The sequence below is a fragment of the Pseudomonas sp. P105 genome (assembly GCF_032614175.1).
Classification (GTDB): domain Bacteria; phylum Pseudomonadota; class Gammaproteobacteria; order Pseudomonadales; family Pseudomonadaceae; genus Aquipseudomonas; species Aquipseudomonas rhizophila.
In genome coordinates, this window is record NZ_CP126693.1 from 3629800 (window position 1) to 3687470 (window position 57671).

Sequence of the window (57671 nt, forward strand, 5' to 3'; positions counted from 1 at the left end):
ACTGGAGAACACCCTGGGCCTGTTCGAACAGTGCCTGCCCGTGAGCATCGAACTGGATGCCCAGGCGACTCTGCTGGAGCAAAGCACGCAAGTGGCCGCCACCCTGGAACGGCTGATTGGCTGGCAAGACTATTACACCGGCGACCACCACGCCGGATACGCTTTTGCCTGGCGCTCCGGCGATGCCCGGGAGCGCCACGCCAGTGCGGTCATGAACCCGTTGAAGGCTTGCCTGAACGTCCGCCAGTTGCCCGACAGCCTGCACGCGCAGGTTGTCTACGACCGCCATGTCCTCAGCGCCGACGCTGTGGGCTGCCTCGCCGAACAATGGCTGCAACTGCTGCACGGCGCCCTGGCCGAACCGCAACGGGGCTGGGCCCAATTGCCCCTGGGTGGCGCGCTGCAAGCGCAGTTGATCGGCGCCGGCGCGAGCGCACCCTCCATCGAACCGGTGACGCTGGTGGAATTGATTGCCCGTCAGGTTCGCCAACAACCGAACGCCATCGCCCTCAGCGACCAGGACGGTGACCTGAGCTACAGCCGCCTCGACGCCTGCGCCACGCAACTGGCCCATCAACTGGTCGCCGCCGGCATCGGTCCAGGGGTGCCCGTCGGCATCCTGTTCGCCCGCAGCAACGCAGCCATTGTCGCCATGCTCGCGGTCTTGAAAGCCGGTGGCGCCTATGTGCCCGTCGATCCGACCTACCCGGCCGACCGCCGCGCCTACATGCTCGCCGACAGCGCCATCGCCCACATCGTGGTCAGCGCCGAACTGGCCGACAGCGTGCCGGCCAACCTGCAACGCTTCGTGCTGGATGAGCTGACAACACAGGACCTCGGCGACTGTCCGGCACTGCCCTTGCCGGACGCCAACGACCTCGCCTACCTGATCTACACCTCCGGCTCTACCGGTGCGCCGAAAGCCGTGGAAATCAGCCACGGCGCCTTGAGTTTCTCGACCCAAGTGCGCATGGCGGCCTATGAGACCCCGGTGCGCGCCTACCTGTTGTTGTCGTCGTTTGCCTTCGACAGTTCGGTCGCCGGGATTTTCTGGACCCTGGCCCAAGGCGGACGCCTGGTATTGCCCGCCCCAGGCGAAGAGCTGGAGATGGCCCGCCTGGCGCAGTTGATTGCCCAGCACCAGGTCAGCCACGGCCTGTCGCTGCCGTCGCTGTACCAGGCCCTGCTCGATCAATTGCAGCGCAGCGGGGGAACCGACAGCCTGGCCTGCTGGATCGTCGCGGGTGAGGCTTGCCCACCATCGCTGATCGCGCAACACAGCAAGACCCTGCCACGCGCACATCTGGTGAACGAATACGGTCCCACTGAGGCCACCGTCTGGGCCACCTATGAGGTGTTGGACCCAAGCCGGAACGTCAGCATCGGCCGTCCGATCGCCGGCATGGACCTGCGCCTGCTGAATGAATTCGACACGGCTTGCGGCATTGGCGAACCGGGTGAAATCGTCCTCGCCGGCCCCACCCTGGCCCGCGGCTATCGCCACAAACCCGAAGAAACCGCCAAGGCCTTCGTCACCCTGGCCGACGGCACTCGCGCCTACCGCACCGGCGACCTGGCGTGCTGGCTAGCCGACGGGCGCCTGGCATTCCTGGGGCGCAAGGACCATCAGGTCAAGGTGCGCGGCTACCGCATCGAGCTGGGCGAAATCGAACGCCAATTGTGCAGCCACAGCGATGTGCGCGAAGCCGCGGTGATCGTCCAGGAACACGCCGCCGGCAAGCGCTTGCTCGCCTATGTCCTGGCCGCCCACGGCTACGCACCGGACTCGGAGGCGATCAAGCGTTTCCTCGGCGAGCGTCTGCCGTCGTACATGGTGCCGGCCCTGGTGCTGACCCTGACGAGCTTTCCGCGCACGCCCAACGGCAAGCTCGACACCCGCCAGTTGCCCGACCCGGAGCAGCTCGACGAAAGCGCCCACGTGGCGCCGCGCAACGCCATGGAAACCACCCTGCAAGCCATCGTCGCCAAGGTCTTGAAACTCTCGACAGTGAGTGTCACCGACAACTTTTTCGCCATCGGCGGCGACTCGATCCTGAGCCTGCAAGTGGTGGCCCAGGCCCATGAGCAAGGCATCGCGCTGTCGGCCAAGCAAGTCTTCGAACGCCAGACCGTCGCGGCCATGGCCGAGGTCGCGCAACCGCTGCATCCGAGCGCCGCCGAGCCGCAAGCCGACAGCACCGAATTCAGCGCCTCGGGCCTGTCCGATGACGAAATGCAAGCGCTGATGGCCGAACTGGACGAGGCCAACCTGTGAGCGGTTCTTCTCGTCACCACGCCACCACCGTCGCCCCTATTTACGCAGGACCCTTTCAATGACCAGCGAAAAAACCACCGGCAACCCGATCGAAGACATTTACCCGCTGTCGCCGCTGCAACAAGGGATGCTGTTCCACTCCCTGCTGCACGAAGACTCCGGTGTCTACCTGATGCAGGATCGCTACCGCATCGGCGGGGCCATCGATGAAGGCGCGTTCCTCGAATCGTGGCGCCAGGTGGTAGCGCTGCACCCTTCCCTGCGCGCCAGCTTCCAGTGGAAAAGCCAGAAGCAACCGGTGCAGGTGATCCATCGTCAGGTCAAGGTACCGCTGGACACCCTCGATTTGCGCGGGCTCGCCCCCCATGAGCAGGAAGCACGGATCCGCACCCTGCTGGAAGACGAGCAGAAAGTCGGCTTCAACCTGTCCAAGCCACCGCTGATTCGCTTTCGACTGGTGCGCCTGGCTGACGAGTCCTACGAATTCATTCGCAGCTTCCACCACATCCTGATGGACGCCTGGTGCATTTCCCTGGTGACCGTGGACTTCCTCAAAGTCTACGAAGCACTGTGCAACGACCGCACGCCAGAGCTGAAAAGCCCTCGGCCGTTTCGCGATTACATCCAGTGGCTGCAACGCCAGGATGCGGGCAAGGCCGAGCAATTCTGGCGCGGCCAGTTGCAAGGGCTAAACGCGCCCACACCACTGACCGTGGACAACGGCGTGACCCGCGACCGCTACACCGATGCGGTGCTGGTGGACGACCAACTGATTCACCTGAACGAGCAGGAAACCCAGGCGCTGGCGGCGTTCTGCCGCAATCGGCGGATCACCCCGAACACGTTTTTCCAGGGCGTCTGGTCACTGCTGCTGGCGCGCTACAGCGGGCAACAGGACGTGGTCTTCGGCGTCACCGTGGCCGGGCGTCCGGCCGACCTGACCGGCGTCGCGCAAATGATCGGCCTGTTCATCAACACCCTGCCACTGCGGGTGTCGGTGGACCCGAATGCCACGCTCGGCAATTGGCTGGGCGACCTGCAAAAGCTCAACGTCGACATGCGTGACTTCGAGCACACGCCGTTGACCGACATCCAGGGCTGGAGCGATTTCCCCCGGGGCGAGACCCTGTTCGACAGCATCCTGGTATTCGAAAACGCGCCCATCGACGAACAGATCCTCGAAGGCGGCTTCCAGTTCAGCCTCGAAGGCATGGACCACAGCGTGCACACCCACTACGGCTTGACCGTGGTGATCCTGCCGGGGGAACAGCTGGGCATCCGCGTGTCCTATGACCGCGAACGTTTCGAGGCTGCCACCGTGCAGCGCCTGCTGGGCCACATCGCCAACCTGGTGCGCAGCATGCTCGCCGCCCCCGACGCGCCGTTGGCCAGCTTCGAACTGCTGGCCGCCGAGGAGCGCCAACAGTTGCTGGGCGAGTGGGCACTCAACCGCCACGATTTCCCGCTGGATCAAAGCTACGCCGAGCTGTTTGCCGCCCAGGTCGCCCAGCGCGGTGATCAGGTCGCCGCGATCTGCGCCGGTGAGTCACTGACCTACGCCGAGCTGGACCTGCGTTCCACGCGCCTGGCTCATGCCCTGCGCGAGGCCGGCGCCGGTGCAGATCAACTGGTCGCGCTGGTGGCCCCTCGTGGCCTGGCGCTGTTGACCATGATGCTGGCCGTGTTCAAGGCGGGCGCAGCGATGCTGCCCCTTGAGGTCAATCACCCGCCCGAGCGCCTGCGGGAAATCCTCGGGCTATCCCGCGCGCCTCTGCTGGTGGCGAGCGAAGCCTGCAGCGGCCTGCTCGATCAACTGCTCAGCGGCCTCGACCGGGGGCCTGAGGCGCTGTTCGCCGAGGCCTGCTGGACGTCGGGCAACGACGCGCCTCTGCCGGTGCTCGCCGGTCCGGACAGCCTGGCCTACGTGCTGTTCACCTCCGGTTCGACCGGCACTCCGAAGGGTGTGATGATCGAACAGCGCGGCATGCTCAACAACATCTTCGGCAAAGTACCGGCCCTGGGCCTCAGCGCCGCCGACCGGATTCCCCAGACCGCCTCGGTGGCGTTCGACATTTCGGTGTGGCAGTTCCTCGCCGCGCCGGTGCTCGGTGCCACCGTGCACATTCTCCCGGATGAGGTCGCCCACGACCCGCAACGCCTGCTGCAAGTGCTCGCCAGCGAGCGCCTGAACGTGCTGGAAATCGTCCCGAGCCTGATGCGCACCTTGCTCGCGCTGTGCCCGTGCGATTTGCAACTGCCGGACCTGCGCTGGGTACTGCCCACCGGTGAAGCCCTGCCGCCGACCGTGGCCCGCGACTGGTTCGCCCGGTTCCCCGACATTGCCTTGATGAACGCCTACGGGCCGGCTGAATGCGCCGACGACGTGGCCTTCCAGCCGATTTTCGAAGCACCGGGGGCCGAAGTCAGCCACATGCCCATCGGCCAGCCGACCGCCAACAACCGCCTGTATGTGCTGGACGAAGCCCTGCGCCCGGTGCCGGTCGGCGTGGCCGGGGAAATTTGTGTCGGGGGCGTCGGCGTCGGCCGCGGCTATCTGCACGACCCGCAACGCACCGCTGACGCCTTTATCGACCATCCTCAACTCGAAGGTCGCCTGTACCGCACCGGTGACCTGGGGCGCTGGCGTGCAGACGGGGTGATCGAATACCTCGGCCGCCGCGACCAGCAGGTCAAACTGCGCGGGCACCGGATCGAGCTGACGGAAATCGAACACCGTCTCGCGCAGCACCCGAACGTGCGGGAAGCCGCGGTCCTGCTGCGGGAAAACACCGTCGGCGAAGCCTGGCTGGTGGCGTACTGGGCGGCCCATGACCAGGCCCTGGGCAGCGACGACCTGAGCGAGCACCTGCGCGCGCAACTGCCGCCGTACATGGTGCCGGCGGCCTTCGTCTGCCTGGACAAGCTGCCCCTGAACAACAACGGCAAGGTCGATCGCAAAGCCCTCGCCGCCCGTGAGCTGGACTGGCAGGCCGACACCCAGCACAGCATCGCCCCGCGCAACGCGCTGGAAACCAGCGTGGCGTCTGTCTGGGCCGAGGTCCTGGGGCGCGACACAGTAGGCGTGGAAGACAACTTCTTCACCCTCGGTGGGCATTCACTACTGGCGACCCAGATCGTGGCCCGCCTGCGCACCCAATTCAAGCTCGACCTGCCGTTGCGGGTGTTGTTCGAACAGCCGACCGTGGCCTTGCTGGCCAAAGCCATCGCCGCCCGCCAGGCCGAGGCCGCCGCACCACACGCCAACGCGCTCAGCGTGCCCAAGGCCCAGCCTCGTCCGCCGCTGCTACCGCTGTCGTTCTCGCAACAGCGTCTGTGGTTCATCGAACAACTGACGCCGGGCACCACCCTGTTCAACATCCCGTTCGCCCTGCACCTCAAGGGTGAACTCAACGTCCAGGCGCTGCACGCCAGCCTGAACGATCTGCTGGTGCGCCACGAAATCCTGCGTACCGGCATCCACAATAACAACGGCGTGCCCTGCCAGCGCATCAGCCCAACGCTGGACATCTCGCTGCCCTTCGAAGACTTGTCGAGCCTGACCGCCACCGCCCGCGCCGGCGCGCAGTTCAATGCCTTGCAAGACACCTTCGAGCAACCGTTCGACCTGACCTGCCCTCCGTTGCTGCGGGCGCGCTTGCTGCGCCTGGCGCCGGACGAGCATGTGCTCGGCATCGCCCTGCATCACCTGGTCTCGGACGCCTGGTCGGCCACCATCGCCCTGCGCGAGCTGGCCCTGGGTTATGAAGCCCGTTGCAACGGCGCGCCCGCCGCCCTGCCGGCCCTGCCACTGCAATACGCTGACTTCGCCCTCTGGCAGCGCGAACACCTGCAAGGCGCGGAACTCAAGCGCCAACTCGATTACTGGACCACCACCCTGGACCGTCGCGACAGCGACGCCAGCCCGCTGCTGGCCTTGCCCACCGATCATCCTCGGCCGTCGGTGCAAAGCTACCGCGCCGGGATCGTGCAGCGTGAACTCAGCGCCGACCTCAGTGGTCGAGTGCAAGCCTTTGCCAGTCGCCTCGGCACCACGCCGTTCACCGTCCTGTTCGCCGGTTTTGCCGTGCTGATGCACCGTTTGAGCGGCGACGCCACGGTACTGGTCGGCACCCCGGTCACCCACCGGGAACAGCCGGGCACCGAAGGCCTGCTGGGCATCTTGCTGAACAACCTGGCGATCCGCGCCGACTTCGAGCCGCAAGCCGACTTCACCGCCCTGGTCAAACAAGTGGCCGAGCGTATGCGCAATGGCTTGCTGCATCAGGACCTGCCGTTCGAACAATTGGTCGACAGCCTGCAACTGCCACGCAGCCTCAGCCATGCACCGCTGTACCAGGTGATGGTCGCCCAGCAACTGGCCATGGAGTCGCGGTTGCGCTTCCCCGGGCTGGAATTCGAAGCCCTGGACACGCCGCTGCGGCACTCCGAATGCGACTTGGACTTGCACGTGCTGTGCCCGGCCAATGCGCCGATCCAGCTGGAGCTGATGTTCGCCCTAGACCTGTTCGTCGCCGACAGCGCCCACCAGACTCTCGCGCGCCTGGAGCATCTGCTCGAACACATGCTCGCCGAGCCACAGCGCCCGGTCGCCGCCTTGCCGCTGCTAATGGACGCGGAGTGGCAACGCACCGTGGTCGAGTGGAACCGCACCGAGATGCAGGTGCCGACGCACCTGACCTTTGCCCAGTTGTTTGAACAACAGGCCGAGCGCACCCCGGAACGCGACGCCCTGTGTTTCGAAGGCCGCAGCCTGAGCTACGGCGAACTGAATCGGCGCGCCAACCAGGTGGCGCATTACCTGCGCAGCTGTGGTGTCGGTGCCAACCGCCCGGTGGCGCTGTGTGTCGAGCGTTCGCTGGAACTGCTGGTCGGCCTGCTGGGCATTCTCAAGTCCGGCGGCGCTTATGTACCGCTGGACCCGACCTACCCGGTGGATCGCCTGGCGTATATGCTTGAAGACGCGCAGCCGGCACTGTTCCTCGGCCAGCAGGGTTTGCTGGAACAGCTGGGCGCCGAACTGCCACGCTTGCGCCTGGACAGCGACGCAGCACTGTTCGCCAACCAGCCGGACAGCAACCCTGCCCCGCTCGCCGGCCCGCAAGACCTGGCCTACATCATGTACACCTCCGGCTCGACCGGTAAGCCCAAGGGCACCCTGGTGACCAATGGCTCGGTGGTCAACCTGGCCTGGGCGCGCATCCATGGCTTGTATCGCCGCTACACCGACCAGCCGATGCGCACCAGCTTCAACTACTCGTTCGCCTTCGACAGCTCGGTGGCCGAGCTGATCCTGCTGCTCGACGGCCACAGCCTGTACCTGACCCCGGAAGACGTGCGCTACGACCCCGAGGCCTTGGCTGGGTTCTTCCGCAACACCCGTCTGGAAGCCTTCGAGTGCACCCCCGCACAGCTCAAGGCCTTGCTTGAAAGTGACGGCGTTCGTCGTGGCGAGGTGTACCTGCCGCGCTTCGTGCTGTTCGGTGGCGATGCGGTGGATGCGCAGCTATGGCAGCGCTTGCCGTCGATTGCCGGCAGCCGCTTCTTCAACACCTACGGCCCAACCGAATGCACGGTCGATGCAACCGGTTGCGCGGTGGATGACTTCCCGCTGCGGCCGATCATTGGCCGGCCGATCGCCAACGTGCGCACTTACGTGCTCGATGCTTTCCTCAACCCGATGCCGGTGGGCGTCCCGGGGGAACTGCACATCGGCGGTGCCGGCGTGACCCTGGGCTACCTCAACCGTGCCGAGCAGACCGCGAAGGTGTTCATCGAAGACCCGTTCTCGTCGCAGCCCGGCGCGCGGATGTACAAGTCCGGCGACCTGGTGCGCTGGCTGCCCGACGGCCAGCTCGAATACCTGGGACGCATGGATCATCAAGTGAAGATTCGTGGCTTCCGCGTCGAACTGGGAGAAATTGAAACCCTGATCGGCGCCCAACCGGGCGTGCGCCAGGCCGTGGTATTGGCCCGTGAAGACGTGCCCGGCGACAAGCGCCTGGTGGCCTACGTGACCTGCGACCAGCAGGCCGATATTCACGCCTGGCGCAAAGCCATTGGCGCCGCCCTGCCCGACTACATGGTGCCCTCGGCATTCGTGCTGCTCGATGAGTTGCCGCTGACCGACAACGGCAAACTCAACCGCAAGGCTTTGCCGGCCCCGGACATCCAAGCCGCGCCAGACGCTCTGCAGCCACCGCGCAGCGCCGCCGAACAGCAACTGGCCGCCCTGTGGGCCGAGTTGCTGAACGTGCCGTCGTCGCAGATCGGCCGTGACAGCCACTTCTTCTACCTCGGCGGCCACTCGCTGCTGGCGGCGGCGCTGTTTGCCCGCCTGCGTCAACAGTTCACCAGCGTGCCACCGTTGCGCTCGGTATTTGAACACCCAACCCTTGAAGCCTTGGCCGCGCTGCTGGGCGATCCCCTGCAAGCCCCGGCGGCGACCTTCGCTGCACCGGCACGTCCGGTACGCCTGCCGCTGTCGTTCGAACAGCAACGCCTGTGGTTCCTCGAACAACTGAGCGCCGGCGGTGGTGAATACAACGTGGTCAGCGCCGTGCAACTGGACGGCGAACTCGATGTCCAGGCCCTGCAAATGGCCCTGAACAATGTGGTCCAACGCCACGAAATCCTGCGCAGCCGCATCGTGCGCGACAGCGACGGTGAGTTGGCGCTGATCGTCGAACCGCAAGTCGCTATCACCTTGCAAGTCACGCCACTGCAGGCCGCCAGCGACGAGCAGTGGCAACAACTGACCGACGCGGCGATCCACGCGCAAACTGGCCGCCGTTTCGACCTCGCCGCCGAAGTGCCCGTGCGTGCCACACTGCTGCAACGCAGCGGCGGCGCCCAGTCGCTGCTGTTGCTCAGCCTGCACCACTGCGCCACCGATGACGCCTCCAGCCAGAACCTGCTGGATGAGCTGCGACAGTTCTACACCGCCCAGTGCCAGGGCACTCCGGCGGCACTGCCGGCGCTGGCGCTGCAATACCCCGATTATGCCCTCTGGCAGCGCGAGCCCAGTCAACAGACCATGTTCAGCAGCCAACTGGAATACTGGCGCAACCAACTGGAGGACGGCGACTACCTGCTGGACCTGCCGACCGAACAGGGCCGTCCGAACCAGCTCGCCCCAGCGGCCGGCGCAGTGCAACTGCAATTGCCGTCTGCCCTGGTGGCACGCCTGCGGCAGTTCGCCCAGCAACGCGGCGCCACGCTGTACATGCTCATGCTCGGTGCGGCGCAGTTGCTCTTGGGGCGCTACGCCAACCAGCGCGACGTACGGGTCGGCAGCCCGGTGGCCCAGCGTCCATTCGCCGAGCTGCAACCGCTGATCGGCTGCTTCGTCAACACCGTGGTCATGCGCGCCGATCTGGATCCGACGCTGGATTTCGAAGGTTTGCTGGGCCAGGTGCGCAACCGTGTGCTGGATGCCCAGCAGCATCAGGACGTGCCGTTCGACCAGGTCGTGGAACACCTGAAACCTTCGCGCAGCCTCGGCCAGACGCCGCTCTTCCAAGTGCTGTTCGCCATGCAGAACGCCGATTCGTCGAGCCAGCCATGGCCGCAGTTGCAGGTCAGCGAACGGGCGGTGACCGCCCAGGCCACCAAGTACGACCTGAACTGGGAAGTGCACGACGGCGAGGTGCTGTCTGTGTTGCTGGAGTACCGCGCCGCGCTGTTCAGCGAAACCACGGCCCGGCGTTGGCTGGAACAATGGCAACAACTGCTGGAAACCATGCTCGAAGCACCACAGACCCGTCTCGGCGACTGGTCACCGTTGCCAGCGGCAGAACGTCAGCGTCAACTGGTCGAATGGAACGCCACCGAGCGCAACTACAGCGGCCCGACCGACCTGCACACCGCGCTCAGTCAACAAGCCGCCCTGAGCCCTAACGCCCCGGCATTGGTGTTCGAAGGCCAGCGCCTGAGCTATGCCGAGCTGGATCAACGGGCGCAAACCGTTGCCCGGGCCCTGCGTGCGGCCGGCGTGGGCAGCGACAGCATCGTGCCGCTGTGCATGGAGCGTTCGGTGGAAATGGTTGTGGCCTTGCTCGGCATCGTCCATGCCGGCGCCGCGTGGTTGCCGCTGGACCCGGAATTGCCGGCTGCACGCCTGGCGTTCCTGATCGAAGACGCCGATGCCAAGGTCACCTTGACCCAGGCGCAGTGGCTGGCGCGCCTGCCCGCCGGGCATCAGGCCTGGACCCTCGACGCCCTGCCCCAGGCCCCAGCGTTCGAGCCGATCAACGTCGAAGCTCATGACCTGGCCTACGTGCTCTACACCTCCGGTTCCACCGGCCAACCCAAAGGCGTGATGAACGAACACGGCGCCTTGATGAACCGCCTGCACTGGATGCAGGACGCCTTCCCGATTGGCCCGAACGACCGTGTTCTGCAAAAGACCCCGTACAGCTTCGACGTGTCGGTGTGGGAGTTCTTCTGGCCGCTGATCACCGGCGCGACCCTGGTGGTCGCCCGCCCGGACGGGCATCGCGACCCGGCCTATCTCAGTCAGTTGATCCAGCAGGAGCGGGTCACGACCTTGCACTTCGTACCGTCGATGCTCCGTGCCTTTGTCGAAGAACCGAGCCTGATCAACTGCCATAGCCTGCGCCAGGTGTTCGCCAGCGGTGAAGCCCTGCCGGTGGATCTGGTGCGGCGTTTCATGGGCCAGCACCCAGCGGCCCTGATCAACCTGTACGGCCCGACCGAAGCGGCCATCGACGTCTCGGTCTGGCGTTGCTCGGCCAACGACGTGATCGTGCCGATCGGCAAGCCCATCGCCAACCTGCGCTTGTACATCCTCGACGAGGCCATGCAACCGTTGCCGATTGGCAGCATCGGCGAGCTGTACATCGGTGGCGTCGGCGTGGCCCGTGGTTACTTGAAACGTCCGGACCTGACCGAGGAACGCTTCCTCGCCAGTCCATTCGTGGCCGGTGACCGCCTGTACCGCACGGGCGACCGTTGCCGCTTCCTGGCCGATGGCAACATCGAGTACCTGGGGCGTCTCGACCATCAGGTGAAGTTGCGCGGCCAGCGCATCGAGCTGGGGGAAATCGACGCCGCACTGCTCGCGCAGGCCGGTGTTCGCGATGCCGCTACCTTGTTGCTCGACCAGCGCCTGGTGAGTTTCTGGTGCGGAGACGCCGATGAGGCGACCCTGCGTGCCGAGTTGAGCGACAGCCTGCCCGCGCACATGCAGCCCAGCCTGTTCGTGCAGCTCGACAGCCTGCCGCTCAACAGCAACGGCAAGCTCGACCGCAAGGCATTGGCCGCCACGCCGCTGCCACAGAGCCAAAGCGACCAGCCGCGCACAGCACCGCGCAACGCCACTGAAAGCGTACTCTGCGAACTGTTCGGCGAAGTGCTGGGTTGTTCGCCAGTCGGCATCGAAGATCACTTCTTCCAACTCGGCGGCCACTCCTTGCTGGCCACCCGCCTGGTCAGTCGGGTCCGTGAGCGCCTTGGGGTTTCCCTGCCCTTGCCGCTGGTGTTCGCCCAACCGACGGTCGCGGCCCTGGCCGAGCATCTGCGCGCGGCCATGCCCGGTGAGTCGATCAGCGCACAACCGCGCCCGGCGCAATTGCCCCTGGGTCTGGCCCAGCGCCGATTCTGGATGCTCAGTCGCCTGGTGCCGGAATCCCGCGAGTACCACATGCCGTTTGCCCTGACCTTGCGCGGTGAGCTGCAGGTCCAGGTCTTGCGCGAGGCCTTTGAGCAGCTCAGCCAGCGCCATCTGGTGCTGCGCAGCCGGATTGTCGAAGTCGACGGCGAGCCGCAATTGCTGATCGACGACCACGGACCGGCGCTCGCGGTCACTGAAGTCGCGACCCAGGACTGGGCCTCGGCCTGCGCCAACGCCCAGGACGAACTGATGACAGCGTTCGACCTGGCCGCCGCCGCACCTTGGCGCGCGCATCTGCTGCAACGTCAGGGCAGCGACGAAAACCTGCTGCTGGTGTGCCTGCACCACAGTGCCACCGACGGTTGGGCCATGCAGTTGCTCATCGACGAACTGACCCAGGCCTACGCCGCCGGCCTCAACGGGCAGTCGCCGGCCTGGACGCCGCTGGAGATCGACTACGTCGATTTCGCCCTGTGGCAACAGCACCCGGACACCCAGGCCCGACGCAGTGACAGCCTGGACTACTGGAAAAACCACCTGGGCCAGGAAGACTACCAACTCGACCTGCCCATCGACCATCCGCGTGGCGCCGAAGCAGATCGTCGCGCTCGGCAACTGACCCTCCGTCTCGGCACCCAGCGCGCCGAAGCCATCCGTCAGTTCGCCCGTCAGCGCGGCACCACCACCTATGTGGTGCTCGCCACGGCCTTGAGCGCGCTGCTGGCGCGTTACAGCGGTCAACGGGAGATTCGCTTCGGCACCCCGGCGGACCAGCGTGATCAACCGCAAGCCCAGACACTGCTGGCCTGTCTGGTCAACACCCTGGTGATCCGCAGCGACGTCGACCAACGGGCTCCGGCCGAGCAATTGCTCACCAGCCTTGAGGCCGACCTGCGCGCAGCCCAGGCCCATGCCGACCTGCCCTTCGCCACCCTGGTCGGTGCTGTCGCGCAAAACCGCGACCTGAACCGTACACCGCTGTTCCAGGTGCTGTTCTCCCTCAACTATGGCCGGGTGGACAGCAGCCAATGGCCGGGGCTGAACGTCGAAGAGCAGATGCTGCCGGTGATCGACGCCAAGTTCGAACAGAGCTGGGAAGTCCAGGACGATGGCAGCGACATGACGCTGGCGCTGGAATACCAATCGGCCTTGTTCGACGAAACGACGATGCAACGCTGGAGCGCGCAGTGGTGTGCGCTGCTTGATGCCTTGGTGGCAACCCCTGGGCGCACGCTGGTCGAACTGTTCCCGCAACAGCAGGATCAGCAGCAACTGGATCGCTGGAACGCCACCGAACGTCACTACAGCGGCCCGACCAACCTGCACACCGCGCTCAGTCAACAGGCAGCTCTGAGCCCCAACGCCCCAGCGCTGGTGTTCGAAGGCCAGCGCCTGAGCTATGCCGAACTGGATCAACGGGCGCAAACCGTTGCCCGGGCCCTGCGCGCCGCCGGTGTAGGCACCGACAGCATCGTGCCGCTGTGCATGGAGCGTTCGGTGGAGATGGTCGTGGCCTTGCTCGGCATCGTCCATGCCGGCGCCGCGTGGTTGCCGCTGGACCCGGAATTGCCGGCTGCACGCCTGGCGTTCCTGATCGAAGACGCCGATGCCAAGGTCACCTTGACCCAGGCGCAGTGGCTGGCGCGCCTGCCCGCCGGGCATCAGGCCTGGACCCTCGACACTCTGCCCCAGGCCCCAGCGTTCGAGCCGATCAGCGTTGAAGCTCACGACCTGGCCTACGTGCTCTACACCTCCGGTTCCACCGGCCAACCCAAAGGCGTGATGAACGAACACGGCGCCTTGATGAACCGCCTGCACTGGATGCAGGACGCCTTCCCGATTGGCCCGAACGACCGTGTTCTGCAAAAGACCCCGTACAGCTTCGACGTGTCGGTGTGGGAGTTCTTCTGGCCGCTGATCACCGGCGCGACCCTGGTGGTCGCCCGCCCGGACGGGCATCGCGACCCGGCCTATCTCAGTCAGTTGATCCAGCAGGAGCGGGTCACGACCTTGCACTTCGTACCGTCGATGCTCCGTGCCTTTGTCGAAGAACCGAGCCTGATCAACTGCCATAGCCTGCGCCAGGTGTTCGCCAGCGGTGAAGCCCTGCCGGTGGATCTGGTGCGGCGTTTCATGGGCCAGCACCCAGCGGCCCTGATCAACCTGTACGGCCCGACCGAAGCGGCCATCGACGTCTCGGTCTGGCGTTGCTCGGCCAACGACGTGATCGTGCCGATCGGCAAGCCCATTGCCAACCTGCGTTTGTACATCCTCGACGAGGCCATGCAACCGTTGCCGATTGGCAGCATCGGCGAGCTGTACATCGGTGGCGTTGGCGTGGCCCGGGGTTATCTGAAACGCCCGGACCTGACCGAGGAACGCTTCCTCACCAGTCCATTCGTGGCCGGTGATCGCCTGTACCGCACCGGTGACCGTTGCCGCTTCCTGGCTGATGGCAACATCGAGTACCTGGGGCGTCTCGACCATCAGGTGAAATTGCGCGGCCAGCGCATCGAGCTGGGGGAAATCGACTCAGCGCTGCTTAACCTGCCGGCCATCACCGGCGCCTGCACCCTGGTCATCGACAACCGCCTGGTGGCGTTCTACAGCAGTAGCACCGCGCAGTCGGACCTCGACACCCAGCTTGCGGCCGAACTGCCGGCGTACATGGTGCCGGCGGTGTGGGTGCAAATCCCGGCCCTGCCCCTGAGCACCAACGGCAAGATCGACCGCAAGGCCCTGGCTGCCCTGCCCCTGCCAAGCACCCAGAAAGACTACGCGGCACCGCGCAACGAGCTGGAACGCCTGCTCTGCCAGTTGTTCGGCGAACTGCTCGGCGACACCTTGACCGGCGGCCGTGAAGTCGGCACCTCGGACAGTTTCTTTGCCCTGGGTGGTGACTCGATCCTCGGCCTGAAACTGATCTCGCGCCTGCGTGAACAGGGCTATTCGCTCACGCCACGGGACCTGTTCCGTTCGCCGACCCCGGCGGCGCTGGCCCACGTGACCACGACTCTGTTGACCCAGGCCGAGCAAGGCGACGTGACCGGGCCAATGCCGCTGATGCCGTTGCACCAGTGGTTCTTCGACCAGCAGCAGGTCCAGGCCGCCCACTGGAACCAATCGGTTCTGGCCGACAGCGACCGTCGCCTGGAACCGGCCATCGTGCAAGCCACGCTGGACCGGCTGGTGGCCCACCACGACGCCCTGCGCTTGCGTTTCAGCAACATCGACGGGCAATGGCAGGCGCACATCGCGCCGGTGGCCCCGGCCAAACTGACCCGCTGCGAGCGCCCGGAACAACTGCTGCACGTCGCGCAGAGCCTGGACCTGCAACACGGCCCGTTGTTTGCCGCAGCCCTGTTGGAGGGCACGCCGCAGCGCCTGTACCTGGTGGCCCATCACCTGGTGGTCGATGCGGTGTCCTGGACGCCGCTGCTGGAAGACTTCCAACAGCTGTACCCCGCCCTGGAACGTGGCGAAAGCGCGGCGTTGCCGGCAAAAACCACCTCGTATCGTCAATGGGCCGAACACCTGCAAGCCCATGCCGCGAAGGCTGCTACCGAGCATCGCTACTGGAGTGCCCAGGTCGGCACGAACCGGCCGCCAATGGCCACGGTCGCCGAGCGCCAGACACTGGCGGCCTGCTGGGATGCCAGCCGCACGCAGCAATGGCTGACCGAGTCCCACGCGGCGTACCGCACGCAACCGGAAGAACTGCTGATCGCCGCCCTCGCCGCGACCCTGGCCGAGGTCGAACAGCGCAGCGATATCGTGGTGGACCTTGAGCGCCACGGACGTGACGCACCGTTTGCCGGGCTGGACGTCGGCCGCACCGTCGGCTGGTTCACCACGCTGTACCCACTGCGGGTGAACGCCCACGGTGCCGCGGGCGAGCAGGTGCGCAACGCCAAGCAAGCCTTGCGTGACGTACCCGGCCAAGGCCTTGGCTACGGCTTGCTGCGTCAGCGCGGCGAGTTGCCGGCCAGCCACGGTGATGTGCTGTTCAACTACCTGGGGCATGAGCAAACGCCAGAGGGCTGGTTACGCGCCAGCAGCCTGACCCCGCCGCCGGAGGTGGCCCCGGTGAACCGAGTGACCCATGCCCGTGAAGTAGTGGCCTGGCTGGAGGACGGCGTGTTGCGTGTCGAATGGCACAGCGTCACGCCGAACGCCGACAGCCGTTTGCCCGCTCGTCTGCTGGAACACTTGCAGGCGCTGGTCGAGCACTGCCTCGACCCGCAGGCCGGTTCGCTGATGCCAGCGGATTTCCCGCTGGCCAAGGCGCTGAACCAGAAGTCCCTGGACAAGCTGCTGGGCAAACTCAAGACCAAACCCAATTCCCAAAGCTAGCGAGCGACGCCGCGCCCGCGCAGGTCTCGGACCGGCGCGGCGCCCTGATCGACTCACTTGAGTTTTCAAGACTTTGAAATGGACCAAACAAGCATGAACAACATCGAAGACATCTACTCCCTTTCGCCGACCCAGCACGGCCTGTTGTTCCACAGCGTCTACGAACCGGATTCGCGGGTGTATTACCAGCAGTTGAGCCTGGACATGAACGGCCCGCTGCAATTGAGCGCTTTTCGTGGTGCCTGGCAGGCGCTGATGCAGCGTCACGCGGTGCTGCGCAGTGCTTTTCTCTGGGAGGAACTGGACGATGCCTATCAGGTGGTGCAACAGGACGTTGAGTTGCCCTTGACTGAACTGGACTGGCAGGACCGCGCCGAGCCGCAGGCCGCGCTGGAACAGTTGGCACTGGAACAACGGGCACAACCCCTGGAGCTGAATGACTCGCCGCTGATGCGCGTGTGCCTGGTGCGCCTGGCCCCCGAGCGCTGGCATCTGATCTGGACCTTCCATCACATCCTCATGGACGGCTGGAGCGTCGGCATCGCCGTGCAGGAGTGGCTGGCGCTGTACTACGAACAAGCCCATGGCCGCCCCGCCCACTTGGCGCCGACCCGCCCTTATCGAGACTACATCGCCTGGCTGGCGGAACAGGACATGGCCGCCACCGAAAGCTTCTGGCGCGAACAGTTGCAGGACGTCAGCGAGCCGACCCCACTGCCCAGCTTCGCCGTACGCCAGCCAGCGCCTGCGGGGGCACCGTTCGCCGAACGGGAAAGCCTGCTGGCCGCCAGCGAAACCGAGCAACTGGCGCACTTCGCCCGTCAGCATGACCTGACCATCAACACGCTGATCCAGGGCGCCTGGGCACTGCTGCTGGGCCAACACGCCGGGCGTGACGACGTGGTCTATGGCGTCACAGTCGCCGGGCGTCCGGAGAACCTGGCGGCGGTAGACAGCACCGTCGGGCTGTTCATCAATACCTTGCCGCTGCGCGTGCAATGGGCCGACGAGCCGACCCTGGTGGACTGGCTGCAACACTTGCAGCAAGCCAACAGCGATCTGCGCCACCACGCCTACCTGCCACTGGGCAAACTCAAGTCGATGACGCGCATCGCCGCTGAACAAGCGCTGTTCGACTCGATCCTGGTGTTCGAGAACTTCCCGGTCACCGACGCACTTAACCAGGACACCGGTGGCTTGAGTTTCAGTGCCCCGAGCAGCGACCAGCAGGTCGATGGCATTACCCACACCCAAGGCCGCAACCACTTCCCGTTGTCGCTGATCGTGGTGCCGGACAAACAACTGCACTACCTGATCAGCTACGACCGCAGTCGCTTCAGCGATGCCGAAGTCGCGGTGTTGTCGGCCCAATTGCGCGCGATCCTGTTGGCGATGACGGCGCACGCGCAGTGCCGGGTCAGCGAGCTTGAATGGCTGAGCCCTGAAGAACGCCAGCAATTGCTCGTGCAGGGCCGTGGTGTACAACTGCCGGTAGCCGCTACGTGCCTGCACCAGCGCTTCGAACAACAGGTGGCCGCCCACCCGCAACAGCTGGCGGTGCGCGACCGCCAGAGCGCCCTGACTTACCGTGAACTGGATCAGCAGGCCAACCGCCTCAGCCAGTATTTGCGTGCCCAGGGCATCGGCCACGACAGCGTGGTGGCACTGGCCCTGGAACGCAGCGCCGAGTTCGTGATCGCCCTGCTGGCCACCCTCAAGGCCGGCGCCGCCTATCTGCCGCTGGACCTCAAGCAGCCTGCCGGGCGCCTGGCCGACGTGCTGGTGGACAGCCGCGCCGCACTGCTGATCGGTGCCGCCGCTTCACCCCTGCTCAAAGACCTGGCCGAGCACACGCCGACGCTGTGGTTGGCGGAACAGACCGACGCCATCGCCTCCCAGCCAGACACGCCACCGGTCGTGGTCCACAGCCCGACCGATGCTGCCTACGTGATCTACACCTCGGGCTCCACCGGCACCCCCAAGGGCGTGGTGGTCGAGCACCAGTCCATCGTCGATTACCTGACGGCGGTGCACGCAGTGCTCAACCCGCCACCGGCGGCTCGCTACGGCTTGCTGTCCAGCATCGCCGCCGACCTGGGCCACACCCAACTGTTCGGCGCCCTGTGCAGCGGCGCCAGCTTGTTGCTGGTGGATGAAGACAGCGGTTTCAGCCCCCTGGCACTGGCCGAACTCTTCGACCAACACCCGGTGGATGTGCTGAAGATCACCCCAAGTCATCTGGCCGGCCTGTTGCAGGCGTTGCCCGATGCCCGCCTGCTGCCCCGCGCCCTGCTGGTCTTCGGCGGCGACGCCCTCAGCCCGGCGCTGCTGGAACAGGTCAACCGCCTGGCGCCAGGGCTCAGGGTTTTCAACCACTATGGGCCGAGCGAAGCGACAGTCGGGGCGATTGCCACCGAGTTGCCGGCGGGCCTGCGCAGCATCGCCCTCGGCCGGCCACTGCCGAACCGTCAACTGCAAGTGGTCGATGCCAACGGCCGCCTGGTGCCCACCGGGGTATCCGGCGAACTGCTGATCAACGGCGCCCTGGCCCGGGGTTACCTGCACCGCCCGGACCTGACCGCCGAACGCTTCCATCTCGACGCCGATCAGCAACGCTGGTATCGCACTGGCGACCGCGTGCGCTGGCAAGTGGACGGCCAACTGGCGTTCCTCGGTCGGGTCGACAGTCAGGTCAAGATCCGCGGCAACCGCCTGGAGCTGGGCGAAGTCGAAGCGCAGCTCAAGCGCCTGTCGCCGCTGATCGAACAGGCGCTGGTCCGTGCCGTGGAACTGGACGGCAGTTTGCGCCTGGTGGCCTACCTGGTCGCCAGCCAGTCGCTGTCCGCCACGAAACTGCGTAACGACCTGGGTGCGCGGGTGCCGGACTACATGGTGCCGGCGCACTTCATCACCCTCGACGAACTGCCCCTGACCCGCAACGGCAAGGTCGATGTCCAGCGCTTGCCGCTCCCGCAAAAATCCACGGACGACAGCGCCACCCATGTCGCGCCGCGCAATGAAGTCGAAGCGCAGTTGGCCGCCATCTGGCAGGAAGTCCTGAAGCTGGAACGTGTCGGCGTGCACGACAACTTCTTCGCCCTGGGCGGCGATTCGATCATCAACTTGCAGATCATCGCCCGCGCCAACCAGCAAGGGCTGAAACTCACGCCCCGCCAGCTCTTCGAGAATCGCACCATCGCCGATATCGCCCGGGTGCTGGGCGCCGATGCCAGCCATGGCGTGGCACACGAGATTGCCGATGGCTATGACCTGCCGCTGGCCGCCGGGCAACTGGCGCGCCTGCAACAAGGGCCGTTGCACGCCACCTGGCGTTGCGTGGCGCTGAGCCAGACGCTCGATAGCGAGCTGCTGACCCAGGCCATCTGCGCCTTGCAGCAACACCACCAGGCCTTGCGCCTGGCGCTCAAGGCCCTGCCGGAGGGTCAGTGGCAGCAACGGGTACTGGTCGCGGCCAAGGCCCCGGTCATCGCCACCGAGAAACTGGAGACCTGCGCCCCGGCGCAACTGCAAGCCCTGGCCCAGGCCGGTGTCGACGCGCTGGCACTGGACGCCGGCCAAACCCTGCATGCCCGCCTGCTGGAGGTGGACGGCAAACACGCCCTGCTGCTGGCCGCTCATCCGCTGTGTCTGGACGAGGCATCCTGGTCGCTGCTGCTGACTGACCTCAACCTGGCCCTGGCGCAACTGCGCTATCAGCGGCCGGTGCGCCTGTCCTACACCGGTGGCGATTTCACTCAGTGGACGCGGCACCAGCAGGCCCATGCACAGGGCGATGCCCTGGACGACGCCTGGGAACACTGGCTGCAATACGCCGGCACGGAAACGCTGCAACTGCCGAACAGCCAGCAGCCGGCCAGCGTGGTCGAGCAGACCCTGCCGGCCGCCACCTCAGGTGAGCTCAAGCGTTTGGGCGAAGTGCTGCAACTGGACTGGAACAGCCTGTTGGCCGCTGCCGTGGTCGAACAGTGCCGTGAACTGTGCGGCAATGGCCTGGTTGCGCTGAGCGTGCACGATGCCCGTCCAAGCGCCGAGCGCCTGCCGGTAAATGCGCCGATTGCCGTGGCCGACCTCGACCCGGCACGCATCATGGGACCATTGGCCCTGGCTGTGCCGTACTTCCTCCAGCCCGAAGGCGACAGCCTGCTGCAACGCTTGCATGCCCTGACCGCGCAAATGCGCGCCTACCCGCAGCACGGCGTCGACTATGGCGCCCTGCGTTTCCTGTCGGACAACACCTACCTGCAAGAACCGCTGCGTGATCTGCCGGCGGCATCGGTGGCCATTCGCTGGCTCGGCAACCTCGACAGCCATCGCGAAGAGCGTGGCATCCTGGCCCAGGTCGAAGCCGCAAGCCCCGCGACAGCTTCGACTTGCCCGCTGACCCTGGACGCCTGGTGGCAGGATGACTGCCTGCACCTGCGCAGCCACGGCGCCCTCGCCGCCGACTGGGCACCGCGCCTGGCACAACGCTTGAACGAACTCGCCGGATTGGCCAGCGCAGCCGACCTGCGCCCCGCCAGCCAGGCATTTGCGCTGTGCCACAAGCAAGCGAAAACCCTGGCATCCGAACCGCTGGACTGGGCGAACATCGAAGACGTCTACCCGCTGTCGTCCATGCAACAGGGCATGCTGTTGCACACCCTGCTGCAACCCCACAGCGGCATCTACCTGATGCAGCAACGCTACAGCTGGGACGGGGTACTGCAGCGCCCGGCGATGGAAGCGGCCTGGCAGTTGTTCCTTGAGCGCCACCCCATGATGCGCACTGCCTTCTGGTGGCAGGACGATCATGAGCCGCTGCAATGCGTATACCGCCAAACTCATCGGGCGTTCGACTGGCAGGACCTGCGCCACCTCGATGAAGAACAGCAGCGCCTGGCGATGGACCAGGCCCTCGAAGCACAGCGCCTGCAAGGTTTCGACATGGCCTGTGCGCCGCTGACCCACCTGCGGGTGTTCCAACTCGATGAGCGACGCTTCGCCGTGGTGCGCAGTTTCCACCACATCCTGACCGACGCCTGGTGCTTCGGCCTGCTGATGGAAGACCTGCTGGCGATCTATCAGGCCATCGTGCGCCAGGAGCCGGTGGCCCGTCCACGCCTGCGCTCCTTCCGCGGCTACATGAGCTGGCTGGAACGCCATGACATGGCCGCCGCCCATGCGTTTTGGCAGGCCGAAATGGCCGGTTTCAGCGAACCGACGCCACTGCATGTGGACACCCCCGTGGCACGCCCGGAGCAGGCACCGGAACAGGTCGGCGACTTCGACCAGACCCTGAGCATCGCCCAGACCCAACGGCTGCAGCAGCTGTGCCAGCAATACCAACTGACCCCCAACACCTGGATCCAGGGCGCCTGGGCGCTGTTGCTGTCGCGCTACAGCGGCAACCGCGATGTGCTGTTCGGCGTGACCGTCGCCGGCCGCCCGACTGACCTTGCCGGCGTAGAAGAAATGGTCGGGCTGTTCATCAACAGCCTGCCACTGCGCATCGATGTCGACCCCGAGGTGCCAGTGGCCGACTGGTTGCAGGCGCTGCTGTCCCACAACGCGCAATTGCGCGAACACGAAAGCGCTTCGCTGGTGGACATCCAGCGTTGCAGCCAAGTGCCGCGCGGCCAGCAGTTGTTCGACAGCCTGGTGGTGTTCGAGAACGCGCCGCTGGATATCAGCAGCGTGAAACTGGATGCCTTCAGCATCGACATCTATGAAGACCGGGTGCACACCAACTTCCCGATGACGGTGGTGCTGTACCCCGGCGACCGCCTGGGCATTCGCCTGTCCTACGACAGCATGCGTTTCAGCACTGACACCGTGCAGCGCATGCTCGGCCATCTGGTGCAGCTGCTTTCGGGCATGCTGGAGACGCCGCAAGCGCCACTGGGCAGCCTGCACATGCTGCCCGAGGCGGAACGCCGGCAGTTGCAGATCGACTGCAACCGCAGCGACGTCGACTTCCCGCTGGAGCGCGGCTATGCGGCGCTGTTCGCCGAACAAGTGCGCAACCGTCCACAACACCTCGCTGCCGTATGCCAGGGGCAATCGCTGACCTACGCCGAACTGGACCGCCGCGCCAACAGCATCGCCCATGCGCTGCAAGCGGCCGGTGCCGGCCCGGAAACCCTGGTGGCGCTGTTCGCTGAGCGAGGCCTGGCCTTGCTGACGATGATGATCGCCACGCTCAAGGTCGGCGCGGCGTTCCAGGCCCTGGACATCCAACAGCCCCATGCTCGTCTGGCGGAGCTGCTGGACCTGGGCGAAGCACCGCTGTTGCTGGTCTGCGAGCACGCAAGCTCGACGCTGGACTACGTCCTGCCGCAGATGCGCCAGCAACCCACCTGCCTGATCGCCCAAGCGCTCTGGCAAGGCCGCGAACAGCCGCCGGTCACCTATGCGCACAACCCGGATCAACTGGCCTACGTGATCTTCACCTCGGGTTCCACCGGCACGCCAAAAGGCGTGATGGTTGAACAACGCGGGATGCTCAACAACATGTTCGGCAAGGTCCCGAGCCTGGGCCTGGGTGAGCACGACCGGATTGCCCAGACGGCTTCGGCGGCGTTCGATATCAGCGTGTGGCAGTTCCTCGCCGCGCCGCTGTTCGGCGCCACCGTGCACATCCTTCCCGATGCCCAGGCCCACGACCCTGTGGCTCTGCTCGATGCGGTTCAAGAGCAGCAACTGACACTGCTGGAAACCGTGCCGGCGCTGATTCGCGGCATGCTCCAGGAAAGCCAGGCGCACCACACCTTGGCGAGCCTGCGCTGGCTCCTGCCCACCGGTGAGGCATTGCCGCCGGCCCTGGCGCGGGACTGGTTCGCCCGCTTCCCGGCGATCCCGTTGATGAACGCCTACGGTCCCGCCGAATGCTCGGACGACGTTGCCTTCTACCCCATCACCGAAGCGCCCGCCGACGACTGCCTGCACATGCCCATCGGCAAGCCGACCGCCAATAACCAGGTGTTCGTTCTCGACTCGGCGCTGCGCCTGGTCCCTGTCGGTGTACCCGGCGAATTGTGCATCGGTGGTGTCGGCGTCGGTCGCGGCTACCTGCGCGACCCGCAACGCACCCGCGAAGCCTTTGTTCCGCACCCGTTCCAGGCCGATGCGCGGCTGTATCGCAGCGGTGATATCGGCCGGATGCGCGCCGATGGCGTGATCGAATACCTCGGGCGGCGCGACCAGCAAGTGAAGATTCGTGGCCACCGCATCGAACTGGGCGAGATCGAAAACCGCCTGATGCAACACCCAGCGGTGGACAGCGCGGCGGTGCTGGCACTGCCCGACGCGCGCGGGGCGTTGCAACTGGTGGCCTGGTATGTGCTCGACGACACGGCCAACCTGGGCAGCGAGTCCGCGCAACAGGTCTTGAGCGCTTACCTGGGCCAGCAACTGGCAAGCTACATGGTTCCAGCCCGTTGGCTGGCCCTTGCGCAATTGCCGCTGAACGCCAATGGCAAGGTCGACCGTCGCGCCCTCGCCGCCCTGGGTGTGCCCCAGGACGAAACGGCGCAGGCGCAATGCTTGGCACCGCGCACGCCGACCGAGCAGGTCCTGGCCGAGCTGTGGCAGGAAATTCTCGGCCTGGACACCGTCGGTGTGCACGACGACTTCTTCGCCATCGGCGGTCACTCGCTGCTGGCCACCCAGGTGTTGTCGAGGATTCGCCGACGGTTGAACGTGAACCTGCCGCTGCGCACGCTGTTCGAGCGTGGCACCCTGGAACAATTGGCCGAAGCGGTCGATCAGCAACGCGACGCCCAGACCGAGGCCGACGGCAACAGCGAGATTGCCCTGGCGCCACGCAACCAGCCATTGCCGCTGTCCTACAGCCAGCAACGGTTGTGGTTCCTGGATCGCTTCGAAGGCCCCAGCGCCGCCTACAACATGACCACCGCCATCAGGCTGCGTGGTGCGCTGGACGTCGCAGCGCTGCAAGCGGCGTTGCAGGCCGTGTTCGAACGCCATGAGTCCTTGCGCACGGCGTTCCATCTCCACGGCGACCAGCCTTGCCAGGTCATCAGCCCGGCACCGCGGGTTGACCTGACGCCGACCGAGCTGAGTCACCTCGACCACGAGGAACAAGCGCAAACCCTGCAACGCTTGATTGATGAACAGGCGGCACGCCCGTTCGATCTGCAACAGGCGCCGATGTTGCGCGCCAGTCTGCTGCGCCTGGGCGCCGACGATCATGTGCTGCAATTGGTGCTGCATCATATCGCCACCGATGCGTGGTCCATGGGCATCCTCATGCAGGAGCTGATCGTCGGGTACCAGGCTCGTACCAGCGGTTCGACACCGGTGCTGCCGGTGTTGCCGATCCAGTTCGCCGACTATGCCTACTGGCAACGCAGCGAAACCCAACAGCGCCTGCTGGCACGGGCCATCGACTACTGGCGCCGCCAGCTCGACGGCGCGCCAACGCTGATCCCGCTACCGCTTGACCAGCCACGCCCGGCGCGTCCCGACTATCAGGGGGCGGCCCTGGAGCAACGCTTCACACCGGCCCAGGCCCAGGTGCTCAAGGCCTATGCTCAACAGCAGCGGGCGACGCTGTTCATGGTCCTGCTCAATGCCTTCAACAGCCTGTTGCAACGGGCCACCGGAACCAACGACTTTATCGTCGGCACCGACCTAGCCAACCGCGAACATCCGGCCCTGGAACATCTCATCGGGTTCTTCGTCAACGTGCTGCCGATTCGTGCCCGCCTGAGCGAGGGCGAAAGCTTTGACGCCCGTCTGCAACGCTTGCGCGAGGATTGCCTGTCGGCGTTCCAGCACCAACAGGTGCCGTTCGACAAACTGGTCGAGGAGCTGCAACCGCCGCGTACACCAGGGGTCAATCCCCTGGTCCAGGTGCTGTTCGTCATGCAGAACACCCCCAGCGGCAATGCCAGCCTGCCGGACCTTGAGGTGGAACACCTGGTATCACGCCAGGAAAGCAGCAAGTTCGACCTCGCCGTGTTTGTCGAAGAGGACGAAGATCAAGGCCTGAATGTGCGCTGGGTGTATCGCACCAGCGTGTTGCAGGAGCCGACCATCCAGCGCCTCGAACAAGGCTTCGAGAGCCTGTTGGAGCAGATCGTCTCGGCCCCGGGGCAAGCGCTGGACCATTGGTCGTGGCGCCTTGAGGGTGGCAACGCCAGCGCAGCGTCCCTGGCGGATTCGTCGCTCGACGAGGCCACGGCACGCAGCGCCCGCAAGCAGTCCAAATTGAGCAAGCTCAAGCAGACCCGTGCAACCGCTGTGAGCCAGGTGGCCCATGAGCAGGTCCGTACCCGCACCCTCAGCGCCGGGCAAGCCTTGCCGTTGGTGATCGAGCCGTTGCTCGGCGACCTGGACCCGGTGCACTGGGCGCTGCAAGCGCGGGAATGGATCAATGCACAGCTGCTGACCCACGGCGGCCTGCTGTTCCGGGGTTTCAACCTGCCGGATGCCAGCGCTTTCGAACAGTTCGCCCAGGCCATCGAACCCGACCTCTACGGGACCTACGGCGACCTGCCGAAAAACAAGTCCGGCAAGAACATCTACCACTCCACGCCGTACCCGGAACAGCACATGATTCTCTTCCACAACGAGAGCTCCCATCTGCCGCAGTGGCCACGCAAGCAGTGGTTCTATTGCGAAACGCCGGCGCCGCGTGGCGGTTGCACGCCCATCGTCGATTGCCGGCAGGTGCTGGCGCGCTTGCCCGAGGACATCGTCGCTCGCTTCAAGGCCTTGGGGCTGCTGTACGTGCGGCACTTCACCGACAAGCTGGATGTGCGCTGGCAGGACTTCTTCAAGACCGAACAGCGCGAGGAAGTCGAGCGCCAATGCCTGGCGTCGGGCATGCGCTGGGAATGGCTGGGGGCCGACAACCTGCGGATCGCCCAGCACTGCCCGGCCATCGTCGAGCATCCCGAGACCTTGGAACTGTCGTTCTTCAACCAGGTGCAACTGCACCACACCGCCTGCCTGGAACCGGAAGTGCGCAGCAACCTGATCAGCCTGTTCGGCCCCGGACATTTGCCACGCAACGTGTACTACGGCGATGGCAGCGTGATTGAAGACGCAGTGATGCAAGTGATCGGCGAGGCTTATGAAGACTGCGCGGTACGTTTCAGTTGGCAAAAGGGTGACATGGTGATGCTGGACAATATGTTGGTGGCCCACGCCCGGGATCCCTTCGAGGGTGAGCGCAAGATCTGTGTCGCCATGGGCCAGATGATGCGTCGCGAACAATTGACCGGTTGCCTGCCCGAAGCACAGCCGCCGCTGGCTGCGGAGGTGCAGGCATGAGCGCCTTTGAAACTCGCGAAGAAGCCTTCGCCCTCTCGCCCCAACAACGCAGCCAGTGGTTGGCGGGGTTGCCGGCGGCGCGCCTGGAACTGGAAATAAAAGGCCCGTTGGCCCTGGAGCGTCTGCACCAACGACTCGCCGCCCTGAGCGTGTGCCACGAGGCCCTGCGCCTGCGGGTACGGCCAGAGCCAGGCTTGCTGATGCCCTTGCAAGTGGTTGAATCCACGGTCACGGCCACGGACGCCATCAGCGTCGAGGTGCAAGCGCTCGACGGCGATCGGCAGCGGGTCACGCTGCAACTGCCGGCGCTGAGCGCGGATCGCGGGACCTTGCTGCGCCTGGCGCAGGCATTGGGCTCGATAGAGGCGCCATCGGTGGATGACGAGGCCATGACCTATACCCAGTACAGCGCCTGGCTCTACGAGTTGCAGGCCGATGAAGACGCCGAGCCTGGCCGGCGTTTCTGGGCCAGCCAGGCCTTGGACGAAGCGGTCGCCAGCGAGTTGCTCTACCGTGAGGTTCGCAGCGACCGCTCCGACGCCCCGGTGACCACTCGCTTGAGCGCCAACCCACAGTTGAGCATGGCCCTGGAAAGCTTTTGCCAGCGTCACGACGCATCGCCCGAACAAGTGCTGATGACGGCCTGGGGCGTGCTGTTGCAGCGCCTGAGTAGCGGCGACAGCCCGGCACTGACCTTGAACTGGGTCCACGATTGCCGCGACGACTATGAAGAACTCGCCGATTGCTGGGGAATGTTCGCCAAGCCCTTGCCCCTGCGCTGGCAAGCGGCGGCGGACAGCCATTTTGCCCAGGCGCTGGCGAACTTTCAGGTGCTCTGCGAGCAAGCCACCGAATGGCAGGAATACTGCGGCGTCAGCGCTGCACTGCCGGCCGACACTTTGCAGTACGGCTTCCAGTGGGGTGGGCAGCTGCCTGATCGGCTCGACACCTTGGGCAGCATGGCGTCGACGCTCACGGTGCTGGACGCACAGGCCATCCCCGCGGGCATGGAGCTGCTGTTGGTGGCCGAAACGACCGCTGGCGGCTATCGCCTGAACCTCTGCCACCTGCCGGGCCGCTATAGCGAACAGGCCGCCCTGGTCCTGCTGGAGCAACTCCAATCGCTGCTGCTCGATGCCCTGGCCAACCCAGGCAAGCCCCTGGCCGAACTGTCAGTGCAGGCGCCGAGTTTTACCGCAACGCTGACCGCCCTGCAGGCGCCATCCGACGCTGCGGCACTGCCGTTTACCAGCGTGCCGGCGAGTTTCGATGAATGTGCCGCGCAGTTTCCCGAATATTTGGCCCTGCGCGACCCCAATGGGCAGTTGAGCTATGCCCAACTGCAGGCCCGCAGTAACCAACTGGCGCATTTCCTGCGCGCCCAGGGCGTGGGTCGCGAAGATCGCGTGGCGCTGTACCTGGATCGCTCGGCACAGATGGTCCAGGCCATGCTCGCCGTGCTCAAGAGCGGCGCGGCGTTCGTTCCTCTGGATGTGCATCAGCCGGCACAACGCTCGCTGGCGATCCTGCAACAAGCCCAGCCGACCTTCATACTCAGCGGCTCGGCCGGCAGCGCCCCTGCGTTGCCGGGCATCGGCAGCCTCGACCTGCGCGAGGAAGCGGCCTGGCAGCAAGCGCCAACGACTGCAACCAACGTCGAGATCCAAGGACAGGACGCGGCCTACGTGCTGTTCACTTCCGGCAGCACCGGTACACCCAAAGGCGTCATCGTCGAGCACCAACAGCTGGCCAGTTATGTCGCCAGCGTATCCCGGCGCTTGCAACTGGCCGCAGGCGAACGCAGTGCAGTGGTCACCTCACTGGCGGCCGACCTGGGCTACACGTTGCTGTTCCCGGCCCTGCTCAGCGGCGGCGAATTGCACCTGCTGGACAAGGAAACGGCCATGGACGCCCAGGCCTGGGCAGCCTGGCAGGAGCAGTACCCGATCGATCACCTGAAGATCGTGCCGTCGTTGCTCGACGCCTGGTTGATTCATGCCCAAAGCGCTGCCGTGTTGCCGCGCAAGCAATTGGTTCTCGGTGGCGAAAGCTGCTCGCGGCGCCTGCTGCAAAGCATTCGCAGCCTTGCTCCGGCGCTAACGGTCTTCAACCATTACGGCCCGACCGAAACCACCGTTGGGGTGGTGATGCACAAAGCCGATCCGAGCGTAGATTATCGTCGCCTGCCCCTCAGCGACCGCCTCGACGGCATGCGCCTGTACCTGCTCGACGAGCAGCAAGCGTTGGCCGCCCCAGGGCAAAGCGCCGAGCTGTATATCGCCGGCCCGCAACTGGCCCGCGGGTATCTGGACACGCAACAAAGCGCCGGACGTTTTATCGAGCTGGCACATCGGCCGGGCGAACGCCTCTATCGCACCGGCGACATGGCCCGCTATCGCCATGACGGCAGCCTGGAGATCACCGGGCGGGCCGACCGTCAGGTGAAAATCCGAGGGTTTCGCGTGGAACTCGACGAGATCCAGGCGCAGTTGACCAGCCTTCCCGGTGTGGCCCAGGCCGCGGTGGAATGCATCCCTCGCGGCGAGCTCGGCCAGCAACTGTTCGCCTTCATGACCCTGGCGCCCGGGCATTCGACCACAGTCGCCAGGCTGCATGGCCAGGCCCAGGATTGCTTGCCGGACTACATGCTGCCCACCCTGCGGATCGTCGAAGCCTTGCCCCTGATGGGCAACGGCAAGCTCGACCGCAAGACCCTGCAGCAATGGGCTGACAAAGTCCTCGACACGGTCGGCAGTGCCTTGCCACGCACGCCGCTGGAAGCCTTGCTCGCCGAGGTCTGGGCACAGGTGCTGGGCCTGGAGCGAGTGGGCATCGACGATGATTTCTTCGAGCTGGGCGGCCATTCCCTGGCGGCGGTGACGCTTGCCAGTCGCCTGCAGACCGCGCTGTCGGCACCAGTGACGGTCAATGCGGTGTTCAACGCCCCGAGCGTCTCGGCATTTGCAGCATTGGTGCAGGCCGAGCTCAAACTCTCGCCACTGGTGCGGTTGTCGGCGCCAAACGCTGTCGAAGCCGCCAATCTGTTCTGCTTCCACCCCTCCACCGGCCACGTGCAGGATTACCGCACGCTGCTGGCGCCGCTGTCGGCCTGGCATCTGTGGGGCTTGCAGGCGGCGTACCTGAGCGACGACAGCACAACGCTGGGCGGCGATATCGAGAGCCTCGCCGCGCTCTATGTCGAGCACCTGCGCCAACAGCAACCCCAGGGGCCGTACCACCTGCTGGGCTTCTCCCTCGGTGGTCTGCTGGCGATTGCCGCGGCCGCGCGCCTGGAAAGCCAGGGCCAAGCAGTGGCGTTTCTCGGTATCATCGACTCGCAGTACCAGCATCAAGCGCCAGAAGACAGTGTCGAGGCGCTGCTGGAGTCAGCCTCCCAAGCGCTGACACCGGAAAGCCAGAGCGTGATGCGCCGGTTGCCGCCACCGATCATGGCCGCATTGCTGGAGCAACTGGACGCCCTGCCCCCAGCGGCACGCCTGCCAGAGCTGGTGCAGTGGGCACGCCAGCAAGGCCTGCAACTCGATGGCGACAGTTGGGAGCATTTGCAAACGCGGCTGCGCTACCAGCAGCACACGCAGCATCTGCTGGCGACCTTCAAGCCTGCCCGGCTAAGCTGCCCGGTGCAAGTCTGGTGGGCCAGCGACACCCTGGCCCAGGCCGACTTCGCCGACCCGCATTGGGAAGACCTGAGCAGCGGGCCGTTGACCCGCGAGGTCATCACGGCGCAACACCTGACCATCCTTGAGCAACGCGCCTTGCACGAACAATTGGCGGCGCGTCTCACGGCCATTGCTACACACGGAGCGGTTTGAAATGGATCTGTTGTTACTCATGGCTAAACGCTCCTGGCGCGCACTGCTGGTGGCGACCCTGACGGGGTTGATCTGCGGCCTCGCGGCTGCCGGCCTGATCGCCAACATCAACCACAGCCTGGAGGTGTTCGACAAGCTGCGCCCGGTGGATGGCCTGCTCTTCGCTGGCCTGGTGGTGTTGGTCGCGGTGTCGCGGATCATCTCCGACATCAGCCTGTTGCGACTGGGCCAGGCTGCGGTCAACGACATGCGCCTGCACCTGAGCGCCAAGCTGATCGACACGCCCTACGCGCAATTGCAGCGCCTGGGCAAGCATCGCCTGCTGGCGATGCTCACCGACGATACGCAGACCATCAGCCAGGCGGTGGAGTTGGTGCCGATCCTGCTGGTCAACGTCGGGATCATCGCCGCGTGCCTCGGCTACCTGGGTTGGCTCAGCATGCCATTGCTCGGCCTGACGCTGCTGCTGATCGTCCTGGGCAGCCTGAGCTTTCACTGGCCGCAACGTCGGGCGCTGACCTCGATCTCCCGTGCTCGCGAGCTCAAGGACCAGTTGTTCAATCAGTACCGCCTGCTCACCGATGGCAGCAAGGAACTGCAACTCAACCATCCGCGCCGGCAGCACTTCTTCACCCGCCTGCTGATACCGGTGAGCCAGCAATACCGCCGCGATTTTGTACGGGGCATGAGCATCTACGCCCTGGTCCTGAACTGGGGCAATGCGGTGTTCTACATGCTGATCGGTGTGGTGCTGTTCGCCGCGCCGCATTTCATCGACCTGAGCGCGAGCCTGGTCACCGGCTATATCCTGGCGATCCTCTACATGATCACGCCGTTGTCGGAGTTGATGCACGCCTTGCCGACCCTCGGTCGGGCCAGCGTGGCCCTGAACAAGATCCGCGCCCTGGAAGGCGAGATGCAAACCGCCGACGAAACCGTCGAGACGATCTCGCCGACCCAGGTTCGCAGCCTGGTGTGCCGCCAGGTCACCCACACTTACTACCGCGAGCGCGAGGACGGTCATTTCACCCTGGGCCCCATCGACCTCACCCTCAATGCCGGCGAAGTGGTGTTCATCACCGGCGGCAACGGCAGCGGCAAGACCACCCTGGCGCTGTTGCTGACCGGGCTGTACCGGCCGGAAAGCGGCGACGTCATACTCGACGAACAAGTGTCCTCGAGCAATGACAATCACCATTACCGACAGCACTTCTCAGCGATCTTCACCGACTTCTGCCTGTTCGAAAACCTGTTCGATGGCGACGATCCGCACCTGGTGAAACAGGCACAGGACTACCTGGTGCACCTGCAACTGGACCACAAGGTGCAAATCGAGGACGGCAAACTGACGACGCTGGCGTTGTCCACCGGGCAACGCAAGCGCCTGGCGCTGCTCAGTGCGTATCTGGATGATCGCCCCTGCTACCTGTTCGACGAATGGGCGGCCGACCAGGACCCGGTGTTCAAGCACTTCTTCTACACCCGGATCCTGCCGGACCTGCGCGAACGCGGCAAACTACTGATCGTCATCTCCCACGACGATGCCTACTTCGGCCTGGCCGACCGGCTGATCCGCATCGAACATGGCAAGCTCAGTGAAGTCACCGTCGAGGCCGACGCGCCGTCCGTGGCGCAAATGCTGTCTTGAGGAAACCCTGAACACTGTGGCGAGGGAGTGGCCGCCGCGTCTGCACAGTGAACTAGGTCCTGTGGCGAGGGGATTTATCCCCGTTGGGCTGCGCAGCGGCCCTAAAGCAGTTAACTCAATCTTCCTGGCACACCGAGTTGCCTGGTTTGGGGGCTGCTGCGCAGCCCAGCGGGGATAAATCCCCTCGCCACAAAGAGGTGCACTCGCCTAACTGAGATCACATTGCCGAACTGTGTGTGGCAGAAAATTCTATTTCTAAAAATCAGCAGGTTGTAGTTTGTTCCATGAGAGCTTACTCCCTCGCCACAAGAACTCATGCAAACCACAACAATGTGGGGCTCTTCTGGCCGAGGCTGTTCAAAACCTGCGCTCAACCTTCCTCATAGATATAACGCAGGTAGCTCACCTGCTCCGCCAGCGGCAGACGGTGCAGCTTGGGGCAGGATTCGCAGAGCACCGGCGGTTGGCCTTCGACCGGCTCGTGCAGTTGGTAATGCAGGCAACAATGCCGGCGCAATGGCAAGCACGGGCAAATCTGCGGCGCCGGTGATTCGACCATGCGTTGCAGGTCTCGCAGCTTCAAGCGTCCGTTGTTCACCGTGACCTGTTCCAGCCACTGGTGCGCCTCGGCAAAACCGTCTTTGGACAGGTCAGGGTCCATCCTGGCGAAGGCACCGTCCCAGATAGCAACGAAGTTGCCCCACAATATTTTCGGGGCCAGGCCACCGGCGGTGGCCAATGTGCTGAACAGCGGCGCCAGGTGCTCGTGGATCAACCGCGACCAGTACACCGCACGGCCGTCCGCGTCCAAGGCTGACAGTCCGGCGGCCAGGCCCAGCGCCGCAGGTTGGCCGTCGTCGTGCAACAGCAATGCGTCCTCGCCCCAGAACTCGATCGCGCAGCGACGCGTCAGCACACAGGCCAGGGTGGCCGGCAGGACGATACTCATGTAGTTCATCGACCACTGCGAAACCACGGCGGCGCGGTTCACCCCTGGGTAACGCAAGAAAAACCGGGCCAGCAAGGGTTGCAGTACGCCAGGGTCGGCAAGCTGGCTCAACGCGATGGCAGGCTGATCACCAGGTTCCTGCCGAATGACCCGCTGTATCGGCGGCCAGGCCTGGTTAAGCCATTCTGGAAATTCGATAACGGGGCTCCCGTGGCTTTCCCTAATTAATGCAAACGATTAGCATTGGCTGATCCTATCCTCCCTCCCCTGCAAACTCAACGTCGTTAGCGACCAGGCTCACCAAGACCACATGCACACACTCCGCAATTTCTGGCGTCTCGCGCGGCCTTTCTGGGCATCCGAGGAAAAGTACCCGGCCCTGTTGCTGCTGTTGGCCACCGTGCTGATGACCCTGTGCCTGGTCGGGGTCAACATCCTCACCAACTTCTGGAACCTGCATTTCTATAATGCCTTGCAGGCCCTGGACTACCACGGTTTCCTGATCGGCAGCCTGCAGTTCATCCTGCTGCAGATCGGCACGGCCGCCTTCACCGTGGGCGCGTTCCACTTCCAGCAGAAGCTGACCATCCGCTGGCGGCGCTGGGCGACCCGCAACATGCTTGATCAATGGCTGGACAGCCAGCGCTACCAGAAGCTGAAGCTGACCGAAACCGAGGTCGACAACCCCGATCAGCGGATCGCCGAAGACATCGACCTGTTCATCGTCAAGTCGCTCAAATTGAGCCTGGGCCTGTTGACGTCGGTGGTGTCGCTGTTTTCCTTCCTGCATATCCTCTGGCAGGCCTCAAGCCTGGTCAGCGTGCCGTTCAACGACCAGTCCATCATCATTCCGGGACTGCTGGTGTGGATCGCCCTGGTGTATGCGCTCCTGGGCACCGGCCTGGCCTTCTGGCTGGGACGCGCGCTGCCCAGCCTGAATTTCATGCAGCAGCGACGTGAAGCGGATTTTCGTTTTTCGCTCATCCGCCTGCGGGAGAACGCTGACTCGGTAGCGCAATACCGCGGCGAAGTCGTAGAGAACGAACGCTTCAACCACCGCCTGGAGGCGGCGCTGGAAAACTTCTGGGCGCTGGTGAAAAAACAGAAGCTGATCATGGGCTACTCGACCTTCTACTTGCGCAGCGCGACGGTCATCCCGATGTTCATCATGGCGCCACAGTTCTTTGCCGGCGCCTTTCCCCTCGGCCGCCTGACACAGATAAGCGCGGCCTTCGGCGAAGTGCACGCCGCCATCGCCTACCTGGTGAGCGTGTTCCCGGAGCTGTCGGAATGGAAGTCGGTGATCGACCGCTTGATCGGTTTCCAGGAGCGCCTGGATAACGTTGAGGTCAAGTCCCAGGTCAGGCTCGAACAACAGGCCGACGGTCTCGATATCAAGGATCTGGACATCTGGCTGCCGAACGGCCGGCCGTTGTTCAAAGACTTCAATCTGTCGCTCAAGCCCGGTGACAGCCTGATGATCCGCGCGCCGTCCGGCTACGGCAAATCGACGCTGATCCGCACGATTACCGGGCTTTGGCATCACGCTCGCGGCTCAAGCTGTTATGACCGTGAGCGTGCCCTGACGCTTGCGCAGAAACCCTACCTGCCGTTGGGCAGTCTGCGTGAAGCGCTGTGGTACCCCAACCCACCCCGTCGCGAAGAAGATGCCGCGCTGCGCCAGGCCATGGAGCAAGTTGGCCTGCAGCACCTGAGCGATCTGTTGGAGCAGGAGCGGGACTGGGCGCAGACCCTCAGCGTCGGCGAACAGCAACGCTGTGCGTTCGTCAGGGCCTTGCTGGCCCGCCCGACGGTGCTGTTCCTCGACGAGAGCAGTTCAGCACTGGATTCAACCAACGAGGCGCGCTGCTATCAACTGCTCAAAGAGACGCTGCCAGAAACGATCCTGATCAGTGTCGGCCACAATGCTTCGCTTGAGCGCTTCCATTGGCAGGTCCTGGAGCTGCAAAGCGAAGCACGGTGGGTGCATCGGAAGGTGAAGCAACCGGTGTGAGTTCGCCGTCTCTATTTAGCATCCCAACGACGAAACAGGACGCTGGCGTTAACGCCGCCGAACCCGAATCCATTTGAGAGCGCATGGGTGATCGACATCTTCCGGGCATTCAGGGCGACCAGATCGAGCCCTTCTGCGGCTTCATCGGGATGAAGCAGGTTCAGCGTCGGCGGTACGACCTGATCACGCAGCGCGAGCACGGTGAAGATCGCTTCAATGCCCCCCGCCGCCCCCAGAAGGTGCCCGGTGGCGGACTTGGTCGAGGTGATAGCCACGCCGGAGTCAGCCCCGAACACCGAGCGAATCGCTGCCAACTCCCCGTTGTCGCCCACCTGTGTGGAGGTCGCGTGGGCATTGATATGCTGCACGTCCGCAGGGCTGACCCCCGCCTGGCGCAGAGCCTGCTGCATGGCGCGCCGTGCGCCGCTGCCGTCTTCCGGGCCTGCGGTCAGGTGATAGGCATCGGCGCTGGTGCCATAGCCAACCAGTTCGGCCAGGGGCTTGGCACCACGGGCCAGGGCATGCTCCAGCGACTCGATCACCAGCAGCCCGGCCCCTTCGGCCATGACGAAACCGTCACGATCGCGATCAAAGGGACGCGAGGCCTCCTGAGGGTGCTCGGCAAAGCCAGTGGACAGTGCGCGGGCGGCGGCAAAACAGCCCAGGGTCACACGGTCTATCGCCGCTTCGGTACCGCCACATATGGCGATATCCGCCTCACCGCTTCTGATGAGCCTGGCCGCATCGCCAATGGCTTGCACCCCGGCGGCACAAGCCGTTACAGGCGCACCGAGAGGCCCCTTGAGCGCATGCCGGATGGAAACGTGCCCGGCCGCCATGTTGGCGAGAAAGGCCGGCGCGGTGAATGGCGACAAGCGGCGCGGGCCACGCGCATCGGTGGTGCGTACAGCGTCGGCAATTGCGCCAAAGCCACCGACGCCCGATGAAATGATCGTCGCGGTGCGTTCCTGGTCTGAGGCTTGCGTCGGATGCCAGCCTGCCTGCGCCAGGGCTTCATCGGCAGCGACCAGGGCGAACTCGATGAAGCGGTCCATCTTCTTGCGATCCTTGACCGAGATGAAGCGCTCGGGGTCATACCCCGCAACGGCATCCTCTTGCAGAGACGGCACCTGGCCGCCCACCGCAACGCCGGTACCCTCGGTGATATCGCCAGACAGGTTACGAATACCGGAACGTCCCGCCAGCAACCTCAGCCAGACTTCTTCCACTGCACAACCCAGGGGGCTGACAATGCCCATGCCTGTGACGACGATTCGCTTTTGACCTTCGGCAGTCATCATAAAAACCTCTTCATTTCTCAGTCGACATCCACTGACAACAGCATGCGTCTGCTGACTTACGCCAGCCTCGCTGTTTCAGTTTGGACCTGTTTGTCAGGATGGATCTTGAACCAGATGGAATACATCGCCGGCAGAAACACCAGCGTCATGATGGTGCCGACGAAGGTCCCTCCGATCAGCGTGTAGGCCAGCGTCCCCCAGAACACGGAGTGTGTCAGGGGGATGAATGCCAGGATGGCCGCCAGCGCCGTCAGCAGCACCGGCCGGGCCCGTTGCACGGTGGCCTCGATCACCGCGTGGAACGGGTCCAGCCCTTCTTGCGCGTTGTGGTGGATTTGCCCAATCAAAATCAGCGTATTGCGCATCAAAATACCCGAGAGCGCGATCAGGCCGACCAGGGCGTTGATTCCAAACGGCTGCTGGAAGATCAGCAAGGTCGGCACCACGCCAATCAATCCCAGCGGCGCGGTGAAGAACACCATGACCATCGCCGAGATTGAGCGTACCTGGAGGATGATGATCAGCAGCGTCAGGGCAACCATGATCGGCAGCAGCGGCACGATCGCCTGGCCGGCCTTGCCCGACTCCTCGATGGCCCCCGCCTGCTCGATCCGGTACCCGTCAGGAAGGGTGTCCATGATCGGCTGCAGTTGTTTGAGGATTGCGCTCGAAACGTCCGGTGGCTGCAAATTTTCGGCAATGTCGCCGCGCACGGTAATGGTCGGCGTGCGATCACGCCGCCGCAGGATCGGGTCCTCCATGCGCACATCCACCTCGCCGACCTGGGACAGCGGAATACGCTGTCCCGCCGCGCCCACCAGGGTAAAACCTTCTATCTTGGCGGGATCGAGTCGAATATCGCCGGCAGCGCGACCAACCACTTGCACCGAACGGATGTCCTCGCGAACCGCCGTAATCGGCACCCCCGTGAGCAGGAACTGCAACTGCTGGGCGACGGCATTCGAGGTCAGGCCCACCGCCTGCAAACGATCTTGATCAAGACTGAAATGCAGCGTCGGCGTCAGTGGCCCCCAGTCGGTATTGACGGTCCGCATCATCGGGCTCGCTTGCATGACGTCCTGTACCCGACCGGCGATCTCGCGCAACGTTGACGGATCGGGGCCCATCACCCGGTAAGCCACGGGGAATGGCGAATACGGACCAAACACCAGTTGAGTCACCCGCACCCGCGCCTGCGGGGCAAGCCCTTCGGCGACCGCTTCGCGAAGACGGAACTTGAGGGTTTCACGGGCCTCCTGGCTGCTCGTCAGCACCACAATCTTGGCGAAGGACGGGTCAGGGAGTTCCGGCGCCATCGCCAGGTAGAATCGTGGCGCACCTTGACCGATATAGGCGGTGACGATTTTCGCCTCATCCTGCTTTTGCAACCAGGCCTCGACCGTGGCCGTGGCGGCGCTGGTCTGCTCGATGGAGGTTCCATAGGGCATCTGCACCTCGACCATCACCTCGGGACGGTCTGAGGTCGGGAAGAATTGCTTCTTGACCAGGCCCATGCCGAGAATCGCCACGACAAATGTCGCGACCACGGTGCCGGCCACCCACCATTTGCGCGCGATGACGCGGGTCAGGAGCTGGCGAAAGCGATTGTAATGGCGGGTGTTGTAGATAGCCGCGTGACCGCCCTCGACCGGCTTGATATCCGGCAATAGCTTCACCCCAAGATAAGGGGTAAAAGCCACCGCGACGACCCAGGAGGCGATCAGGGCGATGCCGACGATCCAGAACATGTTGCTGGTGTATTCGCCGGCGGTCGATTGCGCAAAGCCGTTGGGCATGAAACCAATCGCCGTCACCAGGGTACCGGACAGCATCGGCGCGGCGGTGTGGCTCCAGGCATAGGCGGAGGCTTTGATCCGGTCGTAGCCCTCCTCCATCTTTACCACCATCATTTCGATCGCGATGATCGCGTCGTCCACCAACAGCCCAAGCGCCAGGATCAGCGAACCCAGGGTAATCCGGTCGAAGTTCTTTCCGGTGGCCGCCATCACCACAAACACTATCGCCAGTGTCAACGGTACGGCGGCTGCGACCACAACGCCCACACGCCAGCCCATGCTGAGAAAGCAAACGAGCATGACAACCAGCAGCGCGACAAAAAACTTGACCATGAACTCACCGACGGCCGAGTCGATGTTCACGGCTTGATCGGTGACCTTGGTCAGCGTCATGCCCAGTGGCATGCCTTCATTGATCTTGGTCGTCTCGGCGTCCAGTGCCTTGCCCAGGTCCAGGCCGTTCCAGCCCTCGCGCATTATGATCCCCAGCAGCAGCGCCTCTTCGCCGTTATTGCGAACCAGGAAAGTGGCCGGATCTTCATATCCGCGCTCGACTGTCGCGACGTCCGAGAGCTTCAGCGTGCGCCCCTGGATCGCAAGCGGTGTGTCGCGAATTTTCGCCAATTTATCGAAGGCACCGTCCACCCGCAGGACGACTTGCGGCCCTTTGGTTTCGATCGAGCCAGCAGGCGTGAGCAGATTCTGGCTGTTCAGCGCGGCGAAGATATCCTGGGGCGAGACGCCCAAGGTCGCCAGTCGATCATGGGAGAACGACACAAAGATTCGCTCGGGCTGCTCACCGATGATGTTGACCTTCTTCACGCCCGCCACATGCAACAGGCGCTGGCGCAACGCTTCGGCATCTCGCACCAGCAGGCGCTGCGGTTCGCCTTTGGCCTTCAGGGCGAACAGCGCGAAGGTAACGTCCGAATACTCGTCATTGACCATCGGCCCAATGACGCCCGCCGGCAGCCGAGTGGCCTCATCGTCGAGTTTCTTGCGCGCCTGATAGAACTCCTCCTGCACTTGCGAGGGTGGCGTGCGATCGACCAGCGAGACCATGGTGAAAGCCAGACCTGGACGGGTGTAGGTTTCCGTGCGGTCGTACCATTTCAGCTCTTGCAGGCGCTTTTCCAGCGGCTCGGCGACTTGGTCCTGCATCTCCTGGGCAGTCGCGCCCGGCCATGCAGTGATGACGGTCAACTGCTTGACCGTAAACGGCGGGTCCTCGGCACGCCCCAACTGGAAGAACGCCAAGGTACCCGCGACGGCAATCAGGAAGATCAGGAACACGGTAATGGAGCGCTCGCGAACGGCGAGTGCCGATAAATTGAGACTCATTGACGGCCCCCGGCAACCTTCACGTCACCCTGTGGGCTCAGTCGCACTTCCTCGCCATCGCGCAGTAGATGCGCGCCCAGCGCGACAATGCGCTCGCCAACCTTGAGCTCACCTGCAACTCGGGCAGCGTCGTCACTCAAGCCCAGGACCTGAACAGGCCGCCAGCTGACTTTCGCCGGTTCGCCGGCAATGACCCACACACCGGTTCCCTTGCCCGGGTCATAGAGGGCAGCGATCGGAACTTGCAGGACCGGCCCTTGCGCGGCGTCTTCGGCGATCCGAAGGGTGACGGTCGAACCCAGCGGCGCATTGGCCAGCCCGCCCGCCAATACATACCGCGCCTCAAAGGTGCGTGTCACAGGGTCAGCCGAATCCGACAGCAGCCTCAGCTTGGCAGTGACAGCAGCCGAGGTGTTGCCGTAAAGCGTCGCCTGCGCGGTGGACCCTGCGGCCGGACGCAAGGTTTCTGGCAATTGCACGATGGCTTCGCGCTGACCGGCCCGTGCCAGTCGAACCACCGGCTGCCCAGGGCTGACCACCTGCCCGGGTTCGGCGAGCGTCTCCATGACAACGCCATCGGCGTCTGCCAGCAGTACGGCATAGCCCGACGCATTCCGGGCCACGTCAGCCTGAGCTTGCGCGGCGCTGAGTTGTGCTTTCGCGGTATCGGCTGCGGCTTTGATCTGATCGTAGCCCGATGCGGAAATGGCGCCTGCGGCCACCAGCTCACGATAACGAGCCTCGTCATCTGCGGTCTGTTTGGCTCGGGCTTTGGCGGCAGTGACCGCTTCTTGCTGCGCTCGTGCTTGCAAGCCTAAATCGATGGGATCCAGACGCATGAGCGGCTGACCACGCTTGACGGTCTGCCCGGTATCGACCAGACGCTCAAGCACCTTGCCCGACACTCGGAAACCCAAGTCACTCTGGACGCGAGCCGCCACGACTCCGGTGAATGAACGCCAGAGGCCGGACGAATCCTGAACTTCAGAGACCCTCACCAAAGGAGCGAGCGTGCGCGGATCTTGGACGGTGGAAGAGTCGCCACACGCCGTCAGGACGAGAGGCAACAAGCAAGCGGCAAGGGTGACAGGTCGAAGCCGGCGCATAGATTCCCTACTTGAAGAATAGAAACAGGTGTCACATTCTCTGGCGCGTGACCAATACTGTCAATGGTCACAACTATTGCGGCCAGAGACTAAATTACAATTCTCTCAACACTTATTGCGACTATAGCCACCAGCGAGAGCACCCACCCATGAGGAGTTCATTGACAGAAAGTGACCAATATATAATATGGTCACACATCAATCTCCACTTCAGGAATCTCCATGTCGCCACTCCACCCCGCTGCTCTGATACTGGGTGCCAGCTTGATGGCAGGCTGCGCCGTTGGTCCGGACTATCACCGTCCGGACACTGCGCTATCGGACCGTTTCCTCGGTCAGCCCTCTGTCGAACAGCGGCCCGCGACGATGCCGGCCAGTCTCGTAGCTTGGTGGGAAGGCTTTGATGACCCAGCGCTGACCGAATTCGTCGCCAAGGCACTTGAGCAGAACCTGGACCTGGCGCAGGCCTCGGCGCGCGTCGCGCAGGCGCGGGCCGGCCTGGGTGCGGCCAATGCTGCTTTGCTGCCCTCGGGCAATATCAGCGGCCAGGCCGCGCGCGCCTATCAGTCAGTCGAAACCCCACTCGGCCAGGTGCTGAATTCAACGCCTGGCTATGATCGGTATGGAAGCGCTTACGAACTCAACCTCGGGGCCAGCTGGGAGGTCGATTTGTTTGGCAGCCTGCGCCGGTCACGCGAGGCCGCCCTGGCCGAATACCAGGCGTCCGCAGCGGGCGCCACGGCCACCCGCCTGGCCGTCGCTGCGCAGACCGCCGACATCTACATCACTGTCCGCGGATTGCAGACCCGTTTGGGCATTGCGAACCAACAGGTCAAAACACAACAGAAACTGCTGGAGAAGGTCCAACTGCTCTACAGCAAGGGCCTCGCCGCCAGCTATCAGGTTCGCCAGACCGAGGGCGCCTTGGCACAGGTCCAAGCGACAGTGCCGGTCCTGCAAATTGGCCTGGATGCTGCGATGAACGCACTGGACATCATGCTTGGCACGCCGCCCGGCACGCATCGCACACAACTGGCCAATGCGCGGAGCATTCCTCTGGCACCCCAGATAACCGCCATGGGAACGCCGGCCGATCTGCTGCGCCGCCGGCCCGATCTCATCGTGGCCGAGCGCCGTCTAGCGGCCTCCAATGCACGCATCGCAGAGGCCGTTGCTGAGTACTATCCAAAATTCTCCCTCAGCGCGCTGCTCGGTAGCGCCACCGCCGTATCCGCCGGCAACCTTTTTACCGGCGGCGCCAGCCAGTCGGCGGGTATATTGGGACTGCGCTGGAGGCTCTTCGACTTTGGCCGTATCAACGCACAGATCGATCAAGCCAAGGGGCAGGAAGCCGAGGCCCTGGCCGCTTATCGCCAGTCCGCGCTGCGCGCCAGCGAGGATGTCGAGAACGCGTTCTCCTCGTTGGTCAATCGCGAAGCCCAGGCAACCACCCTCACCGCAGCAGAGACAGCTCTGACTCAGGCTCGTCAATCCTCGTTCATTGCCTATGAGAAAGGCACCGCCAGTCTCATCGACGTCCTGCAAGCCGACGAAACACTGCTGCGAGCTTCCGATGCCCGAGCGCAAGCGCGAACCGAATCGGCACGAGCGGCGGTCGCCGCGTTCAGGGCACTGGGTGGTGGCTGGCAGCCTTCTCACGCCGAGCCTGTGGCAAGTCGATGACGTAACCAGGTGACGTGGCACCACCTGCGCGCCCTCCTCCTTCAGCTAAAACCAGCAGAGAACAGCAATATGAAAACGAACGATAACTCTTGGGTGCTCATCACGGGCGCGTCGAGCGGATTTGGCGAGGAGTTTGCCCGGCAGTACGCAGCACAAGGGAAATCGCTGGTCCTGGTAGCACGCCGATTGGATAAACTTCAGGCGCTGTCGGCGCAGTTGCGCGAACGCTTCGGCGTTGAGGTGCTCGTCGAGCAAGTCAACCTGTCCTCGATTCCGGCGATCATCGAACTGCATCAGCGACTGAGCGAGCGTGGTGTCGTGATCGATGTGCTCATCAACAATGCCGGTCATGGCTTGCAAGGGCCCTTTCTGGATCAATCCGTAGAACAATCCCTGGCCATGATCGATTTGGACATCGCCAGCCTTACAGCCCTGACGCGCCTCTTCGCGACTGACATGCGGGCCCGAAAACGCGGACATATCCTGATGGTTGCCAGCCTGCTGGCCTTCCAGGGCGTGAAGAATTTCGCCGTTTACTCTGCCGCGAAGGCCTATGTGCTTCGCTTCTCTGACGCGCTTCATCGTGAACTCAAAACCGACGGCGTCGTCGTGACCGCACTTTGCCCCGGGATGTCGGACACCGGATTTGCACAAAGCGCCAGGCAAAAGCTCACACCGGCCCTGAAAATGGTGATGATGCAGCCCCAGCCCGTTGTCGCTGCGGGAATCCGTGCGCTGCAAGCCGGACGCATGAGTGTCGTGCCAGGCTTTGGCAACAAAGCGATTACGGTCTTGACCTGGGCCACGCCTCGCCGGTTTCACCAAGGCATCATGGCGCACGTCATGGGCGTCTGAGTGGGCGAGGTGAAGGCCTTCCCGAAGGGAAAGGAATGCCTACAAAAAGGCCGGAGGCAACCTGTGCCCCGGCCTTTTCGTTATCGTAAAGCGGCAATCAATCAGAAGCGATAGCTGACAGAAGCACCGAGGCCGCTGGCACTGTTCTTATACGTGGAGCTGTAGGCGCCCCGGGTCGCTGAGGTGTGATTGACCTGCACGCTCTCTTCCCACAGATAAGAATAGGCAACGTCGATCGTGACATCGTCCACCGGCGTCCAGCCTGCACCGAAGCTGATCACCGTCCGGTCGCCCGTAGGAATACGTGGCCCGCGGTCGGTGTTGTTGGCGGGCGACTGGTCGACCGACAAGCCTGCGCGAAGCACCCACTGGTTGTTCAACCGGTACGCCGTACCGATGGCGTGGGCCCACGTGTCATGCCAGTTCTGCTCTTCGGCAACGGTGCCCAGCGAGCCACTGAGCAAAGGAGGCAAACCCGAGTTCTGGATGACCAGTTCCTTGAAGCGACTCCAGCGTGTCCAGGTGGTCCCTGCATAAAGCGTCCAGTCATCGTTGAGCTGATGAGTCACCGAGAAGTCCACCGACTCCGGTGTATCCACATCCAGCGAAGCGTCATAGCTCTGGCCGCTGACGCCCAGCAAGCTGAAGACTCCACCAGTAACCTTAGTCTTGGCGTCCAAGTGGTAACTGACTTTGGAGTGGTACGTCAGACCTAAGCGGGTTCGGTCAGTAGCCTGCACCAGGATCCCCGCGTTGAAACCCAGGGCCGTGTCGTCGCCGGTGCTTTTGAGTTTTCCATCATTGCGCCCAGGGCTGAGAGGGTTGGGCACCATCCCGGACAACTCACCGCTGATACGGTTGATGGTAGGACCGAACCCGATCGACACTTTGTCGTTAAAGGCATAGCTTACAGTGGGCTGGAACGTAAGGGTCGTGACCTCGCTTTTGTTGGCGTAATAACGCCCGGCGAAACCGCTGCCATAGTCGGTAATCAGGCCGAAAGGAACATAAAAACCAACACCGAACGCCCAGTGCTCATCAATGGGTTTGACGTAGTAACCCATCGGCACCGTGGTCGCTGGCACCATATCGCCGTCCTGCTGGCCACCGAAGGTGCTGCGAGTCTGGCTGATGTCGGACTTGGCGAAAAGCGTCGCCGCCCCCAGACTGACCTGCTCCCTCTTCAAGCGAGACATGCCCGCCGGATTGCCAAAAACGGTGCTCGCATCTTCAGCAGAAGACGAGCGACCGGCAAACCCGGATCCCATCCCACTGATGCTTTGCTCATTGAGCGCGAAACCGCTCGCCAGCACATGAGAAGTGGCGAGCGCAACAGCGAGACCTAGCGGGGTCTTGAGCCATATTTTTTTCATTATTAGAACTCTTACAGCAGTAGCTGAGGTGAATGAAGCGGGTGGTTGTGTTATGTGAAAATTGCCACGGTCTGACGCGCCCAAAGCACTCGTCGACCGCTCTCGTCCCAGATTTCCATATCTTGCAATGAGTAACCTTCCAGAGCCTGCTGGCTGAAAGAACTGATGAGAAACCATTCACCAGCACCGGCCGGCTGCGGTAGATCAATCATCCAGGACGCAGAGCTGATGGCGGCGGGCTCGGTGAAGCAGGTCATGGCGGCCGGCGGCAAACTGTCAGCGAGCGCAACCAAGGCGACGGCGGGGTCCACGCCCTGTGCATCCAGGTGGCGCACCCACATCAACAGTTCGGGATTTTCTGCGCCAGATACTGGCAATGAACCGCCCGCCACGCGCATCTCGAAGTTATGGGCGCAAGCCGGTGCGACGTTGCTATCCAGAACCAGCGTGGAGTATTTGGATGGCCCCTCTACAAGCGGTCTTCCCCAGGAGTTGTGGCTGATTTTGCTTTCGCGCGGCTGAGCGAATAACAGCGTGGCGCGCAGCGCCAGGTCATCGCCCGACATACAGTCGACCGCTACCGAGGTGACTGACCGCCCTTGACGCAACACGCTGGTTTCGAATGTCTGGGCCTGTGTGACAGGACCAATGAACGACACCTGGGCTGACCTGAACGGCGGGAAATCTGTCGGACACTCACGCAAAACCGCTTGCAGCGACAGCGCCGCAGACAGCCCCCCAAAGACAGTGCGCCCCTGTAGCCAGTTGGGTGGTGCAATAAAAGGTGAGCGTGGATCGAATTGCTGCAGCATCTGGGCAAAGCTGGTCATATCAACGCTCCCCTGAACTGACCGGTCGTGATCCCCACCAAGCAGCACGCAGGCGTCGCCCTCTCCCAATCGAAACGGGTGGATGGAATCGGTGAAGACCTAAGCTGAAGGCGGCGCTGGATCATGGCGATCTCTTGAGAACAGATGCGCCATACTTATTCATGTGACCATTTGTGTCAACAGTCACAATCCAGACAAATAGACACCTTCATCAGAAGGTAAAATCGCAGGGACCACGGGGATAGGTTGCAACGGCAATGCGGCCCTCAGCCGAAGCTCAGGGCATGAGGCTACGCAGGATGAGATTGGAGGTGAGCGTGGGGGCATCCTCGATGCGATCGAGGTTGTACTGCAACAGCAAAGGATTGACGAAAGGCTGGAGCGCCAGATGTATCGCGTCTACCGTCTCGTCCAGTGGCGTCCTGCGCTCGAACTCACCGAGTTCTCGCCCCTCTCGTACGATCTGCAGAACAAAGTCTTTGATCCGGGCATTATAAACCTGCGAGCTTGGCCAACGCTCCGAGGCCGAGAACGCGGCGATGTCATAAAGCTTGCGGTCGTTGAAGAACAGGTCCGCGCCCGTGACCATCAGTGTTTTGACCATACGTCTAAAGCGCTCCGTAGGTGAGAGGCCCTCCACGTTGATGGCCTGCTCCACGGTGGCAACGATTTGCGCCAGACAATTTTTGCAAATGGCTTCGCCGATTGCCTGCTTGGAATCAAAGAACTTGTAGATGTAAGCCTTGGAAAACCCGATGGCCTTGGCCAGGTCGGACACCGTGGTCTTGCCGTAACCGTATTGACTGAAATGCTCATTGGCCGCCGCGACAATCTGGTCTCGGATGTCATGGTCGACTGGGCCACGGACGCTGGGGGATATTGGCTGGTTCATGCGGTCAGCTTACTCACCTCAAAGGCGGTTGACAACTTGTGACCATATTGTAATTAAGTCACATGCCTGGCGATTTGGCTGGATAGTCGTTTGCATGTCACGAGCTGCCATCGGCGCAACTGCCCTGCTGTACTGGGTCTATCTGGGACTCGCTTCCAAATGATTTCCTGACATCTGGTGCTCATCACTGCGTCTGCGGACCATCGAGCGGAACATCAAGGATGAAGGTTGCGCCCTGTCCAGCCCCGTCGCTGTGCACGGTCAAGCTGCCCCCCATTTCCTGCGCGGCCAGCGCGCAGCTGTGCAGGCCGAAACCGTGGCCGTCTTTGCGAGTAGTGAAGCCATGGGAAAAGAGCCGCGCCAGATGCTCTGGTGCAATCCCATTGCCGTTGTCGGTCACGGTGATACGCAATGCTGGCCCGTCAGCCAGCAAGGCGCTGAACGTGATGCACGGGCTGCGATCGATCACGCCGTTCATTGCTTGTTTGGCATTGCGGATCAGGTTCACCAGAATCAGCAGCATCCGGTGCCGGTCCAGCGGCAGCAAGGGCAAGTCGGCAATGTCCTTGACCACCGTCACCTCCTGGCGCGCCAGTGATCCAGCACTCATGCGCAAGGCATCATCGATCAACTCCGGGACCGGTACTGTCTCGACGATACTGACAGCAACGGCATAGGACTGCTGGGCAGCGACAATGGTTTTGATGTGGTCAATGCCCTTGGTGAGTTGCCCGAGCTCTTCGATAATGCCCTGTTGCTCTATCGCCACCACCTCCGCCAGCTTGAGCAGGTAGCCGGGCAGCATCTTTCCTTTGTGGTCTGTGGTGAGAAAATCGCTCAAGTCATGGACGTGTTCGTTCATCATCTGAGCCACCTTGCCCAGCCCCTGGGCTTTGGAGGTGCGCATCAGGCTGCTGACCAGTTCTGCCGATACGTTCACGCTGTTAAGGACGTTGCCGACGTTGTGCAGCACAGTCGTGGCGATTTCGGCCATGCCCGCCTGACGGGATTTTGCATGCAGTTCGGTTTGCACGTGACTCATGCGGAGCGCCGCGCGCACGCGAGCCATGAGCTCCAGCGGCGAGAAGGGTTTGGCGATATAGTCATCGGCGCCACTCTCCAGCCCGGAGACGCAGGCCTCGCTACCGCCACGGGCGGTCACCAGGATCACCGGTAAATGGGCAAAGCCGGCGCTGGCTTTGATTCTGGCTGTCAGGCCAAATCCATCGAGTTTCGGCATCATTACATCCGAAACGACCACATCGATGGGTCGACGCTGCAGGAGTGCCCAGGCCTGCTCGCCATCAACTGCGGTGGCGACGATGTAATCGTTTTGCAAAAGTTCTCTGAGATAGCTGAGCATTTCCGGGCTGTCGTCGACCACCAGCACTCTGGATCGCAAGGCGTGTTCCGGGTGCTGCGCGTCGCCTGCGCCTTGCGTCGCGACTTGGTCGTTGCGACTGCCTTGGTGGCCGTCGTCGAAACGCAAGTGGCGCTGCTCAATAGTGCTTGTTGTGCTCGATGACGATCGCTCCTGCATATTGCTGGCTTCGCTCGGCACGGTGTTTTGCTCGGCCCCCAGCGGAAGTCGAACAAAGAAGCACGAACCCCGTCCAGGCTCGCTGTTCACGCCCACTTCGCCCCCCATCAGTTCGGCCAGATCCTTGACCAGGGCCAGACCGATGCCTGTGCCGCTGTAGTGGCGCGTGGCGGAATTGTCGATCTGGGAAAAACGCTGGAACAGCAACGGCAGTTTGTCAGGCGCAATGCCGATCCCCGAGTCTTGCACCGCGAGTTCAAAACGCTCGCCATCAATCAGCGTCACTGCCAGGTGCACGGTGCCGCCGGCGGGCGTGAACTTGATGGCATTGCTCACCAGGTTGAGAAGAATCTTCTCGAAGTGTCGGGGGTCCAGGAACACCGTGCCGAGCGCAGGATCGACGCTGCTGGTCAGGGTGCAGCCTTTTCCCTCGGCCACCATGGCGGCATCCTCGGCCAGCACACCCACCATCTTGTTCAAGTCAATTGGCGCCGGACACACCTCGAACTTACCCGCTTCGGCTTTGGAGAAATCGAGAATGTCATTCACCCGGTTCATCAAGCGCAGTGCGTTGCGTTGGGCGCGGTCGATTTGCACATGCCAGTCCGCCGGCGGGATGGTCGCCGCCGAGAGCTGCTCCAGGGGGGCGAGAATGAGGGTCAGGGGGGTGCGCAGTTCGTGGCTGACGGTGGCGACGAAATCGCTCTTTGCCTGGTTGGCCGTCTCGGCCTGGTTGCGCGCCTGAATGAGCTCGACGGCCTGCGCCTCCAGCACCTCGGTCTGTTGATGCAGCGTGTCGGTCCGTTCGGCGACCATTCTCTCCAAGGAGGCCTGCACTTGCTGTCGTTCGGCTTCAGCCTCAGCCTCCAGCACCCGGATGCGCAGGGCATTCTCCTGGAACACCCGTACGGCGCGGGTCATGATTCCAATCTCATCGCCGCGTCCGGCACTGGCGATCTCGGCGTTCAGGTCGCCGGCCGCAAGCCTGCGCATGACCGAGGCCAGGGCCACGATGGGCTGTGCGATAAATCGCGACGTGCTCCAGGCGATGGCGCCGGCTAGCAGGATGGCGACGGTACCTGCAATTATCGTCGCAAGCATGCCGCGATCATTGTGGACCAAGGCGTCGGAGCGCGCCTCTCCAGCGAAGCGCGCAACCAACTGGCCGGCGCTGCGAGCCTCGTCGCGAACCTGATCGCGTGCATCGCTCAAAGCGTTGCTTGCCTGATGGAACCTGGCGAATGCCGCCCGGTAGCCGGCAATCTGATCGCTGACCGTCAGAGGCGTAGCCTTGGCTTGCGGCCCCACGGACGAAGGCAGAACGCGCGCGAGACGGGAAAGTTCATCAAGGATGTGGCCGACAGAGCTGGCGATCTCGGCTGACGGTGACAGGCGAAACGACAGGGTCTGCGCCTCCAGGGTGGCAACACGCTCGGCGAAACGCTTGGACAACGCGGCGGCATTGTGCAGCAAGCCGGTGGCTGCCTGAATGTCGCTTGCATCATGAGCAACGCGCCCATCCACCTCACTCACCATTGCCTCGAGGTGCTCGACCACATTCCCGACGACGGCGAGCTGCCGCAACGCCTCGCCTCCCCGCAACTTGGGCGCCTCGCCAAGGTGCTCTACCGTCACGCAGGTAGCAACGACCGCTGTTGCCAACTGGTCCAGGGTCTCTCTCTCCTGCGGCTCCCCCATCACCTCGCGCAATTGCTCGACCACCGGCGGGAGTGCCGCGCAAGCGCTGTGCGCCGCGGCCGCCCCATCACCGGTCACCAGCATCTTGGCCACATTGGCGATGATGATCCGTTCGCCGTTGCGCAGGATATCCAGGATGCGATGGGCGCTTTCAATGTTGCTCACCTGCGCCTGGTGCTCAGCGGTGCGGGCGTCAAGCCCCTTCAGCCCATCGGCGATGCCCTGTTCGACCAGGATCGTCGCCTCTCGCATCCGGCCGTAGTGGGCTGTCATGTTCTCCGTTTCGCCATCCATGGTCAGGGTCGCCGCCCGCAAAGCGGCGATCGCCGCGGCGAGCCTGTCCAGACCGCCCTTGAGCGATTGCGCCTCTGCCACCGCAATGGCGGTAAGGCCGGCAATAGCGGTCGCCACCATGCCTTCGGCTTGGGAGAGGCTTTCCTGGTCGCGGGTGGCGATGAAGTTTTCCACCCGCTCGGTGGCCCCGTTGACCGAGGCCAGAATTTCTGCGGAATGGCTGGCCGAATCCACCGAACGAACCATGCCTCGCAGGCCATAGAGGTTGACTAGCGACACCGCCAGCATCAGAAACACCAGTGCGGCGACTGCCAGCCCGATCCTGACGGCAATGGGCCTGTCTGTGGTGGGCCTGAATGTCAGCACCGCGCCTCGCCTCCTCGCTCCCCGCCCACCACTACTGCTTCGTCACCTCCGGCAAAGGCGTCGGCGGCGCCGTATGGTTGACGGCCGCGTCGATCATCGCCGCAACGGAAGCCTGGCTGTAGAAAGGATTGGCGGCGCCGCCCACAGGCATAGTGGCGAGCCAGGCGTCCAGGTCCTTCGCATCGATGCGTACCAGCGGCACCTCGACGAACTTCGGCACTTGCTTGCCCGCCAGAATCTGCTGGGCCACCCAGAACCCCACCTGGGAGACGCTTGGGGAGGCGGAGACCGAGACGGTCTCGTAGCCATTGGCATCGCGCTCCTGCTTCCACAGGGCAAGTTCGTCCTGACGGTTCCCCATCACAATAATCGGCAAAGGGCGCCCCGCCGCCTTGAACGCCATGGCCGCGCCGTAGCCGTCGCCCCCCTGAGTCGCGACGGCATCAATGCTGGGAAGCGACGGCAGTGCCAGCGCCACCTCCTTGCGTGCGACGGACGCCGTCCAGTTCCCGTACACGGTCTTGGCGAACTTCAGGCCCGGGTAGTCGCTGGCGGCTTTGCGAATGCCGTCACTGATGTTTTTATCGGTGGCATCGCCGGCAATGCCGCGGATCTCCAGCAGTGTTCCGTTCCCCTTGAGACGCTCGGCGATATAATCCATTTCCACGCGGCCCATGGCGGACCAGTTGTAGTCCACGGTATAGACGCAGCTTTCGGTGACCAGACTGGCCATGACGACCACCACGATGCCAGCGTTGCATGCATCGCGAATCACCCCGTTGAGGGCCGTGTCGGACGCGGCCAGGATGACGATGGCGTTCACGCCTTTGACGATCATGTCCTGGATATGGGCCGCCTGTTCCGCTGCGGAGTTATTGGCGCTGACCACCGGAGCCTCGCGGATCAAGCCATCCTTTTGGGCTTGGGCCGCCACCTCCTGCCAGTTGCGCACCATCACTTTGCGGAAATCACTGCCCGCGTAGGAGTTGCTGAAGGCAATGCTATAGCTTGAGGTAGGGCCGCCGGCGATGCCGCCATCGGCAGCTTGGGCTGGATTGGCGACAACCATCGCCAGCCCGGTCACGCAGCCGGCGAGGCGCCATAAGATTTTGTGGAGTGGTTTAGTGTTCATGCGGCTCTCCATGTCCTTGGGATTTACCAAAAGTAATCCACCTGCATTTGCCGACAGTCTGGATCGACTGCTCGACCTGGTTGGAGAAGTCGGCCTTCAGATTGGAGATCGTCGACCCTGTGAATGAAGCGCCCAAACGCTCACGAACTGAGGAGATATTGCCCATTGATCAAGCTGCGCCCATGGGCACCGGTTACCGGATTGCTCATTCGGTCATTCCAATCATAGAACCGGGCACGAAGAACCAGAGACATACAGACTCCTTTCCTTGGCGGCTGAAAACCGAAATCAGTACATTGCCTGCAGTGACACTGAGCATAGTCTCAAGGTGCCCACTTCGCTCGCGGCCATGAAGGATTTCAGCGAGACTCTGCTTGTCGTGATGGGCGGGAGTCGACCAACAGAGCAGATCCTAACCTTCCTCCTTGGCCTCAAGCGCACGGTAGTGGTCAATCTTGACTTGCAGTGCAGCAACGGCCTTTTGCATGGCAGCAACTTCGGCCTGTACATCCTGTAAATGGCTCTCCAGCATCTGGCGGCGTTCGGTAATCGTTGAGTCCCCAGCGCTGCGCAGCTTGGCGAATGTTTGCATTTTGCCGATGGTCATGTGAGTGGTGCGTAAACGCAGCAAAAACTCCAGCCACGCCATATCAGTCTGCGCATAAAGCCGTTGCCCGCCGGCCGCACGGGCGACCGGCGCCAACAGGCCGATGCGTTCGTAGTAGCGCAGGGTATAGGCCGTAAGGCCAGTGCGCTTGGCGACCTGGTCAATCGTCTGGTAGGCGTTCATAAGCACAATCCTTGGCCATCGGTGTTCGGTAATGCACCCGTCCCGCTCACTCGGGAGGTGCGGCAACAATTTTGATGCCTCGTTTGGCAAACACTTCCCGCGCTGCGCTGATGCCATTCAACGCGCTTGGAAAACCAGCATACACCGCCATCTGGATGATGATTTCAACGATCTCCTCAGGTTTACAACCCACATTCAGCGCCCCCTCTATATGCACCTTGAGTTGAGGTTGCGCGTTCCCCAATGCGGTGAGGGCCGCGATGGTTGCCAGCTCGCGTGTGCACAGAGCAACACCAGGCCTGGAAAACACATCACCATAGGCGAAATCGACTATCCATTCACCCAGCTCGGGCGAGATATCGCTAAGCGACTTGACCACGTTGTTGCCGGTGGTCCCGGTGATTCTTTCCAGGGTCTCGACCCCTTTCACTCGTCGACTATCCGGTTCAGTTGCCGACGCCGGAATTGCGATTGCTGAAAGCACGAGCCCGGTTACAGCGCTCAGTTTTTTTAATGTCATGACCTGTCTCCTTGTTTAAGCCGCGCAACGGACCTGGCCGTTTTGGCGGTGCAACAAGGAGGCTATTGGTTAGAGCGCGCTCTAAGTCAAGCGCCAGTTGCTTTCAGCTAAAAGGGCCCGCAGCTAAAGGGAGCCCCCCTCACATCATCGTCACACCACCGCAGTTGCAACCGTTCTGGAACGCCAGGCAAAAGCCAACACCATCAACAGCCCCAGACCCGCCATTGCCGCTCCAGCCAGGGAAATCGCCGGATAACCCAGCCCGGTATTGATCACCGCTCCGCCCAGCGCCGCACCCATCGCGTTACCCAAGTTGAAGGCGCCGATGTTCACCGCCGAGGCCAGATTGGGTGCGTCCTTGGCGGCTTCCATGACGCGCATCTGTAGCGGCGGCACCAGGGCGAAGCTGGCGATCCCCCATATCAGGATGGCAACGGCGGCCGGCAGCGGCCAACGCATCAATACGGTGAATGCCAACAAGACGAGAATCAGCACGCTCAGTGAAACGATCAGGGTGCGATCTATCGAGCGGTCGGCGGCCTTGCCGCCCCACATGTTGCCCAGCGTCAACCCCACACCGAACAGCATCAGCATGGCGGTGATGTAGGCGGTTGATGCATGGGTTTCGCTGCTGAGGATCGGCGCGATGTAGGTGAAGACGGTAAACATTGCACCCGAGCCGACTACGGTCAGGGCCAATGCACCCAGCACCGGTCCACGACCCAGCACCCGAATTTCGGCCATTACACCGACGCTTTGTGGCGCCTGCAGGTTCGGTAGCGCGAACCACAACGCGGCCATGGTTACCACGCCGAGTCCGGTAATACCCCAGAATGCGGTGCGCCAGCCGAACAGTTCGCCAAACCAGGCGGCCAGCGGCACACCGCCGATGGTGGCCAGGGTCAGGCCCAAGAACATGGCCGCAACCGCCCCGGCGCGTTTCTCCGGGGCGACCACGCTAGCGGCGACGATGGAGCCGACGCCAAAGAACGCACCGTGGTTCAGTGAGGTCACCACTCTGGCAACCATCAGGCTGTAGTAATCGGTAGCCAGGGCTGACATCAGATTACCCAGGGTAAAAATCGCCATGAGTCCGATCAGCAGATAGCGCCGGGGAATCCTGCCGGTGGTCAGGGTCATCAGCGGCGCGCCGAGCAATACGCCCAAGGCGTAGGCACTGACCAACAAACCTGCGGCGGGAATGGATACGCCGAGATCCGCAGCGATGCCCGGCAACATGCCCATGGGGGCGAACTCGGTAACGCCGATGCCAAAGGCACCAATGGCGAGTGCGACAAGCGGTGGATTGATACGCATGGAAGGCTCCTTATCTATGCCGCCAATGCTACGATCCAACTTTTTCAGGCGGTAGATAGCATTTCTGGCAATCACCTTTGCGTACGGAGCACAAATGGACTTCAACGGCAGATCAGGTGAAATGAGCGTGTTCGCCACCGTGGCGCAGGAAGGCAGCCTGTCAGCCGCCGCGCGTGCATTGGGGCTGACCCCCTCGGCGGTCAGTCGGATCATCGCGCGTACTGAACAACGTCTTGGCACTCGCCTGTTGTTGCGCACCACCCGAGCGATCACCTTCACCGCCGAGGGCGAGGCTTACCTGCGCGGCGCCCGCCGTATCCTGGCCGACATGGCCGAGGTCGAAGAAGCCATCGCCGACCAGGGCGTGCCCCGGGGCCGTTTGCGGGTCAGTGCCGCCCTCGGCCATGGGCGCCAGACCATCGTTCCCTTGGTGGCAGCATTCAGCGCCCGCTACCCGAACATCGTCGTCGACCTCACCCTCGGCGACGAAGTGGTCGACATTCTCGGCGGTCAGGCCGACGTGGCGGTACGCTTTGGCCATCTGCCCGACAGCCCGCTGACCGCACGAAGGATCGGCGACACCGGCCAGGTCGTGGTGGCATCGCCCGAGTATCTGCAGCGCCACGGCATCCCCCGGGAACCGGAAGACCTGCTACGGCACAACTGCCTGCGCTTCAACTTCCGGCGTGCCGAACCCAACTGGCCGTTCATCCGCGAGGGAAATGAGTTTTCCCTGAAGGTCAGCGGCAACATCGAATGCAGCAGTGGTGAAGCGCTGGCACAACTCGCACGGGTAGGCGCTGGCATCGCGCGTATCGGCTATTTCACCGTAGCCGAGGACCTGCGGCGCGGCGATCTGGTACCGCTGCTGGAAACCTGGAACCCCGGAGACCGTGAGCCGATTCATGCGGTGTTCGTAGGTGGTTCGGCAATGCCGGCGCGGGTGCGGTTATTCGTGGACTTCTTGCTGGAACATCACCGGATGTAAACGGGTAACGTCACCTGCCCCTTTCGGATGAAAGCGGACATTTGCCAAGCCCCGACTACGGTTCACACCGGTGGCTGCCGCGCCTCGAATAGCAGCCACCTTACGCATCAAGAGCATCCGTCAGTTATTCAAGAATTTGACCACCAGAGGATTCAATTCAGCGGAGCACTCCTCCGGCAACCAGTGCCCACAATTGGGCAAGACTTGGCCTTCTACATTCGTCGCGTACTCTTTCATCTGATCCACTTGAAATTGCCCCATTGCGCCGTGCCCTCCACCGCCGATTGCCAGGACGGGCATGTTCAGGGTGGTCTTCGACAGCTCGACGTTTTCAGCGACCGATTCGTTAAGCGCTCGGTAGTATTCGAACGACGCGTTCAGCGTATGGGGCTTGGCGTATGACTTGGCGTACAGATCGAGCAGCTCAGGCGTGAAGACATCCTTGTTGGTCGCGTGTTCTTTGATGAAGTGCGAGAGGAACAGCTTTTCATGCCCTGTGATCAACTTTTCGGCCAACTGGTCGCCAGCGGCGAAGAAGCTGAAATGCCAGACCAGTGACTCTCCCTGTGGGGAGAATGCCGGGAAATCGTACATGCGCTTGTCGGGAATCGGTGCCTCCATGTACACCAGTTTCCTTATCTGGCTTTGGTGCGTTACTGCCATTGGATAGGTGTTCCAGATACCGATGTCATGCGCAACCAGATCAAACGGCTGATTGCCGCTTAGCTGTGTCGCGAGGGCGAACAGATATTTCGAGACCTCAGTGCCGGTGTAACTGGTCTTGGGCGGTTCCGACTCGCCCAGGCCCGGTAAATCCACCGCAACTACCGTGTGAGTCCTCGCAAGTTCGGGCATCAAGCTGTGCCACTCATACCAGGCTTGACCAAATCCGTGGACCAGGTAAACCAAAGGCCCGGAACCGCCTTTCACATAGTGGAGCCTGACGCCGTCTATGGTTTTGAATTCACTCTTGAATCCCGCTGGAACAGGAAACTCTGCCGCTTGAGCCAAGCATGGCAAAGCCAGGGTGATTGCGACTGCGGCGAGGGCCAATCTAATGCGCTTTTTCATTTCATTTATCCATCAAGTCATGACTGAAAATTACGACCATGCGAAGGCGTGCTATCCGCCGATCAATGACTGTGGATCGCCTGGGTGGTGTGCCGTTGACCTTGCGGAAAACCATGCGCCCGTGCCCGAAATGCAATGGCCAGGCTGATCAATAGCAACGCCAGCAACACGCCCGGAAATGCACTCGTTCCCCATTGGCCGAGTAACACGCCACCCAGCAATCCACCGCCGGCAATAGCGCTGTTCCAGACCACTACGTTCATCGAAAGCGCAACGTCAGAGCCCTTACCTGCGGCGTCGGCGAGTGCTGTTTGCAGCAAGGTGGCCGCGCCACCAAAGGTCAGCCCCCAAATAAAGACACCCACGTAAATGGCCGCGGCGGAGCCTGAGAACACTCCGATGAAAATCGAAACCGCTGCGAATGTTGCAAGGCTGGCCAGCACGGTTGTTCGCAGGTGCCGGTCAACCAGTCGGCCCGTGAGCCAGATGCTGGTAAGCGCCGCGACACCAAATGTGAGCAATACCAAATCGACGTCACTGTTCAGCCCAGCCTTGGAAACGAAGGGCGCGATATAGGTGTAAAGAATGTTGTGGGCCAGCATCCAGGTGAAGACGACAGCCAATACCGAGCGAACGCCTGGGGTGAAAAACACCAGACGTAACGGCATGCGCTGTGAGGATGATTGGCCTGGGTAATCCGGCACTTTGATCAGCACCCAAACGATCAATACCAGGGTCATGCCGGACATCAATCCAAAGGCCATGCGCCAGCCCATGAATCCACCCAGCCAGGTTCCCATCGGCACACCCAACGACAACGCGATGGGCGTACCCACCATCGCCACCGCCAATGCGCGCCCCTGCATATGTGGGGCGACCATGCGCCGTGCATAGCCCGCGATAAGGCTCCAGGCCAGCCCCGCTGAAACCCCAGCGAAAAACCGTGCAATCAGCGTCAGCCAGTAGTCGGAAGACAGCGCCGTGAGGGAGTTGAATGCCAGGAAGCCGACAATGGTCACCAGCAGTACCGTTCTGCGGCGCCAGCTTTGCGTGGCAATGGTCAGCGGGATTGCCGCCAGCAACGACCCCAACGCATAGACTGTCACCATCTGTCCGGCCAGAGACGCAGAGACACCCAGGCCACTGCCAATTTCGGGCAGCAAGCCCGCTGGCAAGGTCTCGGTGACAATGCAAATGAAACCCGTCATGGCCAGTGCAAGTAATGCCCCAAGCGGAAGCTTTGCGCTCTGTCGCTCATCTGTAGTCATTTGCCACCTCACATATATACTGATCGGTACAATATGGAGGTGTGCCGCCATCTAGTCAACGACTTATATATCGATTAGTATTTAATTGATCGAGAGGAGGTTCACATGGCACAGATGGGACGTCCACGCACCTTTGACCGTGGCGTGGCGATTACTCAGGCGATGCATTTGTTCTGGGAGCACGGCTATTACGCAACATCACTCAGCCAGCTCAAGGCAAATATCGGCGGCGGCATCACCGCACCCAGCTTCTACGCTGCATTCGGCTCAAAGCAGGCGCTGTTCAATGAGGTGATGGAACGTTATCTGAACACCCACGGCCGGGTGACCGATAGCCTGTTTGACACCACGCTCTCCCCGAGAGAGTCGATCGAACTTACGCTGCGGCGCTCCGCGAAAATGCAGTGTGAGCCCGACCACCCCGCAGGGTGCTTGGTGGCGCTGGGTCTGTTGAGTGCCTGCACGGATGAGAGCAAAGCCATCTCGC

The 57671-nt window shown here is 63.2% G+C and carries 24 protein-coding genes and 2 pseudogenes (2 of these 26 only partly in view); 10 read left to right on the plus strand and 16 right to left on the minus strand.

Translation table 11 applies throughout. The features are described 5' to 3' along the window. From QOM08_RS16290 to QOM08_RS16310, 5 genes are all read left to right on the plus strand, one after another. Positions 1 to 2275 carry the 3' portion of an amino acid adenylation domain-containing protein gene (locus QOM08_RS16290; protein WP_316911806.1) on the plus strand. 788 nt of this gene lie to the left of the window's left edge, so 2275 of the gene's 3063 nt are visible here — the last part of the coding sequence; its start codon lies beyond the left edge, outside the window; the stop codon is at positions 2273 to 2275. A gap of 58 nt (positions 2276 to 2333) precedes the next feature. Then, complete coding sequence (locus QOM08_RS16295) at positions 2334 to 16280, plus strand: non-ribosomal peptide synthase/polyketide synthase (RefSeq protein WP_316911807.1); 13947 nt, start codon at positions 2334 to 2336, stop codon at positions 16278 to 16280. A 93-nt stretch (positions 16281 to 16373) separates the two neighbouring features. Further along, a complete protein-coding gene (locus tag QOM08_RS16300; protein WP_316911808.1) occupies positions 16374 to 26579 on the plus strand; it encodes a non-ribosomal peptide synthetase in 10206 nt (3401 codons plus the stop codon). After that, positions 26576 to 30412, plus strand: coding sequence for a non-ribosomal peptide synthetase (locus QOM08_RS16305; protein ID WP_188251109.1), 3837 nt, complete (start codon positions 26576 to 26578; stop codon positions 30410 to 30412). The genes QOM08_RS16300 and QOM08_RS16305 overlap by 4 nt, the downstream gene beginning before the upstream one ends. A 1-nt stretch (position 30413) precedes the next feature. Further along, positions 30414 to 32060, plus strand: coding sequence for a cyclic peptide export ABC transporter (locus QOM08_RS16310; protein ID WP_188251108.1), 1647 nt, complete (start codon positions 30414 to 30416; stop codon positions 32058 to 32060). Positions 32061 to 32430: 370 nt separating this feature from the next. Here QOM08_RS16310 and fhuF read toward each other — a convergent pair whose 3' ends face one another. Continuing rightward, a complete protein-coding gene (fhuF, locus tag QOM08_RS16315; protein WP_188251107.1) occupies positions 32431 to 33120 on the minus strand; it encodes a siderophore-iron reductase FhuF in 690 nt (229 codons plus the stop codon). A gap of 199 nt (positions 33121 to 33319) precedes the next feature. Here fhuF and QOM08_RS16320 point away from each other — a divergent pair, with 199 nt between their 5' ends. Further along, the gene (locus tag QOM08_RS16320; protein ID WP_047230128.1) at positions 33320 to 35023 is read left to right on the plus strand and encodes an ABC transporter ATP-binding protein/permease; all 1704 of its coding nucleotides are present in this window, start codon (positions 33320 to 33322) and stop codon (positions 35021 to 35023) included. An 11-nt stretch (positions 35024 to 35034) separates the two neighbouring features. Here QOM08_RS16320 and fabF read toward each other — a convergent pair whose 3' ends face one another. From fabF to QOM08_RS16335, 3 genes are read right to left on the minus strand one after another with little or no spacing between them, the layout of a single operon-like run. Continuing rightward, positions 35035 to 36324 (minus strand): beta-ketoacyl-ACP synthase II, encoded by a 1290-nt coding sequence (fabF, locus tag QOM08_RS16325; RefSeq protein ID WP_107322729.1) that lies wholly within the window; start codon positions 36322 to 36324, stop codon positions 35035 to 35037. A 56-nt stretch (positions 36325 to 36380) separates the two neighbouring features. Then, entirely contained in the window at positions 36381 to 39461 is a 3081-nt protein-coding gene (locus tag QOM08_RS16330) for an efflux RND transporter permease subunit (RefSeq protein ID WP_316911809.1), read from the minus strand. Beyond that, on the minus strand, positions 39458 to 40567 hold the full coding sequence (locus QOM08_RS16335; RefSeq protein ID WP_076384118.1) for an efflux RND transporter periplasmic adaptor subunit: 1110 nt from the start codon (positions 40565 to 40567) through the stop codon (positions 39458 to 39460). Before QOM08_RS16335 ends, QOM08_RS16330 begins: the two co-directional genes overlap by 4 nt. Positions 40568 to 40789: 222 nt before the next feature. Between QOM08_RS16335 and QOM08_RS16340 the strand changes: the two genes are divergently transcribed. Together QOM08_RS16340 and QOM08_RS16345 are read left to right on the plus strand one after the other, a co-directional pair. Continuing rightward, entirely contained in the window at positions 40790 to 42250 is a 1461-nt protein-coding gene (locus tag QOM08_RS16340) for an efflux transporter outer membrane subunit (RefSeq protein WP_316911810.1), read from the plus strand. Positions 42251 to 42319: 69 nt separating this feature from the next. Further along, positions 42320 to 43105: an SDR family NAD(P)-dependent oxidoreductase gene (locus QOM08_RS16345; protein ID WP_188251104.1), complete on the plus strand. Its 786-nt coding sequence runs from the start codon at positions 42320 to 42322 to the stop codon at positions 43103 to 43105. A gap of 101 nt (positions 43106 to 43206) precedes the next feature. Here QOM08_RS16345 and QOM08_RS16350 read toward each other — a convergent pair whose 3' ends face one another. The 10 genes and pseudogenes from QOM08_RS16350 to QOM08_RS16385 form a co-directional block, all read right to left on the minus strand. Next, positions 43207 to 44478: an OmpP1/FadL family transporter gene (locus QOM08_RS16350; RefSeq protein WP_076384114.1), complete on the minus strand. Its 1272-nt coding sequence runs from the start codon at positions 44476 to 44478 to the stop codon at positions 43207 to 43209. A 50-nt stretch (positions 44479 to 44528) separates the two neighbouring features. Further along, positions 44529 to 45308, minus strand: a complete 780-nt coding sequence (locus QOM08_RS16355) for a thioesterase family protein (RefSeq protein ID WP_316911811.1) — start codon at positions 45306 to 45308, stop codon at positions 44529 to 44531. A gap of 277 nt (positions 45309 to 45585) precedes the next feature. Then, entirely contained in the window at positions 45586 to 46200 is a 615-nt protein-coding gene (locus QOM08_RS16360; protein ID WP_316911812.1) for a TetR/AcrR family transcriptional regulator, read from the minus strand. 184 nt (positions 46201 to 46384) lie between these two features. After that, complete coding sequence (locus QOM08_RS29125; protein ID WP_370695200.1) at positions 46385 to 47269, minus strand: sensor histidine kinase; 885 nt, start codon at positions 47267 to 47269, stop codon at positions 46385 to 46387. Beyond that, a pseudogene (locus QOM08_RS29130) lies at positions 47243 to 47740 on the minus strand (response regulator transcription factor); the annotation flags it as partial. The gene QOM08_RS29125 and the pseudogene QOM08_RS29130, both read right to left, overlap by 27 nt. A gap of 51 nt (positions 47741 to 47791) precedes the next feature. After that, a pseudogene (locus QOM08_RS29135) lies at positions 47792 to 50020 on the minus strand (ATP-binding protein); the annotation flags it as partial. 109 nt (positions 50021 to 50129) lie between these two features. Next, on the minus strand, positions 50130 to 51230 hold the full coding sequence (locus QOM08_RS16370) for an ABC transporter substrate-binding protein (protein ID WP_223194380.1): 1101 nt from the start codon (positions 51228 to 51230) through the stop codon (positions 50130 to 50132). A 412-nt stretch (positions 51231 to 51642) separates the two neighbouring features. Continuing rightward, the gene (locus QOM08_RS16375; RefSeq protein ID WP_274090206.1) at positions 51643 to 52020 is read right to left on the minus strand and encodes a MerR family transcriptional regulator; all 378 of its coding nucleotides are present in this window, start codon (positions 52018 to 52020) and stop codon (positions 51643 to 51645) included. Between the two features lie 46 nt (positions 52021 to 52066). Continuing rightward, positions 52067 to 52540: a carboxymuconolactone decarboxylase family protein gene (locus QOM08_RS16380; protein WP_076384108.1), complete on the minus strand. Its 474-nt coding sequence runs from the start codon at positions 52538 to 52540 to the stop codon at positions 52067 to 52069. Positions 52541 to 52690: 150 nt separating this feature from the next. Then, positions 52691 to 53857, minus strand: a complete 1167-nt coding sequence (locus tag QOM08_RS16385) for an MFS transporter (RefSeq protein WP_274090207.1) — start codon at positions 53855 to 53857, stop codon at positions 52691 to 52693. 94 nt (positions 53858 to 53951) lie between these two features. Between QOM08_RS16385 and QOM08_RS16390 the strand changes: the two genes are divergently transcribed. Further along, positions 53952 to 54845, plus strand: a complete 894-nt coding sequence (locus QOM08_RS16390; RefSeq protein WP_316911814.1) for a LysR family transcriptional regulator — start codon at positions 53952 to 53954, stop codon at positions 54843 to 54845. Positions 54846 to 54965: 120 nt separating this feature from the next. Here QOM08_RS16390 and QOM08_RS16395 read toward each other — a convergent pair whose 3' ends face one another. Then, on the minus strand, positions 54966 to 55916 hold the full coding sequence (locus QOM08_RS16395) for an alpha/beta hydrolase (protein WP_316911815.1): 951 nt from the start codon (positions 55914 to 55916) through the stop codon (positions 54966 to 54968). 62 nt (positions 55917 to 55978) lie between these two features. Next, positions 55979 to 57184 carry an MFS transporter gene (locus QOM08_RS16400; RefSeq protein WP_160894371.1) on the minus strand — a complete coding sequence of 402 codons (1206 nt, stop codon included), beginning with the start codon at positions 57182 to 57184 and terminating at the stop codon, positions 55979 to 55981. 105 nt (positions 57185 to 57289) lie between these two features. On the opposite strand from QOM08_RS16400, the gene QOM08_RS16405 reads away from it, so the two are divergent. Then, positions 57290 to 57671: the 5' portion of a TetR/AcrR family transcriptional regulator gene (locus QOM08_RS16405; RefSeq protein ID WP_316911816.1), read on the plus strand. 260 nt of this gene lie beyond the right edge of the window; the window shows 382 of its 642 coding nt (coding positions 1-382); it begins with the start codon at positions 57290 to 57292; the stop codon falls past the right edge of the window.

Coding starts and splice junctions, on each gene's coding strand:
- QOM08_RS16295 (WP_316911807.1), top strand. CDS start 2,334: ATGACCAGCGAAAAAACCACCGGCAACCCGATCGAAGACATTTACCCG.
- QOM08_RS16340 (WP_316911810.1), top strand. CDS start 40,790: ATGTCGCCACTCCACCCCGCTGCTCTGATACTGGGTGCCAGCTTGATG.
- QOM08_RS16390 (WP_316911814.1), top strand. CDS start 53,952: ATGGACTTCAACGGCAGATCAGGTGAAATGAGCGTGTTCGCCACCGTG.
- QOM08_RS16385 (WP_274090207.1), bottom strand. CDS start 53,857: ATGCGTATCAATCCACCGCTTGTCGCACTCGCCATTGGTGCCTTTGGC.
- QOM08_RS16310 (WP_188251108.1), top strand. CDS start 30,414: ATGGATCTGTTGTTACTCATGGCTAAACGCTCCTGGCGCGCACTGCTG.
- QOM08_RS16320 (WP_047230128.1), top strand. CDS start 33,320: ATGCACACACTCCGCAATTTCTGGCGTCTCGCGCGGCCTTTCTGGGCA.
- fabF (WP_107322729.1), bottom strand. CDS start 36,324: ATGATGACTGCCGAAGGTCAAAAGCGAATCGTCGTCACAGGCATGGGC.
- QOM08_RS16335 (WP_076384118.1), bottom strand. CDS start 40,567: ATGCGCCGGCTTCGACCTGTCACCCTTGCCGCTTGCTTGTTGCCTCTC.
- QOM08_RS29125 (WP_370695200.1), bottom strand. CDS start 47,269: ATGGCTCGCGTGCGCGCGGCGCTCCGCATGAGTCACGTGCAAACCGAA.
- QOM08_RS16400 (WP_160894371.1), bottom strand. CDS start 57,184: ATGACTACAGATGAGCGACAGAGCGCAAAGCTTCCGCTTGGGGCATTA.
- QOM08_RS16300 (WP_316911808.1), top strand. CDS start 16,374: ATGAACAACATCGAAGACATCTACTCCCTTTCGCCGACCCAGCACGGC.
- QOM08_RS16345 (WP_188251104.1), top strand. CDS start 42,320: ATGAAAACGAACGATAACTCTTGGGTGCTCATCACGGGCGCGTCGAGC.
- QOM08_RS16350 (WP_076384114.1), bottom strand. CDS start 44,478: ATGAAAAAAATATGGCTCAAGACCCCGCTAGGTCTCGCTGTTGCGCTC.
- QOM08_RS16360 (WP_316911812.1), bottom strand. CDS start 46,200: ATGAACCAGCCAATATCCCCCAGCGTCCGTGGCCCAGTCGACCATGAC.
- QOM08_RS16370 (WP_223194380.1), bottom strand. CDS start 51,230: ATGAACACTAAACCACTCCACAAAATCTTATGGCGCCTCGCCGGCTGC.
- QOM08_RS16395 (WP_316911815.1), bottom strand. CDS start 55,916: ATGAAAAAGCGCATTAGATTGGCCCTCGCCGCAGTCGCAATCACCCTG.
- QOM08_RS16305 (WP_188251109.1), top strand. CDS start 26,576: ATGAGCGCCTTTGAAACTCGCGAAGAAGCCTTCGCCCTCTCGCCCCAA.
- QOM08_RS16355 (WP_316911811.1), bottom strand. CDS start 45,308: ATGACCAGCTTTGCCCAGATGCTGCAGCAATTCGATCCACGCTCACCT.
- QOM08_RS16380 (WP_076384108.1), bottom strand. CDS start 52,540: ATGACATTAAAAAAACTGAGCGCTGTAACCGGGCTCGTGCTTTCAGCA.
- QOM08_RS16330 (WP_316911809.1), bottom strand. CDS start 39,461: ATGAGTCTCAATTTATCGGCACTCGCCGTTCGCGAGCGCTCCATTACC.
- QOM08_RS16375 (WP_274090206.1), bottom strand. CDS start 52,020: ATGAACGCCTACCAGACGATTGACCAGGTCGCCAAGCGCACTGGCCTT.